The 57,242-nt window shown below is 55.4% G+C and carries 51 protein-coding genes and 4 tRNA genes (1 of these 55 running past the window's edge); 32 read left to right on the forward strand and 23 right to left on the reverse strand.

The window, feature by feature from the left end:
- Nucleotides 1-210 precede the first annotated feature (210 nt).
- Complete coding sequence (gene sodC / locus R5H23_RS00005; protein ID WP_317213802.1) at nt 211-741, reverse strand: superoxide dismutase[Cu-Zn]; 531 nt, start codon at nt 739-741, stop codon at nt 211-213.
- A gap of 362 nt (nt 742-1,103) precedes the next feature.
- Here sodC and R5H23_RS00010 point away from each other — a divergent pair, with 362 nt between their 5' ends.
- Nucleotides 1,104-2,306, forward strand: a complete 1,203-nt coding sequence (locus tag R5H23_RS00010) for an MFS transporter (RefSeq protein ID WP_317213804.1) — start codon at nt 1,104-1,106, stop codon at nt 2,304-2,306.
- A 74-nt stretch (nt 2,307-2,380) separates the two neighbouring features.
- Here the strand turns inward: R5H23_RS00010 and R5H23_RS00015 are convergent, their stop codons facing one another.
- The 3 genes from R5H23_RS00015 to R5H23_RS00025 all read right to left on the reverse strand — a co-directional run bounded on the left by R5H23_RS00015 (nt 2,381) and on the right by R5H23_RS00025 (nt 7,157).
- Nucleotides 2,381-4,855, reverse strand: coding sequence for a TonB-dependent receptor (locus tag R5H23_RS00015; protein ID WP_086634254.1), 2,475 nt, complete (start codon nt 4,853-4,855; stop codon nt 2,381-2,383).
- Between the two features lie 137 nt (nt 4,856-4,992).
- The gene (locus R5H23_RS00020; RefSeq protein ID WP_215766828.1) at nt 4,993-6,264 is read right to left on the reverse strand and encodes an MFS transporter; all 1,272 of its coding nucleotides are present in this window, start codon (nt 6,262-6,264) and stop codon (nt 4,993-4,995) included.
- Nucleotides 6,264-7,157: a LysR family transcriptional regulator gene (locus tag R5H23_RS00025; protein ID WP_244591126.1), complete on the reverse strand. Its 894-nt coding sequence runs from the start codon at nt 7,155-7,157 to the stop codon at nt 6,264-6,266. The genes R5H23_RS00020 and R5H23_RS00025 overlap by 1 nt, the downstream gene beginning before the upstream one ends.
- A gap of 123 nt (nt 7,158-7,280) precedes the next feature.
- Between R5H23_RS00025 and ggt the strand changes: the two genes are divergently transcribed.
- From ggt to R5H23_RS00040, 3 genes are read left to right on the forward strand one after another with little or no spacing between them, the layout of a single operon-like run.
- Nucleotides 7,281-9,047: a gamma-glutamyltransferase gene (ggt, locus tag R5H23_RS00030; protein WP_252348080.1), complete on the forward strand. Its 1,767-nt coding sequence runs from the start codon at nt 7,281-7,283 to the stop codon at nt 9,045-9,047.
- Nucleotides 9,048-9,075: 28 nt separating this feature from the next.
- Entirely contained in the window at nt 9,076-10,383 is a 1,308-nt protein-coding gene (locus tag R5H23_RS00035; protein WP_317213817.1) for a lipase family protein, read from the forward strand.
- 44 nt (nt 10,384-10,427) lie between these two features.
- Nucleotides 10,428-11,162, forward strand: coding sequence for a copper homeostasis protein CutC (locus R5H23_RS00040; RefSeq protein WP_317213819.1), 735 nt, complete (start codon nt 10,428-10,430; stop codon nt 11,160-11,162).
- 109 nt (nt 11,163-11,271) lie between these two features.
- Here the strand turns inward: R5H23_RS00040 and R5H23_RS00045 are convergent, their stop codons facing one another.
- The 3 genes from R5H23_RS00045 to R5H23_RS00055 form a co-directional block, all read right to left on the reverse strand.
- Nucleotides 11,272-12,552, reverse strand: coding sequence for a DEAD/DEAH box helicase (locus R5H23_RS00045; RefSeq protein WP_317213821.1), 1,281 nt, complete (start codon nt 12,550-12,552; stop codon nt 11,272-11,274).
- A gap of 179 nt (nt 12,553-12,731) precedes the next feature.
- Nucleotides 12,732-13,169, reverse strand: a complete 438-nt coding sequence (locus R5H23_RS00050; RefSeq protein WP_317213823.1) for a hypothetical protein — start codon at nt 13,167-13,169, stop codon at nt 12,732-12,734.
- 280 nt (nt 13,170-13,449) lie between these two features.
- A complete protein-coding gene (locus R5H23_RS00055) occupies nt 13,450-17,193 on the reverse strand; it encodes a glycoside hydrolase family 99-like domain-containing protein (protein ID WP_317213825.1) in 3,744 nt (1,247 codons plus the stop codon).
- 151 nt (nt 17,194-17,344) lie between these two features.
- Here R5H23_RS00055 and R5H23_RS00060 point away from each other — a divergent pair, with 151 nt between their 5' ends.
- From R5H23_RS00060 to R5H23_RS00070, 3 genes are all read left to right on the forward strand, one after another.
- Complete coding sequence (locus R5H23_RS00060; RefSeq protein ID WP_086634262.1) at nt 17,345-18,538, forward strand: homoserine O-acetyltransferase; 1,194 nt, start codon at nt 17,345-17,347, stop codon at nt 18,536-18,538.
- Entirely contained in the window at nt 18,538-19,137 is a 600-nt protein-coding gene (metW, locus tag R5H23_RS00065; protein ID WP_064273068.1) for a methionine biosynthesis protein MetW, read from the forward strand. The genes R5H23_RS00060 and metW overlap by 1 nt, the downstream gene beginning before the upstream one ends.
- Before the next feature lie 426 nt (nt 19,138-19,563).
- Entirely contained in the window at nt 19,564-20,880 is a 1,317-nt protein-coding gene (locus tag R5H23_RS00070) for a DEAD/DEAH box helicase (RefSeq protein WP_211497284.1), read from the forward strand.
- A gap of 177 nt (nt 20,881-21,057) precedes the next feature.
- Here R5H23_RS00070 and R5H23_RS00075 read toward each other — a convergent pair whose 3' ends face one another.
- Nucleotides 21,058-21,813 (reverse strand): anti-sigma factor, encoded by a 756-nt coding sequence (locus tag R5H23_RS00075; protein WP_317213828.1) that lies wholly within the window; start codon nt 21,811-21,813, stop codon nt 21,058-21,060.
- The gene (locus R5H23_RS00080) at nt 21,810-22,316 is read right to left on the reverse strand and encodes a sigma-70 family RNA polymerase sigma factor (RefSeq protein ID WP_317213829.1); all 507 of its coding nucleotides are present in this window, start codon (nt 22,314-22,316) and stop codon (nt 21,810-21,812) included. Before R5H23_RS00080 ends, R5H23_RS00075 begins: the two co-directional genes overlap by 4 nt.
- Nucleotides 22,317-22,490: 174 nt before the next feature.
- Here R5H23_RS00080 and R5H23_RS00085 point away from each other — a divergent pair, with 174 nt between their 5' ends.
- Both R5H23_RS00085 and R5H23_RS00090 read left to right on the forward strand, forming a co-directional pair.
- Entirely contained in the window at nt 22,491-23,576 is a 1,086-nt protein-coding gene (locus R5H23_RS00085; protein ID WP_317213830.1) for a catalase family peroxidase, read from the forward strand.
- On the forward strand, nt 23,573-24,118 hold the full coding sequence (locus R5H23_RS00090; protein WP_317213831.1) for a cytochrome b: 546 nt from the start codon (nt 23,573-23,575) through the stop codon (nt 24,116-24,118). Before R5H23_RS00085 ends, R5H23_RS00090 begins: the two co-directional genes overlap by 4 nt.
- Nucleotides 24,119-24,494: 376 nt before the next feature.
- Here R5H23_RS00090 and R5H23_RS00095 read toward each other — a convergent pair.
- A tRNA-Ser gene (locus R5H23_RS00095) sits at nt 24,495-24,584 on the reverse strand.
- Between the two features lie 226 nt (nt 24,585-24,810).
- Here R5H23_RS00095 and R5H23_RS00100 point away from each other — a divergent pair.
- The 12 genes from R5H23_RS00100 (at nt 24,811) to R5H23_RS00155 (ending at nt 36,447) form a co-directional block, all read left to right on the forward strand.
- The gene (locus R5H23_RS00100; RefSeq protein ID WP_211500616.1) at nt 24,811-25,332 is read left to right on the forward strand and encodes a Spy/CpxP family protein refolding chaperone; all 522 of its coding nucleotides are present in this window, start codon (nt 24,811-24,813) and stop codon (nt 25,330-25,332) included.
- A 129-nt stretch (nt 25,333-25,461) separates the two neighbouring features.
- Nucleotides 25,462-26,877, forward strand: a complete 1,416-nt coding sequence (gene ffh / locus R5H23_RS00105; RefSeq protein WP_064273075.1) for a signal recognition particle protein — start codon at nt 25,462-25,464, stop codon at nt 26,875-26,877.
- 40 nt (nt 26,878-26,917) lie between these two features.
- Nucleotides 26,918-27,268 (forward strand): 30S ribosomal protein S16, encoded by a 351-nt coding sequence (gene rpsP, locus R5H23_RS00110; RefSeq protein ID WP_099212690.1) that lies wholly within the window; start codon nt 26,918-26,920, stop codon nt 27,266-27,268.
- 31 nt (nt 27,269-27,299) lie between these two features.
- Nucleotides 27,300-27,842, forward strand: coding sequence for a ribosome maturation factor RimM (gene rimM, locus R5H23_RS00115; RefSeq protein ID WP_086633643.1), 543 nt, complete (start codon nt 27,300-27,302; stop codon nt 27,840-27,842).
- Nucleotides 27,839-28,543 carry a tRNA (guanosine(37)-N1)-methyltransferase TrmD gene (trmD, locus tag R5H23_RS00120; RefSeq protein WP_046901338.1) on the forward strand — a complete coding sequence of 235 codons (705 nt, stop codon included), beginning with the start codon at nt 27,839-27,841 and terminating at the stop codon, nt 28,541-28,543. The genes rimM and trmD overlap by 4 nt, the downstream gene beginning before the upstream one ends.
- Nucleotides 28,544-28,567: 24 nt before the next feature.
- Nucleotides 28,568-28,960, forward strand: a complete 393-nt coding sequence (gene rplS / locus R5H23_RS00125) for a 50S ribosomal protein L19 (RefSeq protein ID WP_010504000.1) — start codon at nt 28,568-28,570, stop codon at nt 28,958-28,960.
- Nucleotides 28,961-28,980: 20 nt separating this feature from the next.
- A complete protein-coding gene (gene leuC / locus R5H23_RS00130; protein WP_046901340.1) occupies nt 28,981-30,408 on the forward strand; it encodes a 3-isopropylmalate dehydratase large subunit in 1,428 nt (475 codons plus the stop codon).
- Nucleotides 30,408-31,034: a 3-isopropylmalate dehydratase small subunit gene (leuD, locus tag R5H23_RS00135; RefSeq protein WP_317213832.1), complete on the forward strand. Its 627-nt coding sequence runs from the start codon at nt 30,408-30,410 to the stop codon at nt 31,032-31,034. Before leuC ends, leuD begins: the two co-directional genes overlap by 1 nt.
- Nucleotides 31,031-32,140: a 3-isopropylmalate dehydrogenase gene (gene leuB, locus R5H23_RS00140; protein ID WP_086633647.1), complete on the forward strand. Its 1,110-nt coding sequence runs from the start codon at nt 31,031-31,033 to the stop codon at nt 32,138-32,140. Before leuD ends, leuB begins: the two co-directional genes overlap by 4 nt.
- Before the next feature lie 166 nt (nt 32,141-32,306).
- Nucleotides 32,307-33,509, forward strand: a complete 1,203-nt coding sequence (locus tag R5H23_RS00145) for a pyridoxal phosphate-dependent aminotransferase (protein ID WP_317213833.1) — start codon at nt 32,307-32,309, stop codon at nt 33,507-33,509.
- Nucleotides 33,506-34,717 carry a pyridoxal phosphate-dependent aminotransferase gene (locus R5H23_RS00150; RefSeq protein WP_317213834.1) on the forward strand — a complete coding sequence of 404 codons (1,212 nt, stop codon included), beginning with the start codon at nt 33,506-33,508 and terminating at the stop codon, nt 34,715-34,717. The genes R5H23_RS00145 and R5H23_RS00150 overlap by 4 nt, the downstream gene beginning before the upstream one ends.
- Nucleotides 34,718-34,758: 41 nt before the next feature.
- Nucleotides 34,759-36,447 carry a M3 family oligoendopeptidase gene (locus tag R5H23_RS00155; RefSeq protein ID WP_317213835.1) on the forward strand — a complete coding sequence of 563 codons (1,689 nt, stop codon included), beginning with the start codon at nt 34,759-34,761 and terminating at the stop codon, nt 36,445-36,447.
- Between the two features lie 49 nt (nt 36,448-36,496).
- Here the strand turns inward: R5H23_RS00155 and R5H23_RS00160 are convergent, their stop codons facing one another.
- Nucleotides 36,497-37,021, reverse strand: coding sequence for a thioredoxin family protein (locus R5H23_RS00160; protein ID WP_408874316.1), 525 nt, complete (start codon nt 37,019-37,021; stop codon nt 36,497-36,499).
- 72 nt (nt 37,022-37,093) lie between these two features.
- Between R5H23_RS00160 and R5H23_RS00165 the strand changes: the two genes are divergently transcribed.
- Nucleotides 37,094-37,432 (forward strand): hypothetical protein, encoded by a 339-nt coding sequence (locus R5H23_RS00165; RefSeq protein ID WP_086633637.1) that lies wholly within the window; start codon nt 37,094-37,096, stop codon nt 37,430-37,432.
- 4 nt (nt 37,433-37,436) lie between these two features.
- Here the strand turns inward: R5H23_RS00165 and R5H23_RS00170 are convergent, their stop codons facing one another.
- Complete coding sequence (locus R5H23_RS00170; protein WP_264649371.1) at nt 37,437-37,865, reverse strand: DUF423 domain-containing protein; 429 nt, start codon at nt 37,863-37,865, stop codon at nt 37,437-37,439.
- Between the two features lie 116 nt (nt 37,866-37,981).
- Between R5H23_RS00170 and R5H23_RS00175 the strand changes: the two genes are divergently transcribed.
- The 3 genes from R5H23_RS00175 to R5H23_RS00185 all read left to right on the forward strand — a co-directional run bounded on the left by R5H23_RS00175 (nt 37,982) and on the right by R5H23_RS00185 (nt 39,976).
- Entirely contained in the window at nt 37,982-38,575 is a 594-nt protein-coding gene (locus R5H23_RS00175) for a DUF4142 domain-containing protein (protein ID WP_317213837.1), read from the forward strand.
- A gap of 16 nt (nt 38,576-38,591) precedes the next feature.
- Nucleotides 38,592-39,155 (forward strand): cob(I)yrinic acid a,c-diamide adenosyltransferase, encoded by a 564-nt coding sequence (locus R5H23_RS00180; RefSeq protein ID WP_317213838.1) that lies wholly within the window; start codon nt 38,592-38,594, stop codon nt 39,153-39,155.
- Nucleotides 39,156-39,391: 236 nt separating this feature from the next.
- Nucleotides 39,392-39,976, forward strand: a complete 585-nt coding sequence (locus R5H23_RS00185; RefSeq protein ID WP_046901350.1) for a hypothetical protein — start codon at nt 39,392-39,394, stop codon at nt 39,974-39,976.
- A gap of 3 nt (nt 39,977-39,979) precedes the next feature.
- Here the strand turns inward: R5H23_RS00185 and R5H23_RS00190 are convergent, their stop codons facing one another.
- The 3 genes from R5H23_RS00190 to R5H23_RS00200 all read right to left on the reverse strand — a co-directional run bounded on the left by R5H23_RS00190 (nt 39,980) and on the right by R5H23_RS00200 (nt 44,223).
- Complete coding sequence (locus R5H23_RS00190) at nt 39,980-41,875, reverse strand: OPT family oligopeptide transporter (protein WP_317213839.1); 1,896 nt, start codon at nt 41,873-41,875, stop codon at nt 39,980-39,982.
- Between the two features lie 73 nt (nt 41,876-41,948).
- Nucleotides 41,949-43,649, reverse strand: coding sequence for an alginate export family protein (locus R5H23_RS00195; protein ID WP_317213840.1), 1,701 nt, complete (start codon nt 43,647-43,649; stop codon nt 41,949-41,951).
- Nucleotides 43,633-44,223 carry a hypothetical protein gene (locus tag R5H23_RS00200; protein ID WP_064273425.1) on the reverse strand — a complete coding sequence of 197 codons (591 nt, stop codon included), beginning with the start codon at nt 44,221-44,223 and terminating at the stop codon, nt 43,633-43,635. The genes R5H23_RS00195 and R5H23_RS00200 overlap by 17 nt, the downstream gene beginning before the upstream one ends.
- Before the next feature lie 101 nt (nt 44,224-44,324).
- Between R5H23_RS00200 and ispH the strand changes: the two genes are divergently transcribed.
- The 4 genes from ispH (at nt 44,325) to R5H23_RS00220 (ending at nt 46,912) form a co-directional block, all read left to right on the forward strand.
- Nucleotides 44,325-45,326: a 4-hydroxy-3-methylbut-2-enyl diphosphate reductase gene (gene ispH / locus R5H23_RS00205; RefSeq protein WP_046901354.1), complete on the forward strand. Its 1,002-nt coding sequence runs from the start codon at nt 44,325-44,327 to the stop codon at nt 45,324-45,326.
- Between the two features lie 6 nt (nt 45,327-45,332).
- Entirely contained in the window at nt 45,333-46,283 is a 951-nt protein-coding gene (locus tag R5H23_RS00210) for a homoserine kinase (RefSeq protein ID WP_317213841.1), read from the forward strand.
- Nucleotides 46,276-46,728 carry a ribonuclease HI gene (rnhA, locus tag R5H23_RS00215; RefSeq protein ID WP_046901356.1) on the forward strand — a complete coding sequence of 151 codons (453 nt, stop codon included), beginning with the start codon at nt 46,276-46,278 and terminating at the stop codon, nt 46,726-46,728. Before R5H23_RS00210 ends, rnhA begins: the two co-directional genes overlap by 8 nt.
- 108 nt (nt 46,729-46,836) lie before the next feature.
- Nucleotides 46,837-46,912: transfer RNA gene (locus R5H23_RS00220), tRNA-Asn, on the forward strand.
- Nucleotides 46,913-47,042: 130 nt separating this feature from the next.
- Here R5H23_RS00220 and R5H23_RS00225 read toward each other — a convergent pair.
- A complete protein-coding gene (locus R5H23_RS00225; protein WP_086633630.1) occupies nt 47,043-48,269 on the reverse strand; it encodes an MFS transporter in 1,227 nt (408 codons plus the stop codon).
- Nucleotides 48,270-48,330: 61 nt separating this feature from the next.
- Between R5H23_RS00225 and gpt the strand changes: the two genes are divergently transcribed.
- The 3 genes from gpt (at nt 48,331) to R5H23_RS00240 (ending at nt 49,070) form a co-directional block, all read left to right on the forward strand.
- Nucleotides 48,331-48,846 (forward strand): xanthine phosphoribosyltransferase, encoded by a 516-nt coding sequence (gene gpt, locus R5H23_RS00230; protein ID WP_086633629.1) that lies wholly within the window; start codon nt 48,331-48,333, stop codon nt 48,844-48,846.
- A 50-nt stretch (nt 48,847-48,896) separates the two neighbouring features.
- Nucleotides 48,897-48,973 (forward strand) — tRNA-Pro (locus R5H23_RS00235).
- 20 nt (nt 48,974-48,993) lie between these two features.
- Nucleotides 48,994-49,070, forward strand: a tRNA-Arg gene (locus tag R5H23_RS00240).
- A 44-nt stretch (nt 49,071-49,114) separates the two neighbouring features.
- On the opposite strand, the gene R5H23_RS00245 is transcribed toward R5H23_RS00240, so the two are convergent.
- The 7 genes from R5H23_RS00245 to lpxC all read right to left on the reverse strand — a co-directional run.
- Nucleotides 49,115-49,525, reverse strand: coding sequence for an Ivy family c-type lysozyme inhibitor (locus tag R5H23_RS00245; protein WP_317213842.1), 411 nt, complete (start codon nt 49,523-49,525; stop codon nt 49,115-49,117).
- Nucleotides 49,526-49,553: 28 nt separating this feature from the next.
- Nucleotides 49,554-50,114 (reverse strand): isochorismatase family protein, encoded by a 561-nt coding sequence (locus tag R5H23_RS00250; RefSeq protein ID WP_317213843.1) that lies wholly within the window; start codon nt 50,112-50,114, stop codon nt 49,554-49,556.
- Nucleotides 50,115-50,209: 95 nt separating this feature from the next.
- On the reverse strand, nt 50,210-51,553 hold the full coding sequence (locus R5H23_RS00255) for a hemolysin family protein (RefSeq protein WP_046902044.1): 1,344 nt from the start codon (nt 51,551-51,553) through the stop codon (nt 50,210-50,212).
- Nucleotides 51,554-51,639: 86 nt separating this feature from the next.
- The gene (gene ligA / locus R5H23_RS00260) at nt 51,640-53,676 is read right to left on the reverse strand and encodes an NAD-dependent DNA ligase LigA (RefSeq protein WP_317213844.1); all 2,037 of its coding nucleotides are present in this window, start codon (nt 53,674-53,676) and stop codon (nt 51,640-51,642) included.
- A complete protein-coding gene (gene recN, locus R5H23_RS00265; protein ID WP_317213845.1) occupies nt 53,673-55,391 on the reverse strand; it encodes a DNA repair protein RecN in 1,719 nt (572 codons plus the stop codon). The genes ligA and recN overlap by 4 nt, the downstream gene beginning before the upstream one ends.
- A 45-nt stretch (nt 55,392-55,436) precedes the next feature.
- On the reverse strand, nt 55,437-56,330 hold the full coding sequence (locus tag R5H23_RS00270; RefSeq protein WP_046901363.1) for an outer membrane protein assembly factor BamD: 894 nt from the start codon (nt 56,328-56,330) through the stop codon (nt 55,437-55,439).
- A 68-nt stretch (nt 56,331-56,398) separates the two neighbouring features.
- Nucleotides 56,399-57,242 carry the 3' portion of a UDP-3-O-acyl-N-acetylglucosamine deacetylase gene (gene lpxC, locus R5H23_RS00275; protein WP_317213846.1) on the reverse strand. 194 nt of this gene lie beyond the right edge of the window, so only the last 844 of its 1,038 coding nucleotides appear in the window; its start codon lies beyond the right edge, outside the window; its stop codon occupies nt 56,399-56,401.

A 57,242-nucleotide genomic window follows, 5' to 3' on the forward strand; every position in this document is an offset into this window, starting at 1 on the left:
CCCGGTAGCTCGTCAGGCTCATAACCTGAAGGCCGTAGGTTCAAATCCTACCCCCGCAACCATACCGAACATACTGATATCTAACAAAAAATGCCGCCCCCAGAGGCGGCTTTTTTGCGTCCGGAATTCCACCGCAGGAAACACATAGGAAACAGACGAATTTTAAACCCCCGCTATCTCATCGAGACAGCGGGGGGGGGGCGTTTTTCTCTATCGAACTACACCACACGTCACGCGAGACCCCGAACCACCAATCGGTTGAGTCCGGTAGTCATCAGCAGAAGCATGAATGACAAGAGACGAACCGTCAGCATCCAACAGAGCCGGACGACCGTCTTTACCCTTCAAAGATACAAAAGTTGAATAAACTTCAGCTTTGGCCGTTCCGTCGCTATCCGCAAAAATGTTCGGAAGGTCCCCAGAGTCATTTTCTCCGGCATTGAGTAGCCCGTGCGTAACTGGTTTTGTGGTGTGCACATGCGAGCCCGCGCTGGTAAATGCAGGTGCGCTGCAATTTCCTTTTTCATGAAAGTGCATGCCATGCCAGCCAGGTGTCAGTCCACTGACTTCAATGTGGAGCACAACGCCCTTTGGAGCCTCAATAATCTGTGCAGTGCCAACCGTTTTTCCGTCAGTTCCTGTGAGGGGTGCGGTAGCTGTCTCTGCTGAGAATGCCAGGGAAGGGGTAAGAGCCATTGATCCCGTTACAAATGCGAGCCGCTTTAAGCGTGCGAAGGTCATTGAAGTCTTTCTCCGGTCTGTAGATCGTTAGAACCATCTTATGAAATGATTGGTTGGTAGTGGATTTTGTCGCAACTGCGACGCAATAGCAACAAAAGCATTTCATGAGCCCCGATATATCCGAAAGAACGCTAACCATTATCCCGCAATGCGACGTTCACATTGTCATGAGTTACAAAATTTCTGATGTGAGGCTGGTCGGCTACAGCCGATAAGTACTTTCATTGTGTAACATAATGTTGGTAACGAGAGAAAAAAGAACCTTAAGTGAACTTTATTTCTTTCGTTTTGTTTTGGAAGAAAGCATGGCAGAAGGCGCGTCTGTCCAACGCGATTAATGCTGCACTGTATTCAGGGAAATTATGCTTTTCAAAACTCTTCCCAAGCAGACCATTATTGGTTTGTGTGCACTATTCGCGTGCACGTTTACGGCACTGACAAGTGAAGTGGCACCTGTTGGTCTACTGATCGATATGGCGCAGGGTTTTAGCATCACAGAAGGGCAGGCAGGACTGGCTGTAAGTGCTTTTGCTCTTATGGTTGCTTTGGGTGCAGTGCCTCTGACCATCCTGACTGCAAAAGTTGACCGTAAGAAACTCATGCTCCTTTCTTTGGGAGGATATGTTCTTTCCAATTTGATTGCAGCCATTGCTCCGACATTTCTAGTTCTATGTGCTGGGCGCGCTATCGGTGGAATCGCCCACGCCCTGCTGATGTCAATCGTCTCTGCCTATGCTGCCCGGCTTGTCCCACCCAAGATGACGGGAAGAGCTATTTCGTTTGTATATGGTGGGACCTCTCTTGGTTCAATTTTAGGTGTGCCTGGGGCCGCGGCCATTGGCCATTTTGCAAGCTGGCGTATTGCCATGCTTGTGATGACTGGTATTGCCGTCCTGCTGACGGTTTGCATTGCTGTTTTCCTGCCGCCAGTCGTAACGTCTGGAGATGCCAGCACGAACCTGCCATCGGTGGGGTCACGCAAGGCTATGAAGATCTTTCTCATAGTTGTGGCCATTGATGCGATCTTTTTCGTAGCTCACAACATGCTTTATACTTATGTTACACCACTTCTTCTGGCGCATGGTCTGCCCAAAAGTGCTCTGAGTATCGCTCTCTTGTTGACAGGTGCCGTGAGTATTCTAGGGCTATGGGGGGCGGGTCAGATTGTTGATCGTTGGCCAGCTGCGGGCATGTTGGCAGGCGGAATGGCCATGCTTATCGGAATGGGCCTCATGTATGGTCACATTCTGTCTGGCTGGGGTTCTGTTGCATCTGTTGCGCTTTGGTGTACCGGCTATTCAGCACTCATTCCATTTGTGATGTCCGGCGCAATTCGTGCGAGAGCGACACGCCCGGATGTGGCGGGAGCAGCGATCAACGGCGGGAGCAATCTTGGGATTTTGCTTGGATCGGCACTTGGTGGTCAGGTGCTAACCTGGAGTGGGTTCGGCGTTCTAACGCCAATTGCCATTGTCATTACGCTAACCGCTATCCTTCTGGCGATTTTTAATCCAGAGGCATTTCCAAGAATACTGAACTCTTCAGAAGAAGAAGCGGCTTCCTGACAATGAGAAAGGGCCCCCGGATAGACATCCGGGGGCCCTTTTTTATTTATCCAGTCTCGGTGTACTGAAGCTGATCAGAATGATGTGGACAGTGTGCCCATCATCGCGAATGGCGGCATGATATAATAGGTCGGTGCCGTGTCCGCGCCGATCTTGTGGCCATAGACACCCGTTGTCGCCCGGGCATTATTCGAGAAGTAATAGACGCCACCCAGCTTGTACTGGCTGGTCAGGTTGGTGAAGTTCAGCTTGAAGGTGGGGGACTGCGCAATGAAGAACTTGGGCAGATGATAGCCAAGCGTCAGGGAGTCTGAGAAGTAAGACGGCATGTACTGATCGTTCATGAAGGACGATGCCTGCTTGGACGTGTAGTGCACGCTGGCATTCATGAAGAACGGGCCTTCATTATAGGTCAGGCCAACGCTGCCTGAGAACTTCGGAGACATGACGGCCGTCTTGCCCTTGGTCCGTAGATAGTCAACGGAGCCATCGTCTGCCGTGGTCTGCAGGTTGTTGTCCATCGTTGTGTGCAGGTATTCGAACGCGAAATACGGGCTGAAGCGATGGAACAGTGGGCGGGTGGACAGCATGACATCCACGCCGCGGATTGTTTCGCCACCTGCATTGATGGTCTGGCTGACCTGAACGTCATTGCTGAACATGTTAACGGACAGCAGACGGTTGGAGACGTTCATGTTGAAGAAGCTGATATCAGCCAGGAACAGATCGTCGCTGTAACGATAGCCCAGTTCTTCCTTGATCGAGTACTGCGGCTTTGCCCCTGCACCCGATGTTGTCATTTTACCTGTGCTGGTGCTGTAGCGCGAGATCATGTTGATCGGGGAGGGTGCACGGAAATCGCCTTCAGCATTGATGTAAAGCTGATGATGAGGTGCGAAATTGTACGACCAGGAAAAGCGCGGCGTCGGCGAGACATAGGTGTGATTGGTGTGGCTGGCCGTGCTGGGCAGGTAGTCCTGACCTTCCAGCGTCATGGACGTCACCTTGATGCCGGCTGTGATGTTCATCTTGCGGTTCAGCAGGTGGACCGTGTCTTCCAGGAAGCCCGAGTTCAGGCTGTAAGACCCTAGGTAGTCAACGGAATTGTAAATGCTGCCGCTGGTTGTACGGTAGTAGGACGACTTGTCCGTGTCAGACGGCTGCGCACCCGTTGTCTGATTCATCTTGGACATAGGCGTCTTCAGGGAATAACGATATTCCTCGTGCCAGTAGCCGATTTGACCGTCGTTATTCTCGGAGTGCCAACCCAGTGCAGCAACAACGCCGCCCTGCTGGGTCACGGACATGGAGTTTGTGGACACTGCGGCACGCGTCGCCGTGCTGATCTTGCCGTCGCCGTTCAGGTCAACCCGCTGAAGCGCTGATCCGGCATAAGTATAGCCTTCCTGCAAACGGGATGCACTGTTCAACGTAATGTCGGAGCGCTCGTAGTATGGTGAGATGTTCAGCGTGAAGGTGTTGTTCAGCGCAAACTTCATCGGCATGGAGATGTAGAACTGGTCCTTGTCCGTACCGTGCACGCCATAATAGCTGCTCGGAGACGTGGCGCTGAACTGGGCATTGTAGCTCAGAGGCGTGGAGACCGGACGTCCATGCTTGTCGTTCTGGAAGTTTGCCAGTGTTGGATAACGGTTCAGGTAGTAGTGTGAGTGGTTATATCCGGCGAACAGATCAATGGAGCTTCGGTTGCCAATCAGCTTCTGGGCACGGAAATCCATATGCTTGCGATCGCTGTCGCCCGACCCGCGCCATGCATCGGAGTGGGTGTTGGAAAACGACGCATAGCTTGTGATTCCGGTATGCCCGATTTCACCGGAGTCCACACGGATGAAGCCTCGTGTGCGGTTAAAGGACCCGTAGCTGCCGGACACCAGGCCGCCAAATTTCTTGGAGGGGGCGCGCGTGGTGATGCTCAGGGCGCCTGCGCCCGCTGAAGTTACCGGATCTTCCACGGAGATGGAGCCTGGGCTCATGCTCTCGGCAGAGATGTTGTTGCTGTCGATGTAGTTCTGGACGAAGTTTGAGGCCGATGACGTGCCGCCGTTTGCAATCGGCATGCCATTCAGCATGATTCCGATATCGTTGTCATACAGACCGCGGCTCTGCATGGAGCCGCCTTCATTGCCGCTCGGGTCCGGTGTCGTGATGTTCACGCTCGGCAGATTGGCAATCAGGTCGAGCGGGCTGCTCGTCGGGCTCTGCATTTCGATATAGTTCTGCGTCACGGTCTGTACAGCGCGGGATGCTGTTTCGGCGCGCATCATGCCACCGCCAGGCTGATGATGTGTTCCTGTGACGCTGATGGACTCTTTGCCTGCTTCGACTTCTGTGCGTGCCGCATGCGCACGGTGCTTCGTAGGCTCCGTTGTCGCAGACGTTGCGGCATAGGCCGTTGGAACAGTAACGGAAAGACCGCTCAGAAACGTAGCTGCCGCAAGAGCTTTCTTTCCCGGCCCGAAAAGAGCGTTAAGCGGAACGGACATTCCGGAACGGCTGGAGCGACTGGGAGAGAAAGTACAGGAAGACATTTCTGGAACTCATTCTGCAGGAGACTAACGCTTCGATAGCGTTATGAATTTGGTAAACGAAGATAAAGGAGAGAATTATAAGAACATTCCAAAGAAAAAATTGATAGTTTCAATTTTTGTCTGAAGGGATGCCTGTGTCAGGAGCGGCGTGTCAGCAAAGGCTTGGCCAAAAGCACGCTCATGAAAGAAATAATGGCCGTCAGGATCATATAAAGTGCCGGAGCATGGTTCATTCCGCTCCAGGCAATCAGCGCGGCGTTGGTCATGGGGGCGAGGCCTCCGAACAGCACTACGCCGAATGAATATCCCATGGTGAGGCCACGCCCTCGCCGTTCGCTGGGGAAGATCTGTCCGATGAAGCCATCGAGGGCTGCAAAATAGAAAAGCCCGCTGAGATTGAAGATCAGCGGCATGAGCAGCACTGTAGCCGGAGCAATGCGAATCAACTGAAATGCAGGCAACGGCAGAAGGATTAAAAAGGCGCAGGACAGAAGCATGGGACGGATGCTGTGTGTTCTGTCAAAGCGGTCTGCCAGCTTCCAGCGCAGGGGCGTGAAAAGCAGCTGGCCGCCATACGTCAGGAGTGGCGCAAGGGACGTGCTGATACTCGAGAGACTGTATTGGCTGCGCGCATAATGCGGCATGTAGAGTCCGAGGTATGTGATACCGCTTCCAAGCGCGACAGACCCCATGATGAGGGCAGTCCGCAGGATCGTGTCAGACTGGAAAAAAGGTGCCACAACAGCAGGAGCGGGCTGACGTGTTGGCGGGTTCTGACGGTTCAGGATCAGGCGTAGAATCAACCCACCCGTGCCCACTGCCGCACCAAGTCCTGTGGCGATACGAAAGGCATAGTCGTTGAATGCTGCTGTCGGGAGGCACAGGTTCAGAACAAGGACGACAGTGGCAGCGCAGAGAGAGGCCGTAATTTGCCCGATAGCCTGCCAGCTTGCAGCACGCGCTTCATGGTGGGGCGCATGCTCGATCAGAAAAGATGTTGCGCTGCCAAATTCGCCGCCAAGCGAGAAGCCGTGAATAAGCCGAGCCACGACAATCAGAACAGGTGCCGCAATGCCGATGCTGGCGTAAGATGGCGTTACGGTGAGGAGTAGACTGCCTGCCGCCATGAGAAGAATGCAGATCATCATGGTGGGGACGCGCCCCCGCCGATCTGCATAATTGCCCAGTACGATAGCTCCGAGCGGGCGGGCAAGAAGCGTCAGGCCGAACGTTGCAAGAGAAAGGCCAAGCTGCGACAGCGGAAGACCCGACGGAAAAAAGGTTCGGCCAATCGAGGCGGAAAAATACGCGTAAATGACGAAGTCGTAGTACTCGATGATATTGCCAATGATCGAAGCAATAACAGCCTGATCTGGCTTTTTTTGGAACAGGGTACCCGTCTTCGCCATCAACCCTGGATGCCCCCGAGTTTCTGGATCAGGAACTGAATGAACGAACGCAGTGTCGGCGCGGTGTAGCGCTCCTTGTGATACAGAAGATAAATAGGCCGAGACGGAAGCGTATAATCCGGAAGCAGGGCCTGGAGTTTTCCGTCCCGGATATCTTCGCGCACCAGATCTGAGGGCAGCATGGCAATTCCCATGCCCGATAGCGCGGCGCGGCGCATGGCCTGCGTGTTATTGAAAAGACCCTTGCGGTGCATTTCTACCGAGACATGGCCTTGGGGTCCTTCAAAATGCCATTCCCGTCGAGCCCAGTGCCAAGGTGATGCGGGGGTATAGGAAAAGGCCAGAGCGTCATGTGTGGCCAGTTGCTGAGGCGTTAGAAGCTCTTCACGGCGCGAAAGATACGCTGGCGAGGCGCAAAGCGTCATGGTGTAGTTGGAGAGCCGACGACAGATCAGGGAGGAAGGCTCCGGCACGCCCAGTCTGATGGCGATATCGAACTTCTCATGCGTCAGATCAACGCTGCGTTCCGTCAGGACAAGATCGATATCCACGGAGGGATGCTCGTTCAGGTAATCCGCGATGCAGGGCGTGATGCTTTGTGTGCCATACGTGACCGGAGCGGTAATCCTCAGGGTGCCAGACGGCAGACTCTGGGCGGCTTCCGCCATACGCTCCGTTTCGTCGAGCATGCTGAGAATTTTCTGGCATTTGGCGAAATAGACGGCCCCGAATGCAGTCAGGCTCTGTCGACGCGTTGTGCGTCTCAGCAGGCTGGTGCCCAGTCGCTCCTCCAGCAGGCGCACGTAATTGCCCACCATTGTGGGTGAGATGCCGCATCGCTCTGCGGCAGACGTCATGCTTCCTGTTTCAACGACCGCGATAAAGGTCGTCATGGCCTGAAAAACGTTCATTGCAAACCGCAGATTAGTAATTATCGCACCATAACAGCATTTATCGAAGAGATCGAAGACCGTAACGGTTTGACGTAGATGCTCCCGATCAGGAACTGAAGGTTGATGTTTTCCATGCGTATCAGAAGTGCGGCTCTCTCCCAAAGAAAGCTTTCTGCCAGAACCCCGGTTCTTGTCGGCCTGCTTGGAGCAACGGCCCTCGGACTGAGCGCCTGTGCACATCAGCTTCAACCTGTTCAGCCTGTATCCCAGCCCACAGTGGCCCATGATTTTATGGCTGCCACAGCCAATCCCATGGCATCACGTGCGGCTTCTGATGTTCTGCAGAAGGGTGGAAGTGCAGTCGATGCTGCCATTGCGGCCCAGATGGTTCTGGCCGTGGTGGAGCCCCAGGCTTCCGGTCTGGGTGGTGGTTCCACAATCTTGTACTGGGACAAGGCGGCCGATCATCTAAGCTTCTTTGACGGTCTGGCCAGTGCCCCGGCCGGCATGCATCGGGACTACATGCATGACCGCAATGGTGTTCGGATTCCGGAAGTGACATTGCAGCGGACGGGCCGTGTGGTTGGCGTTCCCGGGACCTTGCGAACCCTAGCACTTCTGCATGAGCGCTATGGCAAGCTGCCTTGGAGCGACCTTTTTCAGCCCGCAATTTCAGCTGCCAGAGACGGCTTTCCGCTTGCCGGATATCTGCATCTTGTCCTGACCGAACGTCCGGAACTCGCGAAAGAACCGCAGTTTTCGGCATATTTTGATGCCAGTGGTCAGCCGCTGCCTAAAGGTACGATCCTGCACAATGCCGACCTGGCAGGCACGCTTGAACATGTAGCGCACGATGGAGCGGAGTACTTCTATACGGGCGCTTTTGCGAAAAAGCTGTCCGCTGCGGTTACGAGTGGCGCTTATCCGGGGGCGCTGTCTCCTGCGGATTTGAAGAACTACAAGGTGCGTGAGCGGGCCCCTCTGTGTGTTACGGCCTTTAATCGTCGCATTTGCTCCGCGGCTCCCCCGGTTGCGGGTGGACTGTCCGTTCTGCAACAGCTTGCCATTCTGGATCGTCTGAACATTGGTCAGTACAAGCCGGGCAGTGTGGAAGCCGCCCACCTGCTGCTTGAAGCCTCCCGTCTGGCCGAGGCCGATCGCCGGAAATATGCTGCGGATCCGGATTACACGCGCGTGGATACGGCAGCTATGCTTGATCCAGCGTATCTCGACCGCCGGGCAAAGCTTGTTTCAACAGGTGAAGCGGCCAACCGCGTGGTGGCAGGACAACTTGCCGGGAAGCTGGCGCTTTTGCCATCGTCAGACCCGATGACTGTACCTGCAACAACGCATCTGTCCATCCGTGATGCATCTGGCAATGCGCTGTCTTTCACAACCACGATCAATCTGAATTTCGGATCGGATATCATTGTGGATGGTGTCGTCCTGAATAATGCCATCACGAATTTTGCGTCGCATCCTTTCGTGAATGGGCAGCCCGCGGCCAATATCGCAGCACCGGGGAAGCGCCCTATCACCACCATGTCTCCAACCATCGTCTTTGGGCAGAACGGGCAGCCTGAAGTCATCGTTGGTGCGGGCGGTGGTGCCCGGATTATTGATTCCGTCGTGCAGACGCTGGTGGGCTATCTGGCGTGGGGACAAAATATCCGCACGGCTATTGAGCAGCCTCGGATTGGCGCCCAGAACCATGCCGAGGAACTGGAGCAGGGCACATCTGCCGCCGGGCTTGCTTCGGCTTTAAGTGCCATGGGGCATCACCCGAAAATTGACGTCATGAATGCCGCCGTGCAGGGCATCACCATTCATCCGGACGGCCTTACGGGCTGGGGTGACCCGCACCGTGACGGCGTGGCCGTTGGTCAGTAATATCTGCCTCGATCTGCTGGAGACCATAATGAAGCTTTCTTTCCGCGCTGCCCTCAGCGCTGCCACACTCCTGTCTCTCGCGGCCTGTGCCGAACCTGCCCAGACTGCAAAGCCTGCAGGTATGGCAGAGGTGGATCGTGCTCTAGGTGATGGTGGGGTCAGCGATTTTTACACACCGCCCGCTCAGGTGCCGGCAACGGTGGGTCAGATGATCCGCACGCAGCCTATTACCGATCGTCCGCTGCCGGAGAATGCAGGCCAGGCTGTGCGGACGCTTTATACGTCCATTAGTGGGGTGAATGCTCCTGATCCCGTCACGGTTTCCGGTCAGATCATCTTTCCCAAGGGTACGCCCCCTAAAGGTGGCTGGCCTGTTGTGGCATGGGAACACGGCACAACAGGGATTGCGGATATCTGCGCCCCGTCCTGGCGGGGATATCTCTCCCGGGATCGTGCCTATCTGGATCATTGGCTGAAGGCGGGCTTTGCCGTTGTGGCCAGTGATTATCAAGGACTGGGAACACCGGGCCCGCATCCGTATCTGATGTACCGGCCGGAAGGTTACAGCGTTCTGAACGGGTTGCGCGCCGCTCTGGCTCAGTACAAGGGCACGCTTCAGAACCGTATCATTCTTGTTGGTCAGTCGCAGGGCGGTGGCGCTGCGTTGGGTACGGCTTGGCTTTCCTCCAAATATGCACCGGATCTGCATGTCCTTGGAACGGTTGCAACAGGCGTCGTAACGCAATTCAAGCTGCCGGATCATCCGAAGCATGAGCCGCTTCCACGGCTGAATGTCGAACCACCGCACATGGCTGCGGCTTTTGGTATCCTGACGATTGAGGGATCCCGGAAGAGCCTGCATCCTGAGGTGGATGTCCGTGCAAACATGACGGACAAGGGCAAGGACCTGTCTCATCAGGCTCGTCAGACCTGCCTTGGCGATCTGTTCCGATATACGGAGGCGCATGACATCACCGAAGACAATGCGTACGCAGGTGATACATCCAGGCTTGAAGCTGACTTTCAGGACGCATTCACCATCCCGGATGCGCACATGACGATGCCGGTTTTCGTGGGTACGGGCCTCGCTGATAATGAAGCTGGTGTAGCCCAGCAGTATAATGCTGTGGCGGCCATGTGTGACGCAGGTACGAACGTAACGTGGAAGACCTATTCCGGTCTGACACACAACGGAGCAGTGAACGGCTCTGCGGCTGATTCTGTTCCGTTTGCGCTGGCGCTGCTGAAAGGCCATCATCCGAAAGGAAACTGTGCAACGATCAAGCCCGTTTCCGAAGTGGAGAAGGCATTGCCGGGAATTCGCTGGAACAACTGAGTTCTGTTGGCCTGTGCGTTCTCCCGTCTGGGAAAGGAACGTTTATGCCGACGCTTGAAATCTGTGTTGAAGATGCCGTTGGGTTGCAGACAGCCCAGCGGCCCGGCGTCTCGCGGATTGAACTGTGTTCCGCTCTGGCGTTGGGTGGCCTGACCCCTTCGGCAGGGCTAATGCACCTTGCTGCAAAATCGACGGTCCCAGTTTACGCCATGATCCGCCCCCGAGAGGGCGGCTTTGTGTTTGCCGAAGCGGAAATTGAGCAGATGCTGGCGGACATTGATGCCGCCCGTGCAGCAGGACTGGCTGGTGTGGTTCTCGGCGCGTCTCTGGACGATCACACACTCGATATCGCGACCCTGAAGCGTCTGTCTGAGGCCGCTGGTTCAATGGGGCGCACGCTTCATCGCGTCTTTGACCTCACGCCTAACCCGCTCATGGCCGTGGATCAGGCGGTTGAGTTGGGTTTTGAAAGAATACTGACGTCCGGGCAGGCAATTAGTGCCCCCAAGGGACATTCTGTTCTGAAGAATATTGTGCATCATGCCGCCGGGCGTATCGAAATCATGGCGGGAAGTGGTGTGCGTGTAGGAAATGCGCGTGATCTTCTGCGCGACACGGGTGTCACCAGCCTTCATGCCTCCTGCCGGGGGCCATCTGTCGGGCAGGCCTGTCGCGTCTGGGACCTGGGATTTGGGCGACTGGCGTCCCGAACCAGTGGTCGGATTATCGACCAGATGCTGGCTATTTTGTCTGAAGAAACAGCATCGGCAGATGCTTGAAGAAGAGTGACATCAGACATCACTCAGCGGTTTTCATGAAAACCGCAATGACGCTAACGGATTACTATAATCCGTTAGCGTCGAAGAAAAACCGAAAGCTAAATTAGCTTCAGGCTCTCTTGGCGGCCTCACGTGCGGCAAGCTTTTCTTCTTCAGTCCAGACTTTTCGCTCCCGCTTGACCTGCGGTTTGATTTGTTTGACCGGGCCACCCCCTAAGACGGGAGCGCGCATGGTGGAGTGCCGTGCGGTTTCTGAGTGCCATGGATGTTCGGTGTGAACAGTCAATGTACGACCGATTTCTCGTTCCACATCGTGTAGCCATGCACGTTGTTCGGCATCGCACAGGGTGATGGCGAAACCACTGCGCCCGGCACGTCCGGTGCGGCCGATACGATGGACATAGCTTTCAGGCAGACTTGGAAGATCGTGGTTGAAAACATGTGTGACGGTGTCAACGTCGATGCCGCGGGCGGCGATATCCGTGGCAACGAGGACTTGTACGGTTCCGTCACGGAATGCGCTGAGTGCGCGTTCCCGCTGGCCCTGGGACCTGTTGCCGTGCAAGGCTTCTGCGGTAATCCCGGCTTCGGTCAGGAAAGCACAGACCTCATTGGCAATGTTTTTTTGAAGCGTGAAAACAACGGCCTGACCCACATCCTGTGTTTCAAGCTGGGCCAGGAGAGCCGTTTTTTTGTGAGCTGCATCCATAAACATTACGGACTGCTCAATGCGGTCCACGGTGGTTGATGGAGGAGCAATTTCGACTTTTACCGGATCATTGAGAAGGCTCTCAACCAGTGCCGCGATAGATTTCGGCATCGTGGCCGAAAACAGAACGGTATGCCGATCTTTCGGTAGTGTTGCGACGATACGCTCAATCGGTTTTGCGAAGCCCATATCCAGCATCTGGTCGGCCTCATCAAGTACAAGCGCTTCAAGCTGCGATAGATCGCATAAGTGTTGCTCGATAAGATCCAGAAGCCGCCCTGGGGCGGCGACAATAATGTCCACGCCATTCTCAAGTGCATTCACCTGATGAAACTGGCTGACACCGCCGAAAATCGTCGTCACGCGAAGATTCAGATGACGACCAAAGCTCTCAAAGCCATCCGCAATCTGGGAGACAAGCTCGCGTGTGGGTGCGAGCACGAGGACGCGTGCGCCACCCTTTGGGGCTGTGCGAGGATTAGCCGCGAGGCGGTGTAACAGTGGAAGAGCAAAAGATGCCGTCTTTCCTGTACCTGTCTGGGCCATGCCCAATAGGTCCCGGCCCTCCAGCAGCATGGGAATTGACTGTGCCTGGATAGGGGTAGGTGTGACATATCCTTCTTCAGCCAGAGCGCTCAGAAGAGTGGGCGCCAAGCAAAGATCGGCGAAAGTCATGGACATGGACACGCGGCGCCTCCGGCGCTCAATAATGCTGCGCCTGGTTGGGCTTCGCTGTTTCAGAACGCGGAGTTCTACGGGTGATGCCGGCCTGGGTCAACGCGCTACAGCGGCTCTTTTATCTCCGTGGAAGCATCGAATTTCCAGTCATCCTCACGACTGCATTCGTCCATGATCATAATTTATGATTTGGCGACATCACGCATCGCAACCACCAGATTCATATGAGAGGCTAGAAGGCGCTGGGGAAGCGTGGGGAGATAAATGCGGATGGCTTCCAGTCTTTTTGACTCTGGCAGAGTAGTAAAAGGCGGACGCGAGCCTTCGCCATCGCTGCCCGCATCGTAGCTCTTAGCGATCGCATTAATGAGGGAGGCAGGCACAGAAGCCAGTAGTGTCCTTTGGGCAGGACTTAAAACTTTGTCCCGAAGAGGTCCAGATAAGGTTCGAATTTCAGAAACTTTTGGAGGTTCGTAAGGCTTCAGCTGAGACAGTGGGAATTCAACTTCCACACCATTGCTTTGCATCACGTAGCCAGTGGAACCTTCAATATCCACAAGCTTGCCATCATGGGCGCCTTTGAGGTCTGAAACATGATCGCCGATTGATAACTGTGCCATGGCTAATTTCCCAGTAAGATGCGTCATAGGGGGCCATGAAGTGCCTGACCGTCAAGCAGGCAAAGGCACCCGAGGCGCGTTTCTTTCTATGGCATCGGGATCGATCTCCGTTAGTTTGTGGTTGCCTCCCTTCGGTGGATATTTCTGGCAGTCAGCAGTGCGGGTATGACACGCTCATTTCCCAAGGCCCATGCACTCGATATGTTTGTGATTTATAATTTATACAAATAATAATCGTTTGTTCTTCAGTAATTAAAAAATGATATTTTATACAAATCAATTACAAGCCGAACTGCTGGAAGATTTTATGGCGATAGAGAGCTTGCTTCTCAAGCCGCTCTTGCGAAAAAGGTAATCGCTTCGCAAAAAGCTCATGCATAAAATTTATTTCTTCGAGATGAGCAGTCTGATTTAACGTATGAGTCGAAGACGACTGATGTCGTCTATGGATGTTCATGGCATCGCTGACATAGACAACGCCAACGTCGGGACTATCGAGCAACTCAAGATAGGCTCTCCAGTCACCAGCCACTTTCAAGGTTTTCAAATCTTTTTTGCACGTTCTGAGTGCCGCTTGCATGGCCGTTCGTTGGAAAATTGCGCCGCTGACATTGAGAACCAGATTGCGCTCAGACAGGCATGTTTGAAGAAAATCCCGCCCGCTGAACTGACCATCATGCTCAAGAAGATTTCCAGCCGCCTCTACACAGTATGGCTGATAGGAGGCGGAGAGAGGCGCGCCGGTCTCATCTATTGAGCGGCTATCGCAGAACGCCATGACCGCATTCGGACACTGGTGCACAGCGTGAACAAGCTTTTCCAGAAAATGAGGGTCGCAAAGGTCATCTGCTTCCGCGATCCAGACCCATTCCCCTTGTGCCTGTTGGAGTGCTTTCTGCCATTGAGCAAAGACGGACCCGGAAGACCGTCTTCCTTTAATAATACGAACGTCACGCCCCCATTCGGCGGCAGTGCCCATGGCGACTTCGATACTGTTATCCTCGGATGCATCATCAAGGACGATAATTTCCAGGACTGGGAATGTCTGCGTGAAAATAGAGACGAGCCGGGCTTCTAAATAACGCGCATAATTATACGACGGTACCACGACGGAAATTGACGGAATTTTTGGTGCGGCCAAGCGCAGGAGTTGCTGGGCATAGGGGCGGAAAAGAAACGATTTTCCAAGTTTGCGTGCGGCAGCCTGTCGGGTGTTTTGACCGCGAGCTTTTGACCACTCGGCAAGCTCCAGCGCCGCCAAACTCATGGCTCTCACATCTGCGAACGGAACGACCATATTGAAAGTCGTCGGATCGTTTTGAAGGCTTTTAAGTAACTCTGGAATGCCACCGTTATCGGCAAAGGATGTGCATGGCAGACCTGATGCCAGAGCTTCAAGGACGACGGAAGGGTAGGGGTCTTCGCGGGAGGTCAAAGTAAAGACGTCCGAAGCAGACAGCCAGTCCGTGACGTTATGAACACGACCTGGCATATGGAAGGTGCCGCTTGCTCGGGCATGATCGATTTCGGTTCTCAAACCATCCTGAAGAACCGGATCAATCGCACCGACCCATACGCAGTGTGCTTGCCCGGCGAGTTTCCGCCAGAGCTGGAGAAACAGGTCAAAGCCTTTCCGCATATCCGCGTAGCCAACGCCAATGACCAGCAGATCCTGAGCGTTAAGGCCCAACTGCGATCTGAGCGCTTCCCGGGAAGACCCGTTGAAGGTTGTCTGATCATACAGGCCTTGAGGCAGGATCGTTATGTGAGGGTGTTTCTCCAATCCCAGGCGCGCTGCACAGGAGTGTGCGGGGACGACAATTGATTGTGCCGCCTCGCATGCGTCCCGCATGGTTTTCCGTAGATCTCGGCTTTGAAGGAGGTGAGGGAGCTCATGAATGAGGAATGTGTAGGTGATTGCATTGTCATGTAGCGCAGGCGCAATGGCGGATGATGCCGCGCTGTTCAATATCGCACATTCAAAACCTTCTGCCCGCAACGTATTGAGGCGCGCCATCACGTCATTGGAGGTGGGAGACAGGATTTCAACAGGAGCAACAGCTCTGTAGTCTTCCATCATCGCGCCCCCTTCGAGGAGCACGAAGCGGATATCAACACCGAAAGATCGCCGGAATGTACGGCCTGTCTCCAGAAGGAGTTTTTGGGCTCCAGCCGGGAAGGCATCGTGGCCAATCAGCAGCAGGCGCACCTTATTTGAGGAGCTTTTAAAGCCTGTGCAGGCTCTTGCTGTTGCATTCAGATAGGCGCTCCCGAAATGAACGTCAGGCTCCAGATAGGCACCTTCTGCCCATTCATTCCACGCGTTAACGCAGACAATAGATTCCCCGAAAAAACGGTGTTTCTGCGCTGAATTGACGAGGCCATTGAGCCATTTCTCATAAAGCTCAGGAGTTGAGCCGTGCATGACGAGACCGTTGCCCTGACGTCGTGCGTCATTATCCCATGAAGGTGCCGCTGTGCGGATAAGGGGAAAAGACGGACTTGGCTGTCGGAGCGCATTTTCTACAATATCGGCGTAATCGTAGATCTGCCCTCTGAAGTCTTCGTCAAGAATTTGAACGTTTTCATTGATGAGGCGGCAGTCGGAAACAACTTTGTGGGGAGGAAATTCGATGGCTCCTTCAACACCAAAGGAATGAGGGTCTTCATCTCCAAAGGCCTGCCCCATAATAAAGATAGGGTTAATGCCGTGCCTCTCCCGAAAGAGTTCACGCCAGCGCGCAAAGGCTTGGCGTGAATTGGGAATGGTTCCAGGGCGATACACCATGAGGAGGGGACGCTCACCAATCCTGATATATCGGGGATCGTGCATATGTCTGGCGAAGCAATCTACGAGAGCGATGTCATCCGCGTCTCTGTAGTGCTGGGCAATCAGAATATCATCTTCTGACCCGTCCCAGCGGCGGGTCCAGTTTTCGTTGGCCCACATCAGGCAGAATGGAAGGTCAATCTGAGGGTTTGCCAGAAGCATTTCCAGCGGCCCATCAAGCAGACGCTTTTGATTGAACCAGTAAAAATAGAAGACAAAACCCTCAATTCCGGCGGCCTTGGCCATTCTGGCCTGACGGTCGAGAAGGTCTGGAGAATTCAGAGTGTAATGACCCAGGTCACGTGGAATGCGGGGTTGATAATGGTCTGCGAAGCGAGGGAGCGCACGCGACGTGTTGGTCCACTCCGTAAAACCCTTTCCCCACCATTCGTCGTTTTCTGCTGTGGCATGATATTGGGGCAAGTAATACGCAAGAACACGGGCGCGTCTGATTGCGCTGTGGGGAAGTGGGTTGAAATCTTCAAATGAAGGGCCTGGCGCGCTACGCCGCCGAACTTCCCGAAAGACAGTGACTTCATTCGCCGGGCATGAGGAATGAATTCCCGAACGGTTCTTGTTCTCCAGGTAGTGAAGAAGCGGGTTACTTTCCGGGGCATGCCGCAGATAATTCTTCCGGTAGTAAACCGGATCAAAGCCTTCGAACGGCTGCCTGGCCTCACGAAAGCCCTGGATCATGTAATGTTCCAGCGGGTCGAGACCGGCGGCGGCTACATCGGGGTAGGTTTTCAAATAGAAGGCTGGATCAAACTCAGCAATGGGTTTCAGTTTCTGTGTATGGCGGTTGAGCAGATAATGAGCGAGCGCCAGCATCCCTTGTGGAATGGCGTAGGTCTGAGTGTACCAGCCAGGATCAAACCAACCGATTGGTCGGCGGCCTTCTTTCTCGCCTTTTGTGACATAATGTAAAAGAGGGTCTCCCAGAACATCCCGATTTTGGGCGACATACCAGTGAGGATCAAAAAACGGATTGGGTTTACGACCCTCTCTCCAGCCATGCTGGTGATAATGCCGGAGAGCTGCAGTTCCGAGGTTATGGAGGTCCGGATTGCTTTTCAGATAATATGTTGCGTCAAATACTCCCGAATACCCAAGAATTGGGAGCGCACTTGGTGCGAAGGCATCCGAGGCTGCAGAAACGGCTGGGCTGGATGAATCCGGGAGGGCGTGAAGCATGAAACGGTTTTTTACTGTTTCTTAATGAATTTCAAGTGCGTTAATTTATCGTCAATAAGAAGGGTGATTTGCCGTAGGGTGCGGAGAATGTCATACCGTCGGCCCCGAAGGGCATCGACGCCCTCCCGTCGGCATCGGAGGTGGAAGACTGATGGACCGCAGTGTGTCTTCCTTTGAGGAAGATAGTCCCGTTTACACGCATCAGACCATGTACCTGGAAGAGGGGATGGATCTGGAATGTGGCGTTCATCTTGCGCCGCTCGAAGTTGCTTACTGCACCTATGGCACCCTCGCGCCTGATCGCGGCAACGCCATACTGGTCTGTCACGCTCTGACCGGAGATCAGTATTTAGCCGAGCCTAATCCACTAACTGGCAAGCCAGGCTGGTGGAACCGCATGGTTGGTCCTGGCCTTCCAATCGATACGGACAGATTTTTTGTCATCTGCCCCAATGTGCTGGGCGGATGCATGGGATCTACCGGTCCGAAGTCCATTCGGGCAGAGACCGGGCGGCCGTGGGATAGTGAATTTCCTCCCATCACCATGCACGACATCGTCGCCTCTCAGGCATGCCTGTTGGACCATCTGGGTATCCAGCGTCTTTTCGCTGTCGTGGGCGGCTCCATGGGAGGCATGCAGGCACTGACGTGGATTGCCGATTATCCAGAGCGCGTTTTTGCGGCTTTGCCGATTGCAACGTCGCCGTTCCACTCAGCCCAGAATATTGCATTCAACGAAGTCAGCCGTCAGGCGATCTTTGCGGATCCTGACTGGCATGATGGCCATTACAGAGACTTCGGCGCCATTCCGGCGCGTGGTCTGGGGGTCGCCCGGATGATGGCCCACATAACTTATCTGTCCGAAGAGGCTCTGAGCCGGAAGTTCGGACGTAAAGTTCGAAGTGAAGCTCCAACGGCCGTGCCGGCAGCCAGCAGTCCTTCTCTGTTTGGTGAGATGTTCGAAGTTGAGAGTTATCTGCGGCATCAGGGCTCAACATTCGTGCGCCGGTTTGATGCAAATTCGTATCTGACAGTAACGCGGGCGATGGATTATTTTGATCTGGCCGCCGAGCATGATGGCGATCTTTCGGCACCGTTTCGCAAGTGCGAGACGCGTTTTTGCGTTGTGTCCTTCAGTTCAGACTGGCTTTTTCCCACGTCTCAGTCCCGTCTTCTGGTGCGGGCTTTGAATAAAGCCGGAGCAAACGTCTCTTTTGTGGAAATTGAAAGCGATCGTGGGCATGACGCGTTCCTGCTGGACGAGCCGGATCTGGATCGAACGGTTCGGGGTTTCCTGAATGGTGCAGCTGAGCACGCAGGTCTGACGAAAGTGGAGTGTGTCTGATGCGGCTGGATCAGCGTCTGATTGCGGAGATGATTCCAACCCGGGCCCGCGTTCTGGACGTCGGCAGTGGTGACGGCACGCTCATCGATTATCTGTACCGAACGCGAAACTGCGACGCCCGCGGCATTGAAATCGACATGCAGAGCGTGACGCAGTCCGTTGCCCATGGTCTGCCGGTTATGCATGGAGATGCAGATCACGATCTGTCCTACTATCCCGATGACTCGTTTGACTATGTTGTTCTGCAAAGAACACTTCAGGCGGTTGAGCGTCCCCGGGAGGTGTTACGGCAAATGTTGCGGATAGGGCGTCATGCGATCATCTCCTTTCCGAATTTTGGTCATTGGAGACTGCGTTTACAGCTCCTGACCACCGGCCGCATGCCGATGACATCAGTATGGAGTACGCCTTGGTATTCCACGCCCAATATTCATCCATGCACCATTCGGGATTTTCTCGCGTTATGTGAGGAGGAGGGTTACATTGTGCAGCAGTGGCTCGCCATCGACGAGGATGGATTGAAGGCTCCGTGGCGCCGCTCAATCCGCTTCGCAAACCTTTTCGGTGAACAGGCGCTTTTTCTGCTGCGACGCGGGTAGAGGGTCAGTTCTTTTCTCTCTGTGCATCATTGATGCGCAGGAAGTTCGCGATTTTGCAAAACGCGTTAAATAATAATGATTTTTTAGAAATCGGACCTCTCAACTCCCTTGCAGGGCAAGGGAAGCTGCCTTACATCCGTTTGCAGATATCCTTGTGTGAAAGCAGGGAGATGCTGACGGTCTCTTCGTCATGCTGGTCGATTGAGCACACGGTGCTTTGCTTCTCTGACTTTGGTGGGAAAAGTGAAGTGGGCAATGTGCAGGGCTTTTTTTGGCTCTTGCACATGTCCAGCTGTGTGTCTGCGTCTCAGTTTGAAGGCTCGTCTTTCATCAACTTTCTAGGCTCAAAGCAGGCATTTTATTCGTGCATTCAAAAGTGCGAACTAGCTGTGCGAGCCAGGCCTTGTTATCCCTCAGGAGGGGTCCATGACCAGTTTCGCAGAGCTCAAACTTGCCGAGCCACTTCAGAAAGCACTTGCTGAAGAAGGTTACACCACGCCAACGCCTATTCAGGCTGGCTCTATTCCCTACCTTCTGGAAGGCCGTGACCTTCTTGGTCTGGCCCAGACCGGCACGGGTAAGACAGCTGCCTTCGCGCTGCCAATTCTGGACTACCTGCTGCGGCATCGCCGTCCGGCAGCTCCCAAGAGTGTCCGGGTGCTGGTTCTGGCGCCGACGCGTGAGCTGGCTTCCCAGATCGACGAGAGCTTTGCTGCATACGCACGCCACATGAAGCTGACGCATGCAGTCGTGTTCGGTGGGGTCGGGCAGGGACGCCAGGTCGAAGCAACGCGCCGTGGCGTGGATGTTCTCGTGGCTGCGCCGGGCCGTCTGCTGGATCTGGTTGGGCAGGGTCACATCGACCTTTCTGCCCTGGAGGTTCTGGTGTTGGACGAAGCCGATCGTATGCTCGACATGGGCTTCGTTCGTGATATCCGCCGCATCATGGCTCTCTTGCCTGCGCGTCGTCAGACGGTTCTGTTCTCGGCAACGATGCCGCAGTCCATCAGCGATCTTGCGCATTCCCTGCTGAAGGACCCTGCTACTGTTCAGGTAACGCCTGAATCCAGCACGGTTGATCGCATCCGTCAGGCTGTGATGTTCGTGGAGACGGACAAGAAAAAGGATGCGACACTGATGCTCGTTGAGAGCTCAAATGTCGTACGTGCAGTCGTGTTCACGCTGATGAAGCATGAAGCGAACAAGGTTGCGGAATTCCTGAACAAGAACGGCATTACGTCCGAAGCACTGCACGGGAACAAGTCCCAGGGTGCGCGTGAACGTGCCATGGCTGGCTTCCGCAACGGGACGATCAAGGTTCTGGTCGCAACGGATATTGCCGCACGTGGCATCGACGTTGATGATGTTTCTCACGTCTTCAATTACGATCTGCCAAATGTTCCTGAATCTTACGTTCATCGTATCGGTCGTACGGCGCGTGCAGGCCGTGATGGTTGGGCAGTATCACTCTGCGATGCGGAGCAGCGTGCATGGCTTCGGGATATCGAGAAAAAGATCGATAAGGCTATTCCTGTCGTAACTGATCATCCGTACCACTCTGATGCTGCACAGAATTCCACAATGCGTCCGCCAGTGCTTGGTGGTGGTCGTGGTGGTGGCGGTCAGCGAGGCGGTGGTGGAAATGGTGGTGGCCGCCGTCGTTCCGGCCCTCCTGCTGGTGGACGCAGTGGCGACGCTGCGCGCCGTGGTGGCGGTGGTGGCCGTCCGACGGGGCGTCGTTGATCTGTTAAATATGAAGTGATTGCGCGCAATCCTTAGAAAATTTTCTACGTCTCCGCTCGGGTATTCGGGCGGAGATTTTTTATATATGACGCATGACATTCATGATTAATTTGAAATTAAGTAGTAATTTTATTTTCTAATCTAGGTAATATTTCTTATTTTTAAATATCGCCTCTATTAACTTGGCCCCCCCATCAGGTCTCGTGCGTGATTAGCCAGTGTATGCAGGCTACTCATGGAAGTGTCTGCTACCATACTAATTCCCAAACCGTCTTGCGCCCAAAGATAGCCTGGCAGATGACGCATCGGACGCATAGGCGCTGTGACGTCCACGCCATACATCGGCCGCACGAAGAGAGAAATTCTGGCGCCGCTGTCATCCTTGTAGAAAAAAACGCAAGCTGGCCCATGATCCGTTGTGACCAGTTGTCCTCCCGTCAGGCGATAACCCGCTGCAGACAGGTCCGGTGGTCGCACAGGGCGACCTAGTGTTCTTCCTCCCCATGCTGCCAGTTGTGCAACATTACCTTCCGTAATTGTGCTCCCTTGGCTGGCCTTTCGCACGATCGCCGCTTCCTGTTCAACTGCTGCCAGTCCCACTGGTACGCGTCGATCCCGGAGGAACCACCCGCTGCCGAAACCTATGGATAATGCAAGGACAATTGAAGCTGCCATGCGAGGCATGTTTGAGCGGGTGCTCTGTCGTTGCTGCAACTGTGGGACGTTGAAGCGCGCTGGGAGGGGGTGTTCAAGCTCCGGATCAAGTCCTGCGCGAAGGGCATCGCGCTCGCGCTTCCATGCTAAAACACGGCGCAATGTATCGGGACGACTTTCAAGCCATGCCTCGACTGCCTGTAGTCGTTCAGGTGACAGAAACCCATCAACCCAAGCCTGCAGATCATCTTCGGTCACGGGGCGATCAGGTTGTGTCATTTGACTCTCCGAAGAGTAGGGCGTTCTTCGTGTTCGACAAGATTGTGCAGAGCTGTGCGTGCCCTGGAAAGGCGCGACATGACAGTCCCCACTGGCAGGTCCAGAATTTCTGCAACCACGCCATATTGGAGCCCCTCAACGCCAACTAGCAGCATGATCTGGCGGTGATCATCGGATAAACGTTCAAACGCGTGCACCACATCCTGCCATTCCAGATGTGAGATCTGCGCTTCTTTTTGTGGTGTGTCAGGGATAGATGTGTCTGTTAGGGACACGAAGCGACGTAATCGTCGCCAATGATTGACGTTCAGACGATGTGCGATCGTGAACAGCCACGGGCGAAGATCAGGCAAATCACGGACCTGATGTAGTCGCGTGAGGGCACGTTCCAGGCAGTCTTGGACAAGGTCATCTGCCTGAGATGGATCGCGGGTCAGGACGCGCGCGTATCGTCTCAATGCCGGGATAGCGGTTTGTAGCCTGATGTCCGCATCATCACTCAAGTCCGTCTTTGCCTTTCACACGATCATCTTTCACAGACAAAGACGTTCTGTGGGCCAGTTTATTCCCTCTAAAAAACAGAGATACTGAAATATCCTTTGGTAGCGTGTTTTTTGCGGAATAAATCCAGTGTGGCTGACGTCTTCATGGAAGATAGCTGCATTGGATAGAAACCCATGGATCAAAAATACGCAGGTTCCTTAACCACCGCTGCCCGCTGGTTCGGTGTTATTGCTGCGCCCGCGGCGCTTGCGTTGGCTTTTCTTTGGGCGGGAGGCTGTTTTTCTCCTGACCGTGTTACGCAGAACCGTTTGATGGGAGAATTGCATAACGCCGGGAGCTATGGACATGGCTTTCGCAGGGCCCACGCCAAAGGCGTCTGCGTCAGCGGATGGTTTGATGCGAGTGGTGACGCCGCACATTTGTCACGAGCTGCGGTCTTTCGTGAACAGCATGTACCGGTCATTGGGCGGTTCGCTCTCGGTGTCGGGCAGCCTTATGCTCCAGATAATGCCGCCACTGTGCGAAGCATGGCGTTGCGGTTTATGCCGCACGAAGCTCCTGAATGGCGGACTGGCATGAACGATCCGCCAGTTCTTCCACTGCGTGACGCGCACGACGTCGCAGATTTTTTTGCATCTCAACAAATTGATCCCGCAACTGGAAAGCCTAACCCTTCGCGCACGACTACGTTCGGTGCGACGCATCCCTGGCTCAAGTCTGCGGCTGAGGAAAATGCTCATCGCGTTATTTCATCAGGGTTCGCAGACGATACGTTTCACAGTCTTGATAGCTTTATACTGGTCGCTGCAGACGGTTCGAAAACGGCCGTGCGGTGGGCCATGGTGCCGATGCAACCTGTCGAACTGACCAACGGAAAGGCGAGGGACCATGACTATCTGTTCCGTAAACTGATCGGCGATATTCACGAGCATCCTCTGCAATGGCGTTTGATGGTGACCGTAGCAGGCGCGCATGATGTCATTAACGATCCTAGTCAGATCTGGGCGCGCGACGACCGGATGGTTGATGCTGGAACTCTGACCCTGGCGTCCATTGAAAGCGAAGATGGCGGCCCTTGTACGGGGATTACCTTTGACCCTCTCATTTTGCCGCCGGGCATCGAGCCGTCGGGTGATCCGATCCTTCAGGTGCGGTCTGCCGCCTATATGCGGTCGTTTCTACTGCGCTCTGGCGAAAAGCGTGGCCCGAGTGCGGTTACTCCCAGTCTGATACAGTCTTCCGAAGGCAAAAAATCATGAACCACATAGCATCATTTTCGCCTTTATCGCGCGTGCTGCACTGGCTCATGGCTGTAATGATTATGTGCATGCTGTTCATTGGTCTGTTCATGGCCTCTTCGGTAGGGCCCAGTTATCATCGGCTAGTGACGTTGCATCGCCCTCTGGGGATTGCGATTCTCGTGCTGGCTGTCCTGCGTTTGGGAAATCGTCTCGGATCATCCGCCCCAACGCTACCAAATGATCTACCCCGTTTTTTAAAGTATGCGGCTAAAGCCTCGCATGTTCTGCTTTACGGATTGATGATTGCGCTGCCCCTTGTGGGCTGGGGAATGCTCTCCGCCGGCGGCTTTCCCATCCCTTTGTGGGGACAGTCAGTTATTCTTCCGCCAATTCTGCCGCATGATCCGGCTCTTTGGTCGTGGCTCCGTTTTATTCACTCGATCCTGGCTTTTGCACTTTTCGGGCTTGTTTTGGTCCATATCGGGGCCGCTCTGTTTCATGGCCTGATCCGCCGTGACGGAGTGTTTGGAAGTATGACCTGGGTAAAGCGCGTAAAGTAGATCGTGTTTAGTGGAAGGTGAGGTTGTAGGGCTTAACGCCCTACAATCATGTTATTTTCGCTGAGAGGCGTCTGAAGCAAAAGCTATTATTTTAAAACAGTAGTGTAGTTGATTAACCGTCAATCTATGGTCACGCGTGCCGAATTTTTTCTCGGGCAGGCTCATGCTTTATCTTAAAGCGGATGAGGACAGTTAAGCAGAACGTTTTGCTCAGTGAGCCCGTTTCATTTCATCGGCTCGAGCATCGCGGTGTCAGACAAATTACTCTGACTTGTTGTGTAAGCCTCAAGCCGTTGTCGGGACTGCAAATCACAAGGGACAGCAGTGAGAGTGGCGACTGTAAAAACATAATTTTATGGGAAATTTTTGAGTTATCTGGCGGAGAGGGTGGGATTCGAACCCACGGTACGCTTCCACGCACGGCGGTTTTCAAGACCGCTGCCTTAAACCACTCGGCCACCTCTCCAGACCCCAACCGTAAAATCGGGAGTCGTGTCCTGCGTGCAGGACGTGGGCGGCTACATGCGATGAGATGGCGCTCACGTCAAGCCTCCTTCTTTGTTACATACCTTGGAGGGGTTTACTCTTCGAAACAGGACATGGGGCGTTTTGTAACGAAAAAACTGTCATCTTGAAGGGAATGGGGCGGGAACACTTTTTCGCCTCTCATCACCATCAAGGATATAGCATCCATGACGGCATTTCGTCTTTCTGTTCTCCTTCCGGCTCTAGCTTCCGTTGGGCTGCTGGCTGGTTCCGCTCTCGCACACGCCCATCCGGGTGCGCCAGGACCGCAGCCTGATGGCATGCATGGCAGGCCGGGTCCTGGGGGCATGCTTCCGCCGTTTCCGCCGGGAATAACTCTGACTGAGGCCCAGAAGGCTCAGGTCCATAAGATTTTCAGCCAAGGCCATGAGGAGATGAAGGCTCGGCATGAAAAGCTGAAGGCTCTTCGGGACAAGATCCGCACGGCTCTTTCTGTGGAGGGCGATCTGGATCGCACGCTCCTCGCTGATCTGACCAAGCAGGAATCCGACCTGCATGTGCAGGAAGCGCAGGCTCGACTGGAGACGCAGGAGAAGCTTCATGATATCCTGACGCCTGAGCAGCGCCGTCAGGCGAACGCGACTATGGAGAAAATTCGTTCGCTCCATGATCAGTTGGACGCCATTATGGGCCATCCGCCTGAAGACGGGCCGCCGCCTGCACCCTGATTTCTAAGGTTGAGGCGCTCTATTGCTTGACGTCCGCGTCACGAAGCGATAGAGCGAACCTGTTTCCGGACACGCCACATCGCGAAGGCTCGCGCAGTGGCGTGTTTCTGCTTGCTATAAGGTGGCCCGTTGTTCGATCAACTCTCAGGTAAGATGTCCGGTGTCCTCGAAGGGCTTTCCAAGAATGGAAAGCTCTCGGAGGCTGATGTCACCGAGGCCATGCGTGAAGTTCGTCTCGCGATGCTGGAGGCGGACGTCGCGCTGCCGGTCGTGCGGGACTTCGTCAATAAGGTTCGTGAGCGTGCAGTTGGTCATGAAGTGCTGGAAAGCGTTTCTCCTGGCCAGGCTGTCGCCAAAATCGTTAACGATGCCCTGATTGACGCGCTCGGCGGCGCCGGTGTTGCTCCTCTGAATCTTTCAGCCGTGCCGCCAGTTCCATTGCTGATGGTTGGTCTGCAGGGTTCGGGAAAGACCACGACGTCAGGTAAGATCGCCCTGCGTCTCTCTTCCCGTGAGCGCAAGAAGATTCTTCTGGCGAGCCTGGACGTGCAGCGTCCAGCAGCGCAGCTCCAGCTTCAGCAGCTTGCTGAGCGCGTTAACGCGATTACGGGGCTGGTGAAGTCTCTGCCAATCGTAGCGGGGCAGTCGCCGGTAGATATCGCGAAGCGTGCGCTGGAAACAGCCCGTCGCGAAGGCTACGATATCGTCATTCTCGATACCGCTGGCCGACTGTCTATCGACGAAGCTCTGATGGACGAGGTTCGCGAGATCCGGTCTGTCACGAACCCGGCAGAAACGCTGTTGGTCGTGGACGCGATGACGGGGCAGGATGCGGTCAATACAGCCAAGTCCTTCAATGAAGCCGTCGGTATTACCGGCGTCGTCATGAGCCGAATGGATGGTGATGCCCGTGGCGGTGCCGCACTGTCCATGAAGGCCATTACGGGCGCACCGATCAAGCTGACGGGGTCTGGCGAAAAGCTGGAAGCGCTCGAAGAATTCCATCCGGAACGTGTGGCTGGCCGCATTCTGGGGCTGGGTGACGTTGCTGGCCTTGTGGAACGCGCAGCGGAAACGCTCGACCACGAAGAAGGCGAGCGCGTAGCCAAAAAGATGCTCGCCGGTAAGTTTGATCTGGATGACTACGTGTCCCAGATCAACCAGATCAACCGTATGGGGTCGATCTCGGGCATTCTCGGCATGCTTCCTGGTATGGGTAAGATCAAGGATATGCTGGGTGACAAGGAGATCGACACGTCGATTTTCAAACGTCACAAGGCCATCATTTCTTCGATGACCAAGCAGGAGCGCAAAACGCCGGGAATCATCAAGGCATCCCGTAAAAAACGGATCGCCTCAGGTTCTGGAACGACGGTTCAGGAAGTGAACCGTCTGCTCAAGCAGTTTGACGACATGTCCACAATGATGAAGCGCATCAGCAAAATGGGCCTTGGTGGCCTGATGCGCGGAATGGGTGGGGCAGGTGGTCTGGCCGACATGATGAAGGGGATGGGCAAGCCCGGTGGGCGCCCGCCTTTCGTCTGATCAGCATCAAGTTTTCAAGTTTGTCTTTCAGGAGTTTTTCATGAGCCTCAAGATTCGTCTTTCACGCGCTGGTGCCAAGAAGCGTCCGTACTACCACATCGTCGTTGCAGACAGCCGCAGCCCGCGCGATGGCCGTTTCATCGAAAAGGTTGGCGCATACAACCCGATGCTGCCGTCCGACCATGCTGATCGTATCCGCCTTGACGGCGAGCGCATCCAGCATTGGCTGTCCAACGGCGCGCAGGCAACCGACCGCGTTGCACGTTTCCTCGGTAACGCTGGTCTGGCTCCGAAGCCTGCTTACAGCGAGCAGCCGAAGAAGTCCGCTCCGAAGGCCAAGGCTCAGGCTCGCGCTGCAGAAGCAGCCGCTGCTGCAGCTGCCGCAGCCTGATCTACTGCTGACGTTTCAGGACGCTTGATCCGTGCCACCCTTTAAACCTGACAGTGATGTCCTGATCGCGACCATCGGTCGTCCGCATGGCGTACGCGGTCTGGTTCATCTTCATGCTGCTACTGATGATCCGGCTTCTGTCGAGATGTTCGGTGCGCTGCATGATGAGCGCGGGGTTGTATGGACAGCAAGCTGGGTTTCTCCGGGAGTGGCTGCTCTGACAGATGCTCAGGGGAACACTCTGCCAGACCGCACAGCTGCCGAACGACTGGTTAACCGTCGTTTGTATGTTGCGCGTGAGCTTCTGCCTGCCGTCGAGGAAGACGAGTTCTATCATGCAGACCTGATCGGCATGACTGCAGTCTCCGAAGATGGCGAAGTGCTTGGAACCGTCTCCATAGTTCATGACTATGGAGCGGGTGTCAGCATCGAGATTGATCGAGGTCTGATTGTTCCATTCACGCTGGCCTGTGTGCCGCATGTCGATCTCGCGCACCGTCGCGTCACCGTCGTGCCACCAGTTGAAGTCGAGGTCGAAGGTGATCTCGATGGAGAGGTACAGGTCCGGGCATGAGTTGGCGCGCTGACATCCTGACCCTGTTTCCGGACATGTTTCCGGGGCCGCTTGGATTTTCCCTGGCGGGCAGGGCGCTCGAACGTGGCATCTGGTCCTGTGAAGCGCATGACCTGCGTGCTCACGGACAGGGCCGCCATCGTGCGGTGGATGATACGCCATTTGGTGGTGGAGCCGGCATGGTGATGCGGGCAGATGTGTTGGATACGGCTCTCTCGGCGCTTCCCGCGCTGGATGGTCGACCCGTCATCTACCCGACACCGCGCGGACGTCGTCTCTCGCATGAAGATGCGGAGCGGTTTGTGGCTGGCCCAGGTGTTGTCGTCCTCTGCGGGCGTTTTGAAGGGGTAGACGAGCGCGTACTGGAAAAGCACGACATCGAACAGTTCAGTATGGGCGATGTCGTACTGTCAGGCGGAGAAATTCCTGCTCTGACTCTTCTGGATGCGTGTGTACGGCTGCTTCCCGGAGTTATGGGTTCTGAGATCAGCGGACAGGACGAGAGTTTTGCCGAAGGTCTGCTAGAATACCCGCAATATACCAAGCCGGCAGTCTGGGATGGGCGCGAAGTGCCTGAAATCCTTCTGTCCGGTCATCACGGCGCCATTGCCCGCTGGCGTCATGAACAGTCAATCGCAGTCACGAAGGCGCGTCGCCCCGATCTCTGGGATGCGTACCTGGCGCGACAGCAGGTTCATTGAATTTTTGTTTCCAGGAGTTTGGTCATGAACATTATCCAGCAGTACGAGGCGCGCGAAATCGAGCGTCTTTCCGCGGCTCGCGCCGTTCCGGAATTCATCGCAGGTGACACGGTTCGCGTTGGCGTCCGCGTTGTTGAAGGTACGCGTGAGCGCGTGCAGAACTTCGAAGGCGTTGTCATTGCCCGTTCCAACAAGGGCCTGAACAGCAACTTCACGGTTCGCAAGATTTCCAACGGTGAAGGCGTGGAGCGTGTGTTCCCGCTGTACGCTCCGTCCCTCGCCAGCATCGAAGTGGTGCGTCGTGGTAAGGTGCGTCGCGCAAAGCTGTACTACCTGCGTGGCCGTTCGGGTAAGTCTGCCCGTATTGCAGAGCGCCCGCGCGATCTGCCGAAGGCTGGCGAAAAAGCCGCTTCCTAAGTCAAGGTTGGAGTATAAGGATGCCCGTTTCTTCTTCGCCCAGAACACTGTTTGACAAGATCTGGGCCGATCACGTTGTTGACCGCCTCGAAGACGGGACGTGCATCCTATACATCGACCGTCACCTCGTTCACGAGGTGACAAGCCCGCAGGCGTTTGAAGGTCTGCGGATGGCCGGACGTCGCCTGCGCCGTCCGGATGCAACAGTCGCCGTGGTGGACCACAACGTCCCCACGTCCGACCGTTCCCAGCCGATTGAAGAGCCGGAAAGCCGCCTCCAGATCGAAACGCTGGAGAAGAATGTCGCTGAGTTCGGCGTTCCCTATTTTCCGCTCCGTTCCGCGTCTCAGGGCATCGTTCACGTTGTCGGGCCAGAGCAGGGCATTTCCCTGCCAGGCATGACGATCGTTTGCGGTGACAGCCATACCTCGACGCATGGCGCACTCGGCGCCCTTGCATTTGGTATTGGCACGTCTGAAGTCGAACACGTCATGGCGACCCAGACGCTGCTCCAGAAGCCCGCAAAGAACATGCGTGTTTCTGTTGAGGGCAAAGTGGGCCCGGGCGTGACAGCCAAGGACATCATGCTGGCCATTATCGGCAAGATCGGTACGGCAGGCGGCACCGGGCATGTGATTGAATTTGCCGGCTCTGCAATCCGCGATCTGGACATGGCAGGGCGCATGACGCTCTGCAACATGTCCATTGAGGGCGGCGCAAAGGCTGGTCTGGTCGCACCCGACGAAACGACTTTTGCATATGTGAATGGCCGTCCGTTTGCACCGAAGGGTGAAGCGTTCGAGCAGGCCTGTGCTTACTGGCGTACGCTGGCATCGGATGAAGGCGCTCATTTCGATACGGAAGTGACGTTGAAGGCCGAAGACATTGTGCCTTCCGTGACATGGGGTAACAGCCCACAGGACGTTCTGCCGATTGATGGCATTGTGCCGTCCCCATCAGATTTCAAAGACCCGGCTCAGGCTGCGCAGGTTCAGCGCGCTCTTGATTACATGGGCCTCACGGCTGGTCAGAAGATTGCCGGAACGCCCGTCGATGTGGTCTTCATCGGCTCCTGCACCAACAGCCGTCTGGAAGATCTGCGTGCTGCTGCTGAAGTTGTGCGCGGTCGTCATGTTGCGGCAACGGTTCGTGCCATGATCGTTCCAGGCTCAGGCCTTGTGAAGGCTGCTGCCGAAGCCGAAGGGCTGGACAAGATTTTCCTTGATGCCGGTTTTGAATGGCGCGAGGCAGGCTGCTCGATGTGTCTGGGGATGAACCCGGATCGTCTGACGCCGGGACAGCGTTGCGCTTCTACGTCCAATCGTAACTTTGAGGGTCGTCAGGGGCCGGGTGGCAGAACGCATCTGTGTTCCCCATCCATGGCTGCCGCGGCGGCTGTCACGGGCACGCTATGTGATGTGCGTGAGCTGATGAAGGAAACCGTCTGATGGACAAGTTCACGGAACTGACCGCCATTGCGGCTCCGATGCCGAATGAGAACATTGATACCGATCAGATCATTCCGGCGCGCTTCCTGAAGACCATCCAGCGCACGGGTCTTGGCAAGAACGCCTTTGCCGCGCAGCGCTACGACGAGAATGGCAACGAGAACCCGGACTTTGTGCTGAACAAAGAGCCGTATCGTCAGGCTGAAATCCTCATCACCTATGACAATCTCGGTTGCGGCTCGTCTCGTGAGCATGCGCCGTGGGCTCTGCTGGATTTCGGTATCCGCTGTGTCATCGCGCCGAGCTTTGCCGACATTTTTTTCAATAACTGTTTCAAGAACGGTATCCTGCCGATCCGTTTGCCACGGGAAATCTGTGACGAACTGATGGGTGATGCACGCCAGGGTTCGAATTCGCGTCTGACGATCGATCTGGAAAAGCAGATCATCATTCGCCCCGACGGGAATGTTGTGCCGTTTGAAGTTGATCCCTTCCGCCGTCACATGCTGCTCGAAGGTCTGGACGATATCGGCCAGACGCTGGCGCATGATGCGGAAATCAGCAGCTTTGAACATCAGGCCAGCCGTGCATGGGTGCCGTCAATCAGCATGGGAACTGCAAAATGAGTGAAGCCCACAAGCTTCTTGTTCTTGCCGGTGATGGTATCGGCCCGGAAGTCATGCGTGAAGTTGCACGGATCGTGCATTGGCTGGACGCAAACCGTGGCCTGAAGCTGGACATCACGGAAGAGCTCGTTGGCGCGGCTTCCCTTGCAGTTCATGGCGTTCCTATCCGTGATGAAGTTATCGACCTTGCCCGGAAGTCCGATGCGGTTCTGTTTGGTTCGGTTGGTGATCCGGCCTGGGGCCATGTCGGGTTCGACAAGCGCCCTGAAGTAGCCATTTTGAAGCTGCGCAAAGAGCTTGAGCTTTTCGCAAACCTTCGTCCGGCCCAGCTTTTTGATGCGTTGATTGATGCGTCTGCTCTGAAGCCGGAAGTGGTGCGCGGTCTGGATATCATGATCGTCCGTGAGACAGTCGGTGGTATCTATTTCGGCGAGCCACGCGGCATCGAGACCCTTCCGGACGGCTCCCGTCGCGGGATTAACACGGAAGTCTACACAACGTCCGAAATCGAACGTGTCGCCCGCGTTGCTTTCGAGATGGCCCGTCAGCGCGGCAATCGCGTATGTTCCGTCGAGAAGTGCAATGTGATGGAAAGCGGCCTCCTGTGGAAGGAAGTCGTCACGGATCTGCACAAGCGCGAATATCAGGATGTGGAATTGTCTCACATGCTGGCCGATAACTGCGCCATGCAGCTCGTTCGTAACCCGAACCAGTTTGATGTGATCGTTACGGGCAACCTGTTCGGCGATATTCTGTCTGATCTGGCGTCGATGCTGACGGGTTCTCTGGGTATGCTTCCGTCTGCAACGCTCGGTATCGTGCGTGAAGATGGCAAGCGCAATGCGCTTTACGAGCCAATCCATGGCAGTGCGCCAGACATCGCTGGCAAGGGCATTGCAAACCCGCTGGCGCAGATCCTGTCTTTTGCGATGCTGCTACGTTACTCGCTCAACCGGGCTGAAGATGCGGAACTGATTGAAAAGGCAGTGTCCAACGTGCTGGCAAGCGGCCTGCGCACCGCTGACATCATGTCTCCAGGCATGGCTCGCGTTGGTACGGATATGATGGGACAGGCCGTTCTGCGCGAAATGGAAAAGCTGGCCTGATTTTATCTTAAATCGTCTCTGCTTAAGGGCCGGGTAGTTCCATAAAGGAGCTGTCCGGCTTTTTTTTGTGCACAAAAAACGTGTCAGTCATGTGCCGATGGGCTGTGGTCAAATGAGGGCGGAGGGCGCTAGAGTCTCTGCGCGATAAAGCCACCGGGAACCCATCATGTCTCTCATTGCCGACCGTCTGAACCGTATTCTGCCGAGCCAGACGATTGCGATTACCCAGAAAGCCCGTGCCCTGAAGGCAGAGGGCCGCGATATTATCAGTCTTTCAGCTGGTGAGCCGGATTTTGATACGCCGGATTTCGTCAAGCAGGCCGCCATTCGGGCCATTCAGAATGGCGAGACGAAATATACGGATGTTGCAGGTACGATGCCGCTGCGTGAAGCAGTTGCGGCCCGACTGAACGCTGATTTCGATCTGGATTACCGCGCCGAGGAAATTTGCGTTTCGACGGGTGGCAAGCAGGTTATTTATAATGTGATGGTTGCAACCCTGAATGCGGGCGATGAAGTCATCATCCCGGCTCCGGCCTGGGTGTCTTACCCTGATATCGTCTCACTGGCCGACGGAACACCTGTCGTAATCCAGACAACGGCTGAGAACGGTTTCCGCCTGACGGCTGACCAGCTTCGCGCTGCCATTACGCCCAAGACGAAATGGCTGATGCTGAACTCGCCCTGTAATCCGACAGGGGCAGCTTATGACGAGCATCATCTCAAGGCGCTGACTGAGGTTCTGTTGGAGCATCCGCATGTGTGGATCCTGACAGACGATATGTACGCCAAGCTGATGTATGAAGGCGCCGTCGCCAAGACGTTTGTGCAGGTTGAACCGCGTCTGCGGGACCGGACGGTGACGATGAATGGCGTGTCCAAGGCCTACGCCATGACGGGCTGGCGGATTGGCTTTTCCGCAGCGCCTGTGGAACTGACGCGCCAACTGATCAAGCTGCAAGGACAGAGTACGAGCAATCCATGCTCCATCGCTCAGGCTGCGGCCAAAGAGGCCGTTTCAGGCCCGCAGGATTTCATTGGGGAAATGGTGACCGTTTATGAGCAGCGCCGTAACCTTGTGGTGTCCATGCTCAATGACGCACCTGGCTTGAGCTGTGCAAAGCCGGAAGGCGCGTTTTACGTGTTCCCATCTATCGCGGGAACGCTTGGAAAAACGAGTAAGGGTGGTCATCTGATCGATAGTGACGAGGCCTTTGTCACGGCTCTTCTGGATGAGACGGGCGTTGCCGCAGTTCATGGAAGTGCTTTCCTGACGCCCGGATATTTCCGGATTTCCTATGCCACCAGCACCGAGCTTCTGAAGGAAGCCTGCACCCGCATTCAGCAGTTCTGTCAGGGCCTGTCATGACGTTTCGTATTGCATCCCGTCTGGCAACACTCCCCAAGCCAGCCACTATTGCTATGGCAGCGCGGGCCCGCGAATTGCGGGCGGAGGGTGAAGACGTCATTTCACTTGCCCTTGGACAGCCGGATTTTCCATCACCGCCAGAAGCCATTGAAGCCGCTTATGCAGCCGGGTTGGCTGGTGATACGGGTTATCCTCCCATTCCGGGCCAAAAGGCGCTGATTGACGCCATTATTCATAAGTTCAAGCGGGATAATGATCTGACGGTCACATCTGACCGTATTATGGTGGCCAATGGTGGCAAGCAGGTCATCTATAATGCTTTTGCGGCAACGCTGGATGACGGGGACGAGGTTATCGTTCCTGCGCCTTATTGGGTCAGCTATCCACTGATTGCCCGGATGCTGGGTGGGACGGCTGTTGAAATTCCCTGCCCGGAAGAAAATGGTTTCCGGCCTGATGCAGCGACAATCAAGGCTGCGATTACGCCTAAAACCCGTTGGCTGGTTCTCAATTTTCCGAACAATCCCACCGGTGCCATCCTTGAACGTCATGACCTTGAAGCCATTGCCGATGTCTTGCGCGAGGCGCCGCATGTTCTTGTCATGTCTGATGAAATTTACGAGCACCTGACGTTCGATGGTCGCAGGCATCTGTCCATCTTGCAGGTGGCGCCTGATCTGGCAGACCGCATTCTGGTCATTAACGGTATGGCCAAGGCTTATGCCATGACGGGCTGGCGCGTCGGTTTTGCATGTGGTCCGACGCCGCTCATCAAGGCGATGATTGCCGTGCAGGGGAACACAACGTCCGGTGTTTGCACACTTGCTCAGGCAGGCTCTGCTGCTGCGTTGAAAGGTGGGCTGGATCGTATTGAGCAGATGCGCGAAACCTACCAGCGTCGTCGGGATACGATGGTTGAAGCGCTTCAGGCTATTCCAGGACTGACATGTGCCGTTCCGGAAGGCGCTTTCTACGTTTATCCAGGTGTTGGCGGACTGATTGGCGGCACTTCTGCCAGTGGGCGATTGCTGGATACGGATGTGGCGTTTGCAGAGGCCTTGCTTGAAGAGGCTCATGTTGCGACCGTTCCGGGAACTGCGTTTGGCTTTAGCCCTTATCTGCGCCTCTCATGTGCAGCGTCCGATGACCAGCTTGCGGAGGCATGCCGCCGCATTGATGGGTTTGTAAAAGGTATCCGCAAAACCTGAGAAGCATGGACGGAAACGGAGCGGAGTGTCAGAATTGGATCATGACACAGACAATCCCTCCGTTCTCTGACCTGTCTTTCCCCCGTCCAGACGAAGCGTCTCTTAAGGCGCGCTACGCGGACATTTCGTCGCTGCTTGATCGCGGGCAGCGCGAAGAGGCTCTCAAGGCTTTTGATGCCATTCGGCGAGAGTATGAATCCTGGGCCTCCCATGTTCATCTCCAGTTCTCCCGCAACACGCAGGACGAGACGGCGAAGACGGATCGTGACTATGCGGATCGCCTTTCGCCTGTTGCGACGGACCATGAAGTCATCATCAAGAAGCGTTTGCTGGCAGACCCTGATCGTGCCGGTCTGGAAGCGCTCCTGACGCCGCATGTGGTTCATTTGTGGGAAGCAGACACCACGACGTTTGATCCCCGGATCAGCACGGATATGGAAGAAGAAGCGCGCCTGACGGGCGAATACACGGCGCTTCTGGCTTCTGCGAAAATTGCCTTTGATGGCAAGGTTCTGAACCTGTCAGGGCTTGTGCCATATTTGCAAGGGGCGGATCGGGACGTCCGCCATGCTGCCGAGCAGGCACGCTGGGCCTTTTTTGAAGAACACGGCGAAGAACTGGATACGCTTTATGGGCGTCTGGTTGAGCTGCGTGACCGGATGGCGAAAACGCTGGGGTTTGAGAACTATATCGGGCTGGGTTACCGCCGGATGCGCCGGACAGATTACGGCCCGGAGCAGGTAGCATCCTTCCGGGAAAAGGTTCTTAGTTCAGTTACCCCATTGGTTCAGTCACTGTTAGAACGCCGTCGCCTTAAAATGGGATGGGACAAGGTCTGGGCCTGGGACGAGGCACTGATCGATTTGCAGGGGAATCCGGAGCCAGCAGGAGATCATGATCTGCTCGTGGCGCGGGCAGAGGGCATGTTCCGTGAGCTCGACCCCAAAGGCGAAATGGGTGATTTCTACGTGCAGATGCGGGATCTCGGATATCTTGATCTGAAAAATCGGGACAACAAGGCGGGCGGCGGATTCTGCACGTCATTCCCGACCATTGGCAGCCCTAATATCTTTGCCAATTTCAATGGCACCCATAACGATATTGGCGTGTTTACCCACGAGATGGGGCATGCCTTCCAGAACTGGAAAAGCCGCGATCAGGACTGGGTCGATCAGCTCTGGCCCACCATGGAAGCAGCCGAGATTCATTCCATGGGTCTGGAATTTCTGACCTGGCCGCAAATTGATACGCTGGTCGAAGACGGGGCCGGGGACCGGTATCGCCGGATGCATCTCATCGATGCGCTCTCATTTTTCCCATACGGTGTCTGTGTCGATCACTTCCAGCATGAAGTGTATGCCAATCCGCAAATGACAGCGGCAGAACGGCACGAGACCTGGGCACGCCTGGAGAAAATGTACATGCCTTGGCGGGACTGGGGCGATCTGGCTTATCCGGCAAAGGGTGGCCGCTGGCAGGCCCAGCTCCATATCTATCGTCTGCCATTTTATTACATTGATTATGCTCTGGCCCAGTGTTGTGCGCTGCAGCTCTGGCTTCGTTCCCGTATGAACCGGGAAGCCACGTTCGAGACGTATCGCAAACTATGCTCGGAAGGCGGATCCAAGCCGTTCTCACAGCTTGTGGCTGATGCCGGTCTGGTATCCCCGTTTGAGGAGGATGCTTTGGCGGAAGTCGTTCATGAAGCCGAGCAGGAACTCGGAATCTGAGGCAACGCTTCTGGCTCTGAAGAGTAACTTCAGAGCCAGAATGAACGGTTTATCCGCGGCTGTTCCACTCGGAAATCAGGTCAAGAACGGCCTGTGGGGACATGCTGCGAGCATTCCCCAGAGCCTTCGACCCGTCGCCGTTCAGGGCCTTTCCATCCGGCGTGACGATAATGACGGTCGGAACAGCCTTGATCGTCACGTCGTATTTCTGGGCCAGGTCGAGATTGGTGTTAATGCGCCCGACATTCACCGGGACGATCACAAACTGGCTGTCCAGCCATGCCTTGGCGTCGGGCAGGGCAAAAATGCCGGAGAGCATTTTGCAGTCCGGGCACCAGTTGCCGCCGAAATCGAGAAGCACCTTACGGCCCGTTTTGGCAGCGAGCGCAAAGGCATCGCGCACCTGCTTCTGGGCGACGGACGTGTCTGGATAGGGTGTTGCGACCGGCGGGGCTGATGTTTCCGTCAGTTTGGGCGCAGGCGTACTTGCAGCCTGTGCTGAAAAAGGTGCGGAAAGCGCCAGACCCAGTCCGGCGGCGGCAAGAAGGGAAACGCGCATAAAAAAGGCTTTCATTGATCGAGTGGTCTGCATCACATAACGCAGTGTCACAGCAAAACGATTAAAGCCTACTTCATTCGGAAGGTCATGCTTTTGATAACGCAACACGGTTCACCTTCATCGCCCTCCGCTCAGCAGGGTGCAGAAGTCAGTATTCTGGAGACGCTCCTGAGGACTGTCGTCCTCGTTGGGCTTACTCTGGCGCTTGCCGCTATCTTTCGTTTCTGGGAACCTGCCGTAAAGCTTTCTCAGAAGACTGCGGCGACGCATGCCTGGCAGTCGCTTTACAGCGTGTTTCATATTGAAACGGCGCTCGGGCGGGAACAGCTCATTCTTGTGGGTATTATTCTGTTCTGTTTTGCCGTGGCACTGATTGTTCAGGTGGCTGGGCTTTTTGCTCTTAAGATGATCAGAAACAGATCCTGACGTCTCAGGCTGAGCGCCGTCTTAGTCCGGACAGTGCTGCAAGAAGCCATGCTAAAATCAGCAAGGTACCGCCATAGGGGGCTATGCGGGCTACTGAGAGTGTCCCGATTTTCAGATCAAAAAGCGCGAAAAGCGTGACGGAGACACAAAAGAGCAGCGTGCCTCCCAGCATCGTCAGACATGCAAGCCGGGCCAGACGTGGCACCAGAAAGGACGCGCCCAGCGAGAGCGCGCAGAGTGCGATGGCGTGCCACATGAGGATGTCCACCCCGGAGTGCAGAACGGCACGGCCATTGGGGATGGCAAACATATGGTCCGGGAGGTGAGAGGCAAGCGCCCCGAGAACCACTCCGGATGCGCCTTCGACAGCTCCTGCAATGAAACAGAAGCGGAAGGCACCGGAAAAATCATGCGTGCTAGAATTTGCGGACATGGCCTGAATGTATCATGAGTGGTGCCGAACATGAATGGACCGCTTGAAGCCGGGACCATTCAGCCAGAGTGGCTGGGACATTGTCCTGGTCTCGCAGATGGAAGGAATGTCTCTTCATGACAGTTACTGCACGCTTCGCAGCTCTTGCCTCAATTGCCATGCTGGCAGGCCTGAGCGCCTGTAATGCCCCGGATGCACCGCCAGCACCAGCGCTGCCGTCTGCCGCATCAACCTATACGCTTTCGACGGCGGATGCAGCATTTCTTCAGCAGGTCGATGCGATGGATCTGACGCAGGTGAGCATTGCGACCCTGGCTGCAACGCATAGCAACAGCGATGTTGTGAAGGCTTTCGCCGCAACGGTGGTCAGTGATCACACGACCAACCGCAAGGCTGTTGCCAAGGTGGCGAGCGACGCCAACCTGACCGTCACTGACAAGCTGAATGCTGGCGATGAGGCGCATGTTGCATCCTTCGGTCATCTGTATGGCGCTGCTTTTGATCGTGTTTTCCTGCGCGAAATCCTGAGCGTTCAAACGCCTGCTCTCAGCAGTGCTCTGGCAACGGCATCGCAGTCTGGCGGAACGGCCGATATCAAGACGCTGGCATCAGACACCACGAAGATGCTCAAGGACCATACGACTCGTGCGCAGGACCTGAGCGGCGCGAAGACTGTCAAAGGTCATCATCATCACTTCGGTCGTCACTAAGCTTTAGAGGGCAATTATGACGGGTGTTCGGCTTGATCGTATTGTAACGCGTGGCGGCGATTTAGGGCAGACTTCACTGGGAGACGGAACGCGTGTCTCAAAAGCCTGTCTGAGAATTGAGGCCATGGGGACGGTCGATGAGCTGAACGCTCTACTTGGTTTGCTCGATTGCTCTCTGAGATCAGAGGAAAGTATACGCGATCTTTCCTCTGATATTCGGAAGATACAGTCCTGCCTTTTTGATTTAGGGGCAGATTTATGTATTCCGGACAAAGAACGTCCTCAGAGTCTTACAGTAAAGGCTGTTAGTTGGCTGGAAGAACGCATTGAAGACATGCGCCTTCAGCAGCCGGCGCTTAAAAGCTTTATTCTGCCTGGCGGTTCTCTTGTTTCTGCACATGCCCACATGGCCCGGACTGTTGCACGGCGCGCAGAACGGCGGATTGTGATTTTGGAGCATGGTCCTCAGGAAGGGCTCAGGTTTCTAAACCGCCTTTCTGATTATTTCTTCGTTCTTGCACGTCATGCCAATGCTCACGGAGCAGATGACATTCTCTGGCAACCGGGTCAGTGGCAGTAAAAGAAAGATGAATACAGTCTTATTGTGTTGATGACAGGACATATAAGATCTGATAAAAGAATTCAGTCTGATACACCGGAATGAGTTAGAAACCCGGCAGTGTCGACTTTCATTTCCTTGTCAGGACATGCTTTTTTCTGATCGGCTTTACGCCTTTCAGAGCCTCCGTCATTCTAGGTGGGCATTCTGATCAGGTGACATAGAACAAATTTTATAATTGGTTGAAAAAACGAAGAATGCAGGACGATCAGCAGGTTAGTGAAGACAAACTGCGAGAGGCGCTTGCTCGTCTGGGATCAGGATCTTCCCGTCCCCAGAAGGCGCGTCCCATCACGCCAACAACAGAACGTCGCCGTCGCTTTGTGCGAGATGGTCAGGTTGTTGTTGAGCATCAGGCCAGTCGTGGATTTGCACAGCGTAGCAATGCTCCGAGCCAGGACGACCAGGACGAAATTGAACGTCTTCGCCAGTCTGTAAAGCGTGAGCAGCGTCGCTGGGAAGAAGCAGAGCGTTATCTGGCTGAAGCCCGCACGCAACTCAAAACATATGAAACGCGCGAGGCTCACGCCAAAATCCAGATTACGGAACTCAACCGTCATCTGCGTGAGCATCAGGACCAAATTCAGTCTCTGAAAGCACAGCTTCACCAGTCCCGTGAGCAGGCTGCTGAAGCTGCCCGCCGTTCGCCGCGCCCTGTTGGACGTCCGCGTAAGGAAGTGCAGGACGAAACTGTGGTGAAAAAAGTCGAGAAGGCCGCTGTTGAGGCCCCGGCTGTTCTTCTCGATGAGCCGGAACCTGTTCAGTGGTGGGTAAAGGCCTGAAGTTCAGGCTGTCGGGCGTCTTACAGAACGCCCAAACCATATCATGATGCCTAAAAACACAGCCCAGCCTAATCCTGACCGAACCATGTCAGGAATGGGCAGGGCCAGTGTTTCCGTGCTGCCTGTGGCACCTACAAGGGCTGCCACGGCTACACCAACCAGACTTTCTCCCACAATAAAGCCCGATGCGATCATTGTACCCTGTTCTTTAGGGGACTTGCGCAGTAGCCAGCCGAGGCCTGCTCCGATCGCGATCGTCACGGACACGTTGGCCGGCAGGTAAATTCCCATACCAACGGCTAGAGGCGGCAGAGCGAGATTACGTCGCTTCAGAAGAATATCCGCAATAACCAGTACAATCCCGATCACCGCTCCGATTTCCAGCATCAGCCAGTCGAGGTTGTGTGAGAGAATGCCTGTCGCGATGGCAGCCATGAGCGCGGGTTGTGGCGCTGCGAGAGCTCGGGTCGGATCCATATCCGCGCGGGGCATCGCTCCAACAAATCCATAGGCCTGATAAAGTGTCTGCAAGACCCATGGAATAACCACGGCACCCACAGCGCACCCTATGAGGAGAGCAACTTCCTGCTTCCATGGAGACGCTCCAACCAACTGTCCGGTCTTGAGGTCCTGCAGGTTATCATTCGATACGGCAGCAGATGCCGTAATGGCAGAAAGTACGAATAGCCCGAATGCAATAACCGTCGGGCGTTGGTCGGGCGAAAGAACGCCGCCACTTTCCAGTCCCCAGAGTGTGACGGAAATGGCAATGATCGCGATAATTCCGACGCCCGAAATCGGGGAAGACGATGATCCGATAATGCCCGCCATATAACCGCAGGCACTCGCGACCAGAAAGCCGAGACCGAAACAGGCGCCCAACCCCAGAACAACGAGCGTCACAAGGGATGCACCGTGTGGCATTGCAGGCCACAGGAACTGGGTAAACAGTCCAGAAAGAACGAGAGCCAGCCCGATGCTCAGCCCGATCAACGTGCGCGGCGCGAGATCCAGGTCGCTCTCATCCTGTGACGCGCGATGCTTAACGGACAGAGATTCTTTCAGTCCGATCGCAACAGGTTTGGCCAGTGCGAGCAGCGTCCAGATTGCGGCAACGGCAATTGTTCCGGCGCCGATGAAGCGCACTTTATGAAGCCACAAACCTGTCGCTGCGGCCATGGGGTCTGCAGCCGGGTTCAGATGCCCCAGAATGGGAACCATGACGCCCCAGCCCATCAGAACACCCAACAGCATGGCAATGCCACCGCCGATGCCGACAAGATAACCTGTTCCCAGAAGTGCGAGGGAGAAGCTAATATCCAGACGAAACACGGACGCGCCGAAGCTCGTAGCGGCCGAAACGCCGTCGGACAGTAGCCTGAGCCCTGATGTCGCCAAAGCAACGGCAGCGGAGACAAGGCTTCCTTTTGTCAGGGAACGCAGGCTTTCGGCATCGCCTTCAGGGGACGAGGCTTTCAGGATTTCCGCACAGGCTGTGCCTTCCGGATACGGGAGGTCAGAATTCTTCACCAATGCCCGACGCAGCGGGATCGTGAAGATGACGCCGGTCATGCCTCCTGCAAGTGTTAGGAGGAGTGAGACAAAATATGGAAATTCGTGCCAATACCCGACCATGATGAGGCCAGGCAGCGCTGCGAAGACGCAGGAGAGTGTTCCTGCCGCAGAAGCCTGCGTCTGCACCATATTGTTTTCGAGCATCGTCCCGCCGCCCATCAGGCGGAGTACGGCCATTGAAATGATGGTCGCGGGAATAGAGGAGCCGAAGGTCAGGCCGATCTTCAATCCCAGATAGACATTTGCTGCCGTGAAGACGACGGTAATCAGGGCACCCAGAATGATGCCCCGCAAGGTCAGTTCGCGGCTGTCCATAAGTTTCATGGTGGGGCGATCCTGTGATGTCGCGTTGTTTTTTCGGGCATTACGCTGCGGAGGCCCGCACCGCAACCATTCATCAAAAAGCAAATGACAGGCTGGACTGATAATAGAGCCCGCTTTTTGCCCCGGCATTTTTCAGATCATGCGATGCCGCAAACCACGCGACGACATGTGTCCAGTTCCAGTGTCGGGATACGGCCCATGTCAGCAGACCATTAGGGGCTACACCGATGAAGTGGCTGCGAAACCTGGGGAAATTATAAGCCGAACTGATTGAATAGACGGAAGACGCTGTGGTCTCCCTCCATAGAATCGGGACTTTGATCCGCAAAGACACCTTACCGTAGGACCCTACGACGATGGGGGACAGATTGATCAGGTTCGCTGCGCCAATGTAGCCCGTGTAGTCCAGATACGGATTCTGCGGGGCAAAAGGCGCACTGTAAGTCCCGACTGTTCCGGTACGTCGGTTTTCATTGCCGCCGGAATAGACGTCCGTCTGAATTCCGAAGAAGGGTTTGAGAGGCAGATTGGAACGTCTGTATCCCAATGTCGTATTCACGGAATAAGCAGAGACCTGGCGCCGGGCAGTGGTTCCGTATTGTGTGAAATTGCCTTGCTGCCACAAGACGCCAATGGCGTATTCCAGTTGCTGGGCTGTGCCGTACCACCGAAAACCGAAATTGTTACGATTTGTCGCGCCCGTTACGGAGCTGATTTTGCTCGCACTGACCAGCGGGACAGAGCCTGTTTTTCCACCAAGATGAAAGCCAATCCAGAACAGATCGAGATAGGATTGAACACGCTGTTGGCCCAGATGGAACGCGGGGACATCAAAGGTTGTGTTGAAGCCATAGAGGCGCGTGTTCCAGTCCTGCGTGTCGTGGAACATGGCCGTTGGGGTGATGTCCGTCGCAACGAAGTCATAGAGATCGAACCGGACATGCGGGAAAATCGCGTAAGCGCGCGGTCCGTTCCAGGTAATCTGGATATTCGGGGGTTCCCGGTCATACAGGACATAGGACGGCGCATCGAGAAACTGCTGCCTTCCAAACATCAGGCCCGTCTTTGCTGTGCCAATCGTGCGTTTGTATTCGATAAAGGCCTGATGCAGGTCCAGACGCTTACGATAAGTGCCACCATAGCCATATCCGTTCCAGCCTGCGGCCGTACCGTTTACGAGTTGTGCGAAAACGCGCCAGTGTTCTCCGATATGGAGGTCGGCCCCCAACATATTGCGCGTAACAAAGCGGCCTGATCCGGAATGGGTATTCGTCCCCAGCATCGGATAGTCATTGTACCAGTTGCGGAGGCGGGTGCGTTCGGACAGGGACAGCCAGATTGTGCGTTCATTATTCAGAGCAATAAACTTCAATGGATCGCAAATGTCGCTCTGGTGGCGCTTGTCACGTAGATATGACCAGTCTTCGGCCCATGGTGCGACACCATAGCGCCCGACAGGTCCAAAGCCTGCGCCTTCGCCGTTGCCGCGATTGAATCCACCCCATCGGGGCTGGCGTCCGATCGGCGCAACATTCTGGCTCGGCGTCAGGCGGCGTGGCTGTTCCAGGAACCCTGCATGGGGAAAGTTCTGGATTTCCGGACGTTCTGCGTGATGGACCTTGATCCTTTCTTCTTTCGATGCCGAAACGTCAGGAGTCGCAGAAAAGGCTGAAGACCCAAAGCCTGCCAGGCAAGCCAGGGTCGTTTTCAGCGTAATCCGGATTTTGACGTCAGGTGAAAGAGAAGGAAAAAGGCCCTTACTGCGTCCGGCCACGGAACTTTACGACGGGGAGGTGCTGCTGATTGTAAGTCAGCTCATCCTTGGTCAGCTGATAGCCGATTTCGAGCGTATAGGGATTTTCCTGGATATTTTTGGATGCAGGAAGATCAACAAGGCGCAGATCCGTACGAACAGACTGGTTGCTGACATTCGGTTCCAGCTTGAATGTGTCCGTGAAGACCTTCTTATCCACGATTTTTCCGTCACGCATGATGACGATGAAATAGGGGACGTCGATGGTGCCGGTCTTGGAGGCAGGTCCTCGCGTCAGGTTCATTGCCAGACTGACGCGGGTACGAATCATCTGCTGGTCTTTGGGGCCTTTGGGGCCACGTTCGCAGTCCCCTGAAATGGCGGTGAGCTGTGCGTGGCTGACCAGATTCCCGATGTCCGGATCTTTTCCGTCATAGACAAACCGGTCTGCTGCGGCGCTGGGAATATCCGTGACCGGGCATGTGGGGGCAAAGAAGCCCGGATTGGATTCGTCACATCCCGCGAGTGTTGAAATCGCGACGACGGCAAAAGCCGGGACAAACAGGGACGTGGCAAGGCGCCGAAAGGCTGGCATCTGCTGTAGAAACTCCCACAAAGCGGCCCGGACGTTGCGACATGCGTCAATCCGGTCGATACTGGTCCTACATATCGAACTCCGCCCGCTTGGGGAACACCATGTCAGATCAGACAACTCTTGCACCTGAAGGTGCTGCACACCAGAAGACGCTCCGCGTCCTGCTGGCCGGGCCTCGCGGCTTCTGCGCCGGTGTGGATCGTGCCATCCGTGTCGTTGAAGAAGCGCTGCGCCGCTATGGCGCGCCCGTCTATGTGCGTCACGAAATCGTTCATAACCGTACTGTGGTTGAAGGACTGGAGGCCAAGGGAGCCATTTTCGTTGAGGAACTCGACGAAGTGCCGCCCGACGGACATGTCGTTTTCTCAGCGCATGGCGTGCCGAAGTCAGTTCCAGCCGAAGCGCAGCGCCGCAATCTGCTGTACCTAGATGCAACGTGTCCGCTGGTTTCCAAGGTGCACCGTGAAGCAGAGCGTCACTTTGCAGGTGGTGGCCCAGAGCAGCTCCATATTCTGATGATCGGTCATGCTGGCCATCCGGAAGTGGTCGGCACAATGGGCCAGCTTCCGCCGGGCGCTGTCACGCTCATCAACGATGCTGAAGAAGCCCGTACGATCCAGCCAAAGGATCCGGCGAAGCTGGCCTTCATCACGCAGACGACGCTGTCTGTGGATGATACGGCTGAGATCGTTGATATTCTGCGGACTCGCTTCCCGCTCATTGAAGGTCCGAAGCGCGAAGACATCTGCTACGCGACGACCAATCGTCAGGAAGCTGTGAAGGCCATTGCGCCGGAAAGTGATCTGGTGATCGTGATCGGTTCGCCAAACTCTTCCAACTCGCAGCGCCTGCGCGAAGTGGCAGAGCGTTCTGGTGCCCGCCGCGCACTTCTGGTGCCGAAGCTGGAAAATCTGGACTGGTCTGTGCTGGAAGGCGTTGAAACGCTGGGCATCAGTGCGGGCGCGTCCGCTCCGGAAAGCCTCGTGCAGGAAATGGTGACGGCGCTTGCTGCGAAGTACACGCTGAAGATCGAAGAGAGAATCATGAAGGAGGAAAACATCAATTTCCGCCTTCCAGGTCCGCTTGCTGGTGAGGACAACTGAGTCTTCATGGCCGTCTATACTGAACTGGCGGCCGAGGCGCTTGAAGCGTTTCTTGGCACATATGACATCGGTGCCCTGGTTTCTTTCCAGGGCATTGCCGAAGGCGTCGAAAACAGCAACTTCCTCCTCCAGACCACGGAAGGGAAGTTCATCCTCACGCTCTTTGAACGGCGGGTCAAAGCGTCTGACCTTCCATGGTTTCTGGGGCTGATGCAGCATCTGTCGGGGAAGGGCATGAACTGCCCGCAGCCCGTACAGGCAAAAGACGGCATCGCTCTTAGGGTATTGTCAGATCGGCCTGCGGCGATCACCACGTTCCTTCCGGGGCAAGCCGTCCCTCAGATTACAGCATCTGCCTGTCATGCACTGGGACAGGTCCTCGCGACATTCCATAAGCTAGGGCAGGACTATACAGCGGAACGCCCTAATGGGCTGTCTGTGGAAGCCTGGCGCCCACTCCTTGAGAGCTGTCAGGGCAGTGGGGATGACCTGCTGCCGGGCCTCACGCAGGAACTGTCTGAGGCACTGTCGCGGATTGAAAAGTCTTGGCCTGCTGCGGGCAGTTTGCCTCGTGGGCAGATCCATGCAGACCTCTTCCCCGATAATGTCTTCTTTCAGGGCAATCAGGTCTCTGGGCTGATCGATTTCTATTTCGCCTGCACGGACCTGTTTGCTTACGATCTGGCGATCTGTCTGAACGCTTGGTGTTTTCGCGATGAGAAGGTTTTCGAACCTGCTTTCGCTCACGCCATGATCGAAGGTTACGAAAGCGTCCGCAATTTAGAGGTGGCTGAAAAGGAAGCTTTGCCAGTTCTGTGTCAGGGGGCTTCAATCCGGTTTCTGCTGACGCGCCTCTACGACTGGATCAATACCCCGTCTGACGCACTAGTGACCCGCAAGGATCCACTGGCCTATCTGGGTCGTCTCCGACATTTTTCAGGTGTCGCGCATGTCTGATGCGAGCGCGGATCAGCTTCCGGTCGAGATCTGGACGGATGGTGGATGCAAACCCAATCCCGGCCCCGGTGGGTGGGGAGCACTGCTTTGCTTTAAAGGCAAGGAAAAGGAGCTATGGGGCGGGCATCCGGAGACGACCAATAACCGCATGGAACTGACGGCTGCGGCTGAGGCTCTGGAAGCTCTGAAGCGGCCGTGTCGGGTCACGTTGCATACAGATAGTGAATACCTCCGGAACGGTATCACGCGGTGGCACAGTGGTTGGGTACGGCGGAACTGGCGTAATTCAGCTGGTGATCCTGTTGCCAACATGGATCTATGGCAGCGCATTCTCGATGCGGCCAAACCTCATGAAATCGAATGGCTCTGGGTGAGGGGGCATTCTGGTGATGTGAACAATGAACGTGTGGATGTATTGGCAACCCGGGGACGGGAAGAGCTCTGAAAAAGTCATGTTTTCTGCGGGTTACTGAAGAAAGTTCAGAAAAATGCAGAAATATGAAAAAAGGGGCTTTACCGACCCCGGCGGTTGGACTAAATACCTCCTCACCGGTCCCGAATAGCTCAGTTGGTAGAGCAAGCGACTGTTAATCGCTGGGTCGTAGGTTCGAGTCCTACTTCGGGAGCCACTCTTTCTTCTTGAAAGATTTGGTTCGGTACAGTGAAAAGCCCCTTACGGGGCTTTTTTCATATCTACTGTACTGATTGACCATCACCGGACGCTTGATGCTGTTCCGGTGATGAGTTCGTGGGATTTTCTCAGAGTTCTTCTGGTCTGACGTCTTCCAGGCGATCCAGCGCCCACAGGCTGGGAAAGAGACGAATCCAGGTTGCCGCGACAAGAATTGTTCCTACGCCGCCTGCAATAACCGCTGCTTCTGGCCCTATGGCTGTTCCCAGCATTCCGCTCTCAAATTCGCCCAGCTGGTTGCTGGAGCCGATGAACAGTGAATTCACAGCGGAGACCCTTCCGCGCATGGCGTCTGGTGTAGCCAGTTGAATGAGTGAAGACCGGACGACAACACTGATGACGTCTGCTGCTCCTAGAACCATCAGGGCGACGACTGAAATCCATGTGATGTGCGAAGCGCCGAACACGATGGTCGCGATTCCAAAAACGATCACGGAAACAAACATCGTAATTCCAGCGCGGCCCCCAAGTGGATGGCGAGACAGCCAAGCTGATGTAAAGAGCGCTCCGAGCGCAGGGGCTGCGCGCAGAAAACCCAGCCCGACTGGCCCAACATGGAGAACGCTATCCGCATAGACGGGGAGCATGGCAGTGGCGCCGCCAAGAAGAACGGCAAAAAGATCTAGGGAAATTGCACCAAGAAGGTCGCGGCGTCTGTTTAGAAAACCAAGACCCGCAAATACAGAGGCGAACGTTACAGGTTCTTTTGATGCGACCTTATGGCGCAGCTTTAGAGCCAGCGTTCCTAGAAACGCCAATGCGAATCCAAGCGTCGCAAGGCTGTAGCAGATGACTGACCCAAGTCCGTAGAGAAGGCCGCCCAGGCTTGGTCCCACAATGGATGCCGTCATAAACAGCGAGGACATCAGGGCCTGTGCTCTGGGCAGAAGCTGAGGGGGAACGATCGCTGGAAGAAACGCCTGCTGGCACGGCATCTCGAAGCTGCGTAGCGTGCCGTAGAACGCTGCAAAAGCGTACACATAGGCCGGGGTCAGGCAATGCATGGCTGCGATGGCGGCAAGGGCGCCCGTGCTGAGCACTTCCAAAATTTGGCAGATCAACACCACGCTGCGACGATTAAAACGGTCCGCGACGTGTCCGGAGATGAATGTCAGGGGAACCATCGGTAGAAACTGTGCAAGGCCCAGATAGCCCAGCGACGAAACGCTATGGGTCAGGGCGTACATCTGCCAGCCGATGGCAATTGTCAGCGTCGTCGCAGAAAGCTGGGAACAGATTCGGCTGATAATCAGTGGGCCGAGGCCGGGAAGGGCCCGTAATGCTGGTTCAATCATTCAGGCACATTAGTCACTTCCGGCGTGCAAGTTTATTGCAAAATTCCGAGCCGGAAGGCAGATGAGAGACATGAATGCTACATCCACACCCAAACCCGTAACGTACGCAACCGTCACCTGGGACCAGCTCCATCGTGACGCCCGTACTCTTGCTGCGACGCTCATGGAAAAGCACGGTCCGTTCCGCGGTATCGTGGCGATTACGCGTGGTGGCCTGATCCCCGCAGCTATTCTCGGTCGTGAAATGGGCTGCCGCCTGATCGAAAGCGTTTCTGTCATCAGCTACGCTGGTGAAGAAGGCACGCAGCACCAGCCGAAGGTTGTGAAAGCACCAACCGCCGCAGGTGACGGTGAAGGCTTCCTGATCGTCGATGATCTGGTTGATTCCGGCATTACGGCTCAGTTCGTGCGTGAAATGCTGCCCAAGGCTGTTTTTGCATGCCTGTATGCCAAGCCGGACGGAAAACCGCTGACCGATCACTATGTCACGGAAGTCGCTCAGGACACCTGGGTGCTGTTTCCGTGGGATACGGCACCACTTTTTGTGCCTCCGCTCGTAAGAAATGAAAAAGATTGAAAAAACCCTATTGCGTCCGGAACTTATACCACCTAAGTTCCGCCTCGGTTCGGGGCGTGGCGCAGCCTGGTAGCGCGCCTGTTTTGGGTACAGGAGGCCCCCGGTTCGAGTCCGGGCGCCCCGACCAGTCTTTGAGGTTTCTTTACTGCGCCCTTAGCTCAGTTGGATAGAGCAACAGCCTTCTAAGCTGTGGGTCGCTGGTTCGAATCCAGCAGGGCGCGCCAGCCTGCTTAACAGCAGCGCCGCGCGCCTAGCAATTTTCAAAAAATTAGTTGGCAGGATTATTCTTGCTATAGGCATCTCGAAGAACCTTTTCTATTGCTGGTTCTGGTGATCCGAGAAGAGTCTGCTTCAAGGCGCTGTTAGCCTTGATCGATAAAAGCCCCCATGCGCCTGAATGGTCGTTTGCCATGACGATTTCTAGCTGCTGCGCCGCACAGTCGTGGGGCTTGCACATGTGACCCAGTGCATAGCGTTTTCCATCCTGAGAAAAATATTCCACAGGCGTTGATGTGCCCTGTCCTGATACGACCCAAGCCGGCAATGTAATCATGCTTTTATAGGCCTCCTTGAAGCCCGAACGGCTCAGGAGCTCCTGTGTCGTTGGAACTTCTGCAGACGCAAGTGAGGTGGAGAGTGCGATAAGGGGTAACATCGCTGCGAATAATTTCAGTTTCATATGTAGTGTCCTCTCCAGCCGAGCTCGTTCAGTCAGACAAAGTGATTCCGTTGCTCCTCAGTTTCTGGAGGAGGGCGCTTTGGTCCGCGTTGATGCCACGGCAGGCCTCAAGCGCGATGTCTGTCCTAAAGCCACAGCGCATGGCGTCCTCAGCAGTTGCCGCGACACAGAAATCAAGCGCCAGGCCACAGATCACAACATGGTTGATGGAAAGGCCGCTGAGGAGCGTATTCAGGCCGGTAGAGGTGACATGGTCATTGTCGAAGAACGCTGAGTAGCTATCCCGATTCTGCGCCATTCCTTTATGAATGATATGGCTGATCGGGCTAAGATCGAGAGACTTTGGAAAATCGGCACCTGACGACGCTGCAACACAATGTTCGGGCCAAGGTCCGCCTTGTGGCGCGAAAGAGCAGTGATTTGCGGGATGCCAGTCCTGAGTGGCAATCACAGCCCCAAAGCCAAGATGGGACAGGGCATTAACCTGGGCAATGATTTCATCGCCTTTAGGAACAGCCAAGGCTCCATGAGGCAAAAAATCATTCTGGACGTCGACGATAATCAGAGCTGAGTGCTGAAAATCAGGCAAAGGAGCAATCTTCCGAGGCTGAGGCAGGAACCATGTCCTGCAGAACGCATTGTGCGATCTTAATCAGCCTCCATGCCTGGAAGAAAGGTTTCCCGTTAGAGGCGTGTCACCAGAAGCTGGTTAATCCGGAAGCCCTCAACATCCACAACTTCGAATCGGAAGCCTGAAGATTCGACGCTATCGGCCTTTCGGGCCATGCGACGCAGGCGATTCATCACGAAGCCACCAACGGTATCGAAATTCTGGGCATCGTCGAAAATTGGGATATCCAATTCGCGAATAACGTCACCGATTGGTGCTGCCCCATCGATGAGCCAGGAGTTGGCATCGCGGCGGACAATGGCCTGCTCCTCAAATGGGCTGACGAGACCATCCATCAGAGCGCCCATGATGTCCTTGTAGGTGATAAGGCCCACGACTAGGCCATATTCATTCACGATCAGTGCAAAGCCTGCGGAATGAGCATCAAACTGCGCGAGAGTTTCCCACAGGTTCAGCGTGTCGGGCAGGGACAAGACATCCCGGCGCATCTTGAAGATCTGGCTGGCGACGGGCGTCAAGCTCTCTTTGGATTGCGGCTCATCCACAACCGCAACCAGAACGTCTTCTGCGCGAATAGACCCGATCACGCGATCCAGGCCGCCATCGCAAAGGGGATAACGGGAGTAGGGACGCACGCGAACCTTGTCCCGTTGGCTCTCCGGTGTCTCCTGAACGTCCAGAAAGACGATCTCATCACGCGGAGTCATGGCGGACGTTACGGAGCGATCCTGAAGGCCCAGAACATTCTGAATCATCTGATGCTCCTGCTCAAGCAGGATACCAGAGGCTGTGCCTGCAGCGAGAATAGCGCGCAGATCTTCAGGCGTTACAGGCTCGACAGTGGCCGCGGCTGGGATTTTCATAACGCGCAGAAGTACATCCGATACACGCGAAAAGACCCAGACCGCAGGATACAGAACCTTCAGCGCCAAGGCAGGGAACCACCCAACCTTAAGAGCGATCCGATCCGGTGCATTCATCGCAATCCGCTTGGGAAGCAGATCCGCGAACAGGACGAAAAGTCCCGTAATAAGAATGAAGGAACAGGCCGAGCCGCCCTTGGCCGAAAGAGACGGTGAAAAGCCCATGAGCTGAAAGCCGTCTGCGATGGGCTCGCTCAACATCGATTCGCTGATGATACCGCCAAGAACGCCAACGGCATTCAGGCAGATCTGCAGGACGGTAATGACCTGCCCGCTGTTGCGACGGAGCTTCAGAAAGGCAACGGCTCGTGGATCGCCGGCTTCTGCTTTCGAGCGAAGCCTGACGTCACGAGCTGCGGCGAAGGAAATCTCTGAAAGAGAGATCAGGATGGAGACCGCGATCAGGACGACGGTCGCGAGAAGGCCCAGCAGGAGAAGAACAATCATGTGCTGGGTGTAAGAAGAAACTTGCATGCAGGCGGCATCATACTCCGAAGACACCAGAACACGCCAATTATCTTCGGGTGGCAGCCATGCAGGTCCTCAATGTCTTAAAACTGTCAAATCCCTGCCAATGTTCTCCAACCGGCTTCATCAACAGTTTCAAGTCCCAGATCAGCAGCCTTCTTTGCTTTTGATCCGGCTTTTTCTCCCAGCACAACCAGAGACGTCTTTTTGGAAACACTATCGGTTACCTGTGCCCCAAGACGCTCCGCGATCGCTTTTGCTTCAGGGCGCGTCATTGTGGTCAGGGTGCCGGTGAAGACGATGGTTTTGCCCGAGAGGTGGCCTTCGGACGGTGCTTCTTCTGCTTCAATTGTGTGAAGTTGCTGCCGCAGATCATCAAGAGTTTCGACGTTGTGGGCTTCTGAAAAGAATGCAACCAGTTCGTCTGCAATCGCACCACCAACGCCCATGATGGAATCTAATGCTTCCCGCTCTTCGCTGCCCGCGTTTGCGGCTACCATTGCGTCGCGCCAGGCTTCGAAGGTGCCGTAATGCCGCGCAAGCAACTGGGCGTTACGCTCCCCGATCCGGCGAATTCCAAGACCGAAAATGAGCCTGGCCAGAGATATGGTCCGTCGTTCATCAATCGCCTGGAGAAGATTCCTGACCGAGAGTTCTCCCCAGCCGTCCCGTTTCTGAAGTTCATCCTGATGTGCGCTCAGGCGAAAAATATCACCTGGTCGAAGGACGTAGCCCGCGGCATGGAATTCTCGGATGCTGCGGTCTCCGAGACCGTCAATGTCGAACGCGCCCCGTGACACCATGTGAATCAGGCGTTCCACGACCTGTGCCTCACAGGTCAGTCCGCCGGTACAGCGGCGCACTGCTTCTCCATGAACACGCTCAGCCAGTGATCCGCAGACCGGGCAATGATCAGGGAAGACATATCGCTGGCTGCGTGGCTCATCGCTTTCCACAACGCCCAGAATTTGTGGAATGACGTCTCCGGCACGTTGAAGGCGAACCAGATCGCCATCACGAACGTCCTTACGGGCGATTTCGTCTTCGTTGTGCAGGGTTGCGCGCGCAACAATCACGCCACCAACATTGACGGGCTCCAGATGAGCGACAGGGGTCAAGGCGCCAGTTCGTCCGACCTGAATTTCAATCCGCAGCAGCCGGGTGATGGCCTGTTCAGCCGGGAACTTCCAGGCGATGGCCCAGCGTGGTGCGCGACCTGCAAACCCCAGTCGGTTCTGAAGGGTAATATCGTTCAGTTTGAAGACAATGCCATCGATATCATAATCGAGGCTGGAGCGATCGAGAGTGAGCCTGTCCACATACGCGGGGATATCCCGGGCATGTTCGATTAGTTTGGACAGAGGATTAACCGTGAAGCCCCAGCGTGTCAGGGCTTCAAGATATCCTGAATGTGTTTCGCTCACAGCGGACGATGCGTAACCCTGAGCGTAGGCGAACAGGGACAAGGGTCGGTTGCGTGTGATTTCCGGGTCTAGCTGTCGAAGAGATCCTGCTGCGGCATTTCGCGGATTGGCGAACGGTTTGATCCCGCGTTCTGCCTGTTGCTCATTCAGGGTTAGGAAGTTCTTCTTTGAGAGGAAAACTTCACCACGGATTTCTATGACATCTGGTGCATCATCAGGGAGAGTGTGCGGAATATCCTTGAGCGTCAGCAGATTGGCCGTGACGTCTTCACCCTCAATACCGTTTCCGCGCGTGACGCCCCGGACGAATTTTCGATTTTCATACGTCAGGTTGATAGAGAGGCCGTCAATTTTGGGCTCAGCGACAAATTGAAGAGCCTGAATGCCGTCGTCATCCAGTCCCAGAAAGCGACCGGCGCGGGACACAAATCCTTCAAATCCGTCTGCCCCAAAGACGTTATCCAGAGACAGCATGGGAACAAGGTGACGGTGCTTTCCAAAAGCCGAATCGGGTAGGGCGCCTACGCGATCGCTCGCTCCTCCCTCACGACGAAGCTCAGGGTTGGCGTCTTCCAGCTCCAGAAGCTCACGCCGGGCAGCGTCATATTCTGCGTCAGAAACCTCCGGGTCGTCCTTGCCGTGATAGGCCTCGTCCCATCGGGCGAGCAGGGTCTCAAGTTCGGCGTGACGATCGGCAGAATTCATGCGGTCTGTTCCAGAAGGCTATCTGCGGCGCCGCGTGCCGCATCAGTAATGACGTCACCCGCAAGCATCCGGGCAATTTCTTCGCGGCGGGCCTCACGGGAAAGAGGCTCTGCAAGTGTTTCAGTGCGCTCGTTGCGGATGCGCTTGGCAATGCGCAGGTGATGGTCACCTCGTGCGGCAACCTGCGGGCTGTGCGTTACGACGAGGACCTGCACGTCCTGTGCGACCTTGTGAAGCCGGTCGCCGATTGACGATGCGGTTGCGCCGCCAACGCCAGAATCTACCTCGTCAAAGACCAGTGTTCCAACATCAGAGCGCTGGGCCAGCACAACCTTCAGCGCCAGCATGAGACGCGATAGCTCACCGCCAGAGGCCACTTTGGCCAAGGGACCGGGCGCCTGACCGGGGTTTGCCGCGATAAGAAAAGAGGATTGCTCCATGCCGCGGCTGTTCCATTGTTCGGGTGCGAGCGGGAGCAGCGAGACAATGAAACGGGCGCGTTCAAGCTTGACCGGCTTCAACTCACGGCTGACGGCCTGCTCAAGTTTCTGAGCAGAGTGTTCGCGCGCCTTGGACAGAGCTTTCGCGGCTTCTTCATAGGCCAGCCGCGCTTCTGTCAGAGCGATTTCAAGCCGTGACAGTTCGGCATTACCCGAATCGAGCGCAGCCAGACGGCTTTTCAGGGACGCGAGAAAGGACGGGAGTTCGGCGACCGAGACATTATGTTTTCTGGCTTCGGCCCGCAGGGAGAAAAGACGCTCTTCTGTCTCTTCCAGCAGCCGTGGATCGCTCTCCGTATCGGCAGCAAGACGCGTTAGCAGCATTTCTGCTTCTGCTAACGCTTCCTCAGCTTTTTCCAGCGCATCCAAAGCTTCCTGAGCCTGCGCCTGATGAGTGGAGGTGCTGCCCTCAGTTTCTGCAGAAGACGGCAGCAGCCGGACCAATGCCCTGCTGGCAGACCGCAAAGCTGCGGAAGGGTTTGATGAGCGTCGGTCACGCGGCGTCAGTTCAGAAAGGGCTGCGGCAACAGCCTCTCCGCGACGTTCGTCTTGCTGAAGACTGACACGGAGCGCGGCAAGCGACTCTTCTTCGCCTTCCTGAGGAGCCAAAGTCGAGAGGTCATCAACTGTCGCGCGTAGCCACTCTTCCTCGCGCGCAGCAGCATCCATTTCGGAGCGTGCCTTTGCGAGGGCTGTGCGGGCATTGGCCCATTGATGAAACGTTGTGGCGGTTCGCGCCAACAGGTCCCGTTTGACGCCGAATGCATCCAGCAAATTCAGGTGGGTGCCCTGATCGGCGAGGCCCATCTGCTCGTGCTGGCCCTGGATTTCCACGAGTTGAGACGCGATACGCCGCAGTAGACTAATTCCAACCGGCTGATCCGAGACATAAGCGCGTGAGCGTCCATCAGGCGTGACGATGCGGCGCAGCACCAGAGGCTCCGAAGCTTCCTCCAGTGCGATTCCCTGTTCACTTAGGAGAGTGAAAACAGGATGCCCGGACGGAACTTCAAAGATGGCAGCCACACTAGCTTGCGCTGCCCCGGAGCGGATCAGTCCAGCATTGGCACGGTCGCCGAGGGCAAGGCCAAGACTATCGAGCAGGATGGATTTACCAGCACCGGTCTCACCCGTCAGAACGGTGAGACCAGCGGCCAGGGTCAGATCGAGCTTTTCGATCAGAACGACGTCACGGATCGAGAGATGGGTCAGCATGACGGGAATGTTGTGTGTAGTGAGGCGTGTTTCAAACGCCTCACATCAGAATACGCTATGCCAGGCGCGGGAAAAGAATCCACGCGGCTTGCTGGACGTCTTGGTGGGCTGCTTGAACTCACTGGACAGCAGCTTGTTATCCCGCAGATTTGCATAGGCATAGCGGTACCACTGACTGTCTGGATAGTTGTAACCCAGCACGGATGCAGTCTGTCTGGCCTGATCCTTGAGACCGAGAGCCAAATAGACTTCGACCAGACGCTCCAGCGCTTCAGCTACGTGGTTCGTGGTCTGGAAATCCTGCACGACACGCTGATAACGCGTCATCGCGGCTTCATAGTTGCGCTGCTGCTGATACCAGCGGCCAACCAGCATTTCCTTACCTGCAAGATGATCACGGCAAAGATCGATCTTCAGCTGGGCATCACGTGCGTAAGCTGTCTGTGGGAAGCGGGTAATAACCTCTTCCAGAGCATCAAGGGCTTCAACCGTTCCCTGCTGGTCACGCTGCACGTCAGCGATCTGCTCATAATAGCAAAGCGCGCGCAGATAGAAGGCATAGGCCGCATCAGGGCTGGTCGGGTGTAGCTGGAGATAACGCTCAAGCTGCTGAACCGAAAGCGCATACTCACCTTGCAGGTAGTAGGCATAGCCTTCCATCAGCTCGGCATTGCCGGTGAAACCAGAGTACGGATAATTCTGCTGAAGCAGCTCGAATTCGCCGCCTGCCAGTTCATATCGGCCGGAATGAAGAGCATCGATACCGTAGTTATACAGCGTCTCTGCGTCAGCAGCCTTTGGAATGACCGGCTTCTCATGCTTGTGAGAAAGCAATGAACAGCCTGACAGAAGCAGCAAACCGCTTACGGCCGCAGCCTTCAGAACAAGACCCCGTCCGTTCCAGGACACTTCGAAATGATGCTGAGTGCTGCTTGCCATACCTGCTCTTCCCGTGAAGCCCGTCTTATATCACGGGAATGCGGGGACGAAAGACCCGCCATTTAACCTTAGGCTGCGACGCGTGTGCGACGATGGCCGCGTGCCGAAACGGTAGGGGTCTCTGCTTCAAAACGCCAGTTTTTCTGATTTGAGAAAACGCTGCGCAGAAGCTCGTTATTGATCTTGTGACCAGACTTATGGCCGATAAATCCCGCTTTTAGGCGATGCCCGCAGCAATAGAGATCACCGATAGCATCCAGAAGCTTATGCCGGGCAAATTCCCGCTCGATTTTCAAGCCCGCTGGATTAAGGATGGTCTTGCCGTCCACTACAACAGCATTGTCGAGAGACCCGCCGCGAGCGAGGCCGATACTTTGAAGATACTCAATGTCTTTGCGGTTCACAAAAGTACGGCAGAAAGACACTTCTTCCAGAAAACGCGCCGGATCGAGCTGCATGGCATAGCGCTGACACCCAATGGCTTCAGCATCAAAATTTAACGAAATTGCAAGAGAAAGACCGCGTTGAGCCGGGCGTAGCTCGGCAAAAGCCCCGTTGTCGCCCTCAACTCTCACGTTTCGAAGAATTTCAATAATTTTTCGTGGCGTATTCAGCGTTTTCTTGCCCGCGCATCGCAAGAGGAAGGCAAAGGCATCTGCCGACCCGTCCAGCACAGGCAGTTCCGGCCCGCTGACCGAAATAAGCGCATTATCGATTTCCATGGCGTTAAGCGCCGCCATCAAATGCTCAATGGTCGCTACACGTAAAGAAGGATCGTCTTTGCATGCGACAACAGTCGAGAGTTTGGTGTCGATAATCCGGTCATAGAGAGCGGGAAACGAAGGAGAGCCGGGGTAATCGCTCCGCTGAAAGCGAATGCCAGTATCCGCTTCGGCTGGTGAAATTTCCAGA

The organism is Gluconobacter sp. GP1 (assembly GCF_032913585.1).
Lineage (GTDB): Bacteria > Pseudomonadota > Alphaproteobacteria > Acetobacterales > Acetobacteraceae > Gluconobacter > Gluconobacter cerinus.

Bases quoted from the DNA above. Each gene is read 5' to 3' on its own strand.
- R5H23_RS00255 (WP_046902044.1), bottom strand. From the start codon at position 51,553: ATGCAAGTTTCTTCTTACACCCAGCACATGATTGTTCTTCTCCTGCTG.
- R5H23_RS00170 (WP_264649371.1), bottom strand. From the start codon at position 37,865: ATGTCCGCAAATTCTAGCACGCATGATTTTTCCGGTGCCTTCCGCTTC.
- recN (WP_317213845.1), bottom strand. From the start codon at position 55,391: ATGCTGACCCATCTCTCGATCCGTGACGTCGTTCTGATCGAAAAGCTC.
- ispH (WP_046901354.1), top strand. From the start codon at position 44,325: ATGTCAGATCAGACAACTCTTGCACCTGAAGGTGCTGCACACCAGAAG.
- ligA (WP_317213844.1), bottom strand. From the start codon at position 53,676: ATGAATTCTGCCGATCGTCACGCCGAACTTGAGACCCTGCTCGCCCGA.
- metW (WP_064273068.1), top strand. From the start codon at position 18,538: ATGCGGCTGGATCAGCGTCTGATTGCGGAGATGATTCCAACCCGGGCC.
- leuD (WP_317213832.1), top strand. From the start codon at position 30,408: ATGGACAAGTTCACGGAACTGACCGCCATTGCGGCTCCGATGCCGAAT.
- R5H23_RS00050 (WP_317213823.1), bottom strand. From the start codon at position 13,169: ATGGCACAGTTATCAATCGGCGATCATGTTTCAGACCTCAAAGGCGCC.
- R5H23_RS00270 (WP_046901363.1), bottom strand. From the start codon at position 56,330: ATGGCAAGCAGCACTCAGCATCATTTCGAAGTGTCCTGGAACGGACGG.
- R5H23_RS00180 (WP_317213838.1), top strand. From the start codon at position 38,592: ATGACGGGTGTTCGGCTTGATCGTATTGTAACGCGTGGCGGCGATTTA.
- R5H23_RS00210 (WP_317213841.1), top strand. From the start codon at position 45,333: ATGGCCGTCTATACTGAACTGGCGGCCGAGGCGCTTGAAGCGTTTCTT.
- R5H23_RS00160 (WP_408874316.1), bottom strand. From the start codon at position 37,021: ATGAAAGCCTTTTTTATGCGCGTTTCCCTTCTTGCCGCCGCCGGACTG.
- R5H23_RS00245 (WP_317213842.1), bottom strand. From the start codon at position 49,525: ATGAAACTGAAATTATTCGCAGCGATGTTACCCCTTATCGCACTCTCC.
- ggt (WP_252348080.1), top strand. From the start codon at position 7,281: ATGTTTTCCATGCGTATCAGAAGTGCGGCTCTCTCCCAAAGAAAGCTT.
- R5H23_RS00015 (WP_086634254.1), bottom strand. From the start codon at position 4,855: ATGTCTTCCTGTACTTTCTCTCCCAGTCGCTCCAGCCGTTCCGGAATG.
- trmD (WP_046901338.1), top strand. From the start codon at position 27,839: ATGAGTTGGCGCGCTGACATCCTGACCCTGTTTCCGGACATGTTTCCG.
- R5H23_RS00045 (WP_317213821.1), bottom strand. From the start codon at position 12,552: ATGTCCATGACTTTCGCCGATCTTTGCTTGGCGCCCACTCTTCTGAGC.
- R5H23_RS00165 (WP_086633637.1), top strand. From the start codon at position 37,094: ATGCTTTTGATAACGCAACACGGTTCACCTTCATCGCCCTCCGCTCAG.
- R5H23_RS00070 (WP_211497284.1), top strand. From the start codon at position 19,564: ATGACCAGTTTCGCAGAGCTCAAACTTGCCGAGCCACTTCAGAAAGCA.
- R5H23_RS00150 (WP_317213834.1), top strand. From the start codon at position 33,506: ATGACGTTTCGTATTGCATCCCGTCTGGCAACACTCCCCAAGCCAGCC.
- R5H23_RS00010 (WP_317213804.1), top strand. From the start codon at position 1,104: ATGCTTTTCAAAACTCTTCCCAAGCAGACCATTATTGGTTTGTGTGCA.
- R5H23_RS00040 (WP_317213819.1), top strand. From the start codon at position 10,428: ATGCCGACGCTTGAAATCTGTGTTGAAGATGCCGTTGGGTTGCAGACA.
- R5H23_RS00075 (WP_317213828.1), bottom strand. From the start codon at position 21,813: ATGACACAACCTGATCGCCCCGTGACCGAAGATGATCTGCAGGCTTGG.
- R5H23_RS00190 (WP_317213839.1), bottom strand. From the start codon at position 41,875: ATGAAACTTATGGACAGCCGCGAACTGACCTTGCGGGGCATCATTCTG.
- gpt (WP_086633629.1), top strand. From the start codon at position 48,331: ATGAGAGACATGAATGCTACATCCACACCCAAACCCGTAACGTACGCA.
- sodC (WP_317213802.1), bottom strand. From the start codon at position 741: ATGACCTTCGCACGCTTAAAGCGGCTCGCATTTGTAACGGGATCAATG.
- R5H23_RS00085 (WP_317213830.1), top strand. From the start codon at position 22,491: ATGGATCAAAAATACGCAGGTTCCTTAACCACCGCTGCCCGCTGGTTC.
- leuB (WP_086633647.1), top strand. From the start codon at position 31,031: ATGAGTGAAGCCCACAAGCTTCTTGTTCTTGCCGGTGATGGTATCGGC.
- R5H23_RS00145 (WP_317213833.1), top strand. From the start codon at position 32,307: ATGTCTCTCATTGCCGACCGTCTGAACCGTATTCTGCCGAGCCAGACG.
- rpsP (WP_099212690.1), top strand. From the start codon at position 26,918: ATGAGCCTCAAGATTCGTCTTTCACGCGCTGGTGCCAAGAAGCGTCCG.
- R5H23_RS00185 (WP_046901350.1), top strand. From the start codon at position 39,392: ATGCAGGACGATCAGCAGGTTAGTGAAGACAAACTGCGAGAGGCGCTT.
- rnhA (WP_046901356.1), top strand. From the start codon at position 46,276: ATGTCTGATGCGAGCGCGGATCAGCTTCCGGTCGAGATCTGGACGGAT.
- R5H23_RS00175 (WP_317213837.1), top strand. From the start codon at position 37,982: ATGACAGTTACTGCACGCTTCGCAGCTCTTGCCTCAATTGCCATGCTG.
- R5H23_RS00100 (WP_211500616.1), top strand. From the start codon at position 24,811: ATGACGGCATTTCGTCTTTCTGTTCTCCTTCCGGCTCTAGCTTCCGTT.
- R5H23_RS00060 (WP_086634262.1), top strand. From the start codon at position 17,345: ATGGACCGCAGTGTGTCTTCCTTTGAGGAAGATAGTCCCGTTTACACG.
- R5H23_RS00155 (WP_317213835.1), top strand. From the start codon at position 34,759: ATGACACAGACAATCCCTCCGTTCTCTGACCTGTCTTTCCCCCGTCCA.
- rplS (WP_010504000.1), top strand. From the start codon at position 28,568: ATGAACATTATCCAGCAGTACGAGGCGCGCGAAATCGAGCGTCTTTCC.
- R5H23_RS00225 (WP_086633630.1), bottom strand. From the start codon at position 48,269: ATGATTGAACCAGCATTACGGGCCCTTCCCGGCCTCGGCCCACTGATT.
- R5H23_RS00020 (WP_215766828.1), bottom strand. From the start codon at position 6,264: ATGGCGAAGACGGGTACCCTGTTCCAAAAAAAGCCAGATCAGGCTGTT.
- R5H23_RS00035 (WP_317213817.1), top strand. From the start codon at position 9,076: ATGAAGCTTTCTTTCCGCGCTGCCCTCAGCGCTGCCACACTCCTGTCT.
- R5H23_RS00055 (WP_317213825.1), bottom strand. From the start codon at position 17,193: ATGCTTCACGCCCTCCCGGATTCATCCAGCCCAGCCGTTTCTGCAGCC.
- R5H23_RS00025 (WP_244591126.1), bottom strand. From the start codon at position 7,157: ATGACGACCTTTATCGCGGTCGTTGAAACAGGAAGCATGACGTCTGCC.
- leuC (WP_046901340.1), top strand. From the start codon at position 28,981: ATGCCCGTTTCTTCTTCGCCCAGAACACTGTTTGACAAGATCTGGGCC.
- R5H23_RS00200 (WP_064273425.1), bottom strand. From the start codon at position 44,223: ATGCCAGCCTTTCGGCGCCTTGCCACGTCCCTGTTTGTCCCGGCTTTT.
- R5H23_RS00090 (WP_317213831.1), top strand. From the start codon at position 23,573: ATGAACCACATAGCATCATTTTCGCCTTTATCGCGCGTGCTGCACTGG.